49 protein-coding genes, 3 tRNA genes and 2 pseudogenes (2 of these 54 cut by a window edge) are annotated in these 57,671 nt (G+C 70.4%); 31 read left to right on the top strand and 23 right to left on the bottom strand.

Annotated elements, in window-relative coordinates; genetic code table 11:
- The 7 genes from leuA to AB0I23_RS13035 all read left to right on the top strand — a co-directional run.
- On the top strand, positions 1-1,700 hold the 3' portion of the coding sequence (leuA, locus tag AB0I23_RS13065; protein WP_359109286.1) for a 2-isopropylmalate synthase. 97 nt of this gene lie to the left of the window's left edge; 1,700 of the gene's 1,797 nt are visible here — the last part of the coding sequence; its start codon lies beyond the left edge, outside the window; the stop codon is at positions 1,698-1,700.
- A 212-nt stretch (positions 1,701-1,912) separates the two neighbouring features.
- Positions 1,913-2,617 (top strand): TerB family tellurite resistance protein, encoded by a 705-nt coding sequence (locus tag AB0I23_RS13060; protein WP_359109285.1) that lies wholly within the window; start codon positions 1,913-1,915, stop codon positions 2,615-2,617.
- Positions 2,618-2,835: 218 nt separating this feature from the next.
- A complete protein-coding gene (locus tag AB0I23_RS13055) occupies positions 2,836-4,878 on the top strand; it encodes an MMPL family transporter (RefSeq protein WP_359109284.1) in 2,043 nt (680 codons plus the stop codon).
- Between the two features lie 32 nt (positions 4,879-4,910).
- Positions 4,911-6,128, top strand: coding sequence for a sensor histidine kinase (locus tag AB0I23_RS13050; protein WP_359109283.1), 1,218 nt, complete (start codon positions 4,911-4,913; stop codon positions 6,126-6,128).
- A 50-nt stretch (positions 6,129-6,178) separates the two neighbouring features.
- Positions 6,179-6,817, top strand: a complete 639-nt coding sequence (locus tag AB0I23_RS13045) for a response regulator (RefSeq protein ID WP_436846926.1) — start codon at positions 6,179-6,181, stop codon at positions 6,815-6,817.
- A gap of 81 nt (positions 6,818-6,898) precedes the next feature.
- Positions 6,899-7,645, top strand: coding sequence for a DNA repair protein RecO (gene recO / locus AB0I23_RS13040; RefSeq protein ID WP_359109281.1), 747 nt, complete (start codon positions 6,899-6,901; stop codon positions 7,643-7,645).
- 52 nt (positions 7,646-7,697) lie between these two features.
- Positions 7,698-8,552, top strand: a complete 855-nt coding sequence (locus AB0I23_RS13035; RefSeq protein ID WP_359109280.1) for an isoprenyl transferase — start codon at positions 7,698-7,700, stop codon at positions 8,550-8,552.
- A 106-nt stretch (positions 8,553-8,658) separates the two neighbouring features.
- Here AB0I23_RS13035 and AB0I23_RS13030 read toward each other — a convergent pair whose 3' ends face one another.
- The 6 genes from AB0I23_RS13030 to AB0I23_RS13005 all read right to left on the bottom strand — a co-directional run bounded on the left by AB0I23_RS13030 (position 8,659) and on the right by AB0I23_RS13005 (position 13,517).
- Positions 8,659-9,147 carry a phospholipase gene (locus tag AB0I23_RS13030; RefSeq protein WP_359109279.1) on the bottom strand — a complete coding sequence of 163 codons (489 nt, stop codon included), beginning with the start codon at positions 9,145-9,147 and terminating at the stop codon, positions 8,659-8,661.
- 746 nt (positions 9,148-9,893) lie between these two features.
- Positions 9,894-10,181, bottom strand: a complete 288-nt coding sequence (locus AB0I23_RS13025) for a TetR-like C-terminal domain-containing protein (protein WP_359109303.1) — start codon at positions 10,179-10,181, stop codon at positions 9,894-9,896.
- A 147-nt stretch (positions 10,182-10,328) separates the two neighbouring features.
- The gene (locus tag AB0I23_RS13020; protein ID WP_359109278.1) at positions 10,329-10,766 is read right to left on the bottom strand and encodes a Fur family transcriptional regulator; all 438 of its coding nucleotides are present in this window, start codon (positions 10,764-10,766) and stop codon (positions 10,329-10,331) included.
- Positions 10,767-10,831: 65 nt separating this feature from the next.
- On the bottom strand, positions 10,832-11,740 hold the full coding sequence (locus tag AB0I23_RS13015; protein ID WP_359109277.1) for a metal ABC transporter permease: 909 nt from the start codon (positions 11,738-11,740) through the stop codon (positions 10,832-10,834).
- Between the two features lie 2 nt (positions 11,741-11,742).
- Entirely contained in the window at positions 11,743-12,525 is a 783-nt protein-coding gene (locus tag AB0I23_RS13010; protein ID WP_359109276.1) for a metal ABC transporter ATP-binding protein, read from the bottom strand.
- Between the two features lie 38 nt (positions 12,526-12,563).
- A complete protein-coding gene (locus tag AB0I23_RS13005; protein WP_359109275.1) occupies positions 12,564-13,517 on the bottom strand; it encodes a metal ABC transporter substrate-binding protein in 954 nt (317 codons plus the stop codon).
- Positions 13,518-13,726: 209 nt separating this feature from the next.
- On the opposite strand from AB0I23_RS13005, the gene AB0I23_RS13000 reads away from it, so the two are divergent.
- Positions 13,727-15,109 carry a glycine--tRNA ligase gene (locus tag AB0I23_RS13000; protein WP_359109274.1) on the top strand — a complete coding sequence of 461 codons (1,383 nt, stop codon included), beginning with the start codon at positions 13,727-13,729 and terminating at the stop codon, positions 15,107-15,109.
- A 101-nt stretch (positions 15,110-15,210) separates the two neighbouring features.
- A complete protein-coding gene (locus AB0I23_RS12995) occupies positions 15,211-15,414 on the top strand; it encodes a hypothetical protein (protein WP_359109273.1) in 204 nt (67 codons plus the stop codon).
- Between the two features lie 48 nt (positions 15,415-15,462).
- On the opposite strand, the gene AB0I23_RS12990 is transcribed toward AB0I23_RS12995, so the two are convergent.
- Together AB0I23_RS12990 and AB0I23_RS12985 are read right to left on the bottom strand one after the other, a co-directional pair.
- Positions 15,463-16,047 carry a TetR family transcriptional regulator gene (locus AB0I23_RS12990; protein ID WP_359109272.1) on the bottom strand — a complete coding sequence of 195 codons (585 nt, stop codon included), beginning with the start codon at positions 16,045-16,047 and terminating at the stop codon, positions 15,463-15,465.
- Between the two features lie 81 nt (positions 16,048-16,128).
- Entirely contained in the window at positions 16,129-17,136 is a 1,008-nt protein-coding gene (locus tag AB0I23_RS12985) for an aldo/keto reductase (RefSeq protein WP_359109271.1), read from the bottom strand.
- Between the two features lie 332 nt (positions 17,137-17,468).
- On the opposite strand from AB0I23_RS12985, the gene AB0I23_RS12980 reads away from it, so the two are divergent.
- The 5 genes from AB0I23_RS12980 to AB0I23_RS12960 all read left to right on the top strand — a co-directional run bounded on the left by AB0I23_RS12980 (position 17,469) and on the right by AB0I23_RS12960 (position 25,736).
- Positions 17,469-19,097, top strand: coding sequence for an IS200/IS605 family accessory protein TnpB-related protein (locus AB0I23_RS12980; RefSeq protein WP_359109302.1), 1,629 nt, complete (start codon positions 17,469-17,471; stop codon positions 19,095-19,097).
- Positions 19,098-19,243: 146 nt separating this feature from the next.
- On the top strand, positions 19,244-19,474 hold the full coding sequence (locus AB0I23_RS12975; protein WP_359109301.1) for a DUF6243 family protein: 231 nt from the start codon (positions 19,244-19,246) through the stop codon (positions 19,472-19,474).
- 221 nt (positions 19,475-19,695) lie between these two features.
- Complete coding sequence (gene dusB, locus AB0I23_RS12970) at positions 19,696-20,844, top strand: tRNA dihydrouridine synthase DusB (RefSeq protein ID WP_266985894.1); 1,149 nt, start codon at positions 19,696-19,698, stop codon at positions 20,842-20,844.
- Between the two features lie 544 nt (positions 20,845-21,388).
- Entirely contained in the window at positions 21,389-24,127 is a 2,739-nt protein-coding gene (ppdK, locus tag AB0I23_RS12965; RefSeq protein WP_359109270.1) for a pyruvate, phosphate dikinase, read from the top strand.
- Positions 24,128-24,635: 508 nt separating this feature from the next.
- Positions 24,636-25,736 carry an ArsR/SmtB family transcription factor gene (locus AB0I23_RS12960; RefSeq protein ID WP_359109269.1) on the top strand — a complete coding sequence of 367 codons (1,101 nt, stop codon included), beginning with the start codon at positions 24,636-24,638 and terminating at the stop codon, positions 25,734-25,736.
- Between the two features lie 147 nt (positions 25,737-25,883).
- On the opposite strand, the gene nirD is transcribed toward AB0I23_RS12960, so the two are convergent.
- From nirD to AB0I23_RS12945, 3 genes are read right to left on the bottom strand one after another with little or no spacing between them, the layout of a single operon-like run.
- Positions 25,884-26,243 carry a nitrite reductase small subunit NirD gene (gene nirD, locus AB0I23_RS12955; RefSeq protein WP_359109268.1) on the bottom strand — a complete coding sequence of 120 codons (360 nt, stop codon included), beginning with the start codon at positions 26,241-26,243 and terminating at the stop codon, positions 25,884-25,886.
- Positions 26,240-28,828 carry a nitrite reductase large subunit NirB gene (gene nirB, locus AB0I23_RS12950; RefSeq protein WP_359109267.1) on the bottom strand — a complete coding sequence of 863 codons (2,589 nt, stop codon included), beginning with the start codon at positions 28,826-28,828 and terminating at the stop codon, positions 26,240-26,242. The genes nirD and nirB overlap by 4 nt, the downstream gene beginning before the upstream one ends.
- A 1-nt stretch (position 28,829) precedes the next feature.
- Positions 28,830-30,056: an NAD(P)/FAD-dependent oxidoreductase gene (locus AB0I23_RS12945; RefSeq protein ID WP_359109266.1), complete on the bottom strand. Its 1,227-nt coding sequence runs from the start codon at positions 30,054-30,056 to the stop codon at positions 28,830-28,832.
- A gap of 193 nt (positions 30,057-30,249) precedes the next feature.
- On the opposite strand from AB0I23_RS12945, the gene AB0I23_RS12940 reads away from it, so the two are divergent.
- Positions 30,250-31,035 (top strand): sulfite exporter TauE/SafE family protein, encoded by a 786-nt coding sequence (locus AB0I23_RS12940; protein ID WP_359109265.1) that lies wholly within the window; start codon positions 30,250-30,252, stop codon positions 31,033-31,035.
- Between the two features lie 16 nt (positions 31,036-31,051).
- On the opposite strand, the gene AB0I23_RS12935 is transcribed toward AB0I23_RS12940, so the two are convergent.
- The 4 genes from AB0I23_RS12935 to AB0I23_RS12920 form a co-directional block, all read right to left on the bottom strand.
- Positions 31,052-31,675, bottom strand: a complete 624-nt coding sequence (locus tag AB0I23_RS12935; RefSeq protein ID WP_359109264.1) for a class F sortase — start codon at positions 31,673-31,675, stop codon at positions 31,052-31,054.
- 128 nt (positions 31,676-31,803) lie between these two features.
- On the bottom strand, positions 31,804-32,748 hold the full coding sequence (locus AB0I23_RS12930; RefSeq protein WP_359109305.1) for a hypothetical protein: 945 nt from the start codon (positions 32,746-32,748) through the stop codon (positions 31,804-31,806).
- 365 nt (positions 32,749-33,113) lie between these two features.
- Positions 33,114-33,575: a DUF5990 family protein gene (locus AB0I23_RS12925; RefSeq protein WP_359109263.1), complete on the bottom strand. Its 462-nt coding sequence runs from the start codon at positions 33,573-33,575 to the stop codon at positions 33,114-33,116.
- An 18-nt stretch (positions 33,576-33,593) separates the two neighbouring features.
- Entirely contained in the window at positions 33,594-34,385 is a 792-nt protein-coding gene (locus AB0I23_RS12920; RefSeq protein ID WP_359109262.1) for an aminotransferase class IV family protein, read from the bottom strand.
- A gap of 454 nt (positions 34,386-34,839) precedes the next feature.
- On the opposite strand from AB0I23_RS12920, the gene AB0I23_RS12915 reads away from it, so the two are divergent.
- Positions 34,840-35,409, top strand: coding sequence for an NADPH-dependent FMN reductase (locus AB0I23_RS12915; RefSeq protein WP_359109300.1), 570 nt, complete (start codon positions 34,840-34,842; stop codon positions 35,407-35,409).
- 56 nt (positions 35,410-35,465) lie between these two features.
- Here AB0I23_RS12915 and AB0I23_RS12910 read toward each other — a convergent pair.
- A pseudogene (locus AB0I23_RS12910) lies at positions 35,466-35,612 on the bottom strand (M4 family metallopeptidase); the annotation flags it as partial.
- A complete protein-coding gene (locus AB0I23_RS12905) occupies positions 35,603-35,731 on the bottom strand; it encodes a hypothetical protein (protein WP_359109304.1) in 129 nt (42 codons plus the stop codon). The pseudogene AB0I23_RS12910 and the gene AB0I23_RS12905, both read right to left, overlap by 10 nt.
- A gap of 218 nt (positions 35,732-35,949) precedes the next feature.
- On the opposite strand from AB0I23_RS12905, the gene cutA reads away from it, so the two are divergent.
- Together cutA and AB0I23_RS12895 are read left to right on the top strand one after the other, a co-directional pair.
- A complete protein-coding gene (cutA, locus tag AB0I23_RS12900; RefSeq protein WP_359109261.1) occupies positions 35,950-36,288 on the top strand; it encodes a divalent-cation tolerance protein CutA in 339 nt (112 codons plus the stop codon).
- A 2-nt stretch (positions 36,289-36,290) separates the two neighbouring features.
- Positions 36,291-36,758 carry a gamma-glutamylcyclotransferase family protein gene (locus AB0I23_RS12895; protein ID WP_359109260.1) on the top strand — a complete coding sequence of 156 codons (468 nt, stop codon included), beginning with the start codon at positions 36,291-36,293 and terminating at the stop codon, positions 36,756-36,758.
- Here the strand turns inward: AB0I23_RS12895 and AB0I23_RS12890 are convergent.
- Positions 36,718-38,808, bottom strand: a complete 2,091-nt coding sequence (locus AB0I23_RS12890; protein ID WP_359109259.1) for a molybdopterin oxidoreductase family protein — start codon at positions 38,806-38,808, stop codon at positions 36,718-36,720. The genes AB0I23_RS12895 and AB0I23_RS12890 overlap by 41 nt on opposite strands.
- Before the next feature lie 107 nt (positions 38,809-38,915).
- Positions 38,916-39,608, bottom strand: coding sequence for a SanA/YdcF family protein (locus AB0I23_RS12885; RefSeq protein ID WP_359109258.1), 693 nt, complete (start codon positions 39,606-39,608; stop codon positions 38,916-38,918).
- Positions 39,609-39,890: 282 nt separating this feature from the next.
- Between AB0I23_RS12885 and AB0I23_RS12880 the strand changes: the two genes are divergently transcribed.
- The 7 genes from AB0I23_RS12880 (at position 39,891) to AB0I23_RS12850 (ending at position 48,439) form a co-directional block, all read left to right on the top strand.
- Positions 39,891-40,118: a hypothetical protein gene (locus tag AB0I23_RS12880; protein ID WP_359109257.1), complete on the top strand. Its 228-nt coding sequence runs from the start codon at positions 39,891-39,893 to the stop codon at positions 40,116-40,118.
- Positions 40,119-40,142: 24 nt separating this feature from the next.
- A complete protein-coding gene (locus tag AB0I23_RS12875; protein WP_359109299.1) occupies positions 40,143-40,955 on the top strand; it encodes a Cof-type HAD-IIB family hydrolase in 813 nt (270 codons plus the stop codon).
- Positions 40,956-41,021: 66 nt separating this feature from the next.
- Complete coding sequence (locus tag AB0I23_RS12870; protein WP_359109256.1) at positions 41,022-41,963, top strand: sirohydrochlorin chelatase; 942 nt, start codon at positions 41,022-41,024, stop codon at positions 41,961-41,963.
- A gap of 36 nt (positions 41,964-41,999) precedes the next feature.
- Positions 42,000-43,325 carry a deoxyguanosinetriphosphate triphosphohydrolase gene (locus AB0I23_RS12865; protein ID WP_359109255.1) on the top strand — a complete coding sequence of 442 codons (1,326 nt, stop codon included), beginning with the start codon at positions 42,000-42,002 and terminating at the stop codon, positions 43,323-43,325.
- Between the two features lie 521 nt (positions 43,326-43,846).
- The gene (locus AB0I23_RS12860; protein ID WP_359109254.1) at positions 43,847-45,106 is read left to right on the top strand and encodes an NAD(P)/FAD-dependent oxidoreductase; all 1,260 of its coding nucleotides are present in this window, start codon (positions 43,847-43,849) and stop codon (positions 45,104-45,106) included.
- Between the two features lie 114 nt (positions 45,107-45,220).
- Positions 45,221-47,125 carry a DNA primase gene (dnaG, locus tag AB0I23_RS12855; protein ID WP_359109253.1) on the top strand — a complete coding sequence of 635 codons (1,905 nt, stop codon included), beginning with the start codon at positions 45,221-45,223 and terminating at the stop codon, positions 47,123-47,125.
- A 198-nt stretch (positions 47,126-47,323) separates the two neighbouring features.
- Positions 47,324-48,439, top strand: a complete 1,116-nt coding sequence (locus tag AB0I23_RS12850) for an RNA polymerase sigma factor (RefSeq protein WP_359109252.1) — start codon at positions 47,324-47,326, stop codon at positions 48,437-48,439.
- A gap of 136 nt (positions 48,440-48,575) precedes the next feature.
- On the opposite strand, the gene AB0I23_RS12845 is transcribed toward AB0I23_RS12850, so the two are convergent.
- The 4 genes from AB0I23_RS12845 to AB0I23_RS12830 form a co-directional block, all read right to left on the bottom strand.
- Positions 48,576-50,501 carry an ABC transporter ATP-binding protein gene (locus tag AB0I23_RS12845; RefSeq protein WP_359109251.1) on the bottom strand — a complete coding sequence of 642 codons (1,926 nt, stop codon included), beginning with the start codon at positions 50,499-50,501 and terminating at the stop codon, positions 48,576-48,578.
- A complete protein-coding gene (locus AB0I23_RS12840) occupies positions 50,501-52,234 on the bottom strand; it encodes an ABC transporter ATP-binding protein (protein WP_359109250.1) in 1,734 nt (577 codons plus the stop codon). The genes AB0I23_RS12845 and AB0I23_RS12840 overlap by 1 nt, the downstream gene beginning before the upstream one ends.
- Before the next feature lie 131 nt (positions 52,235-52,365).
- Positions 52,366-53,829 (bottom strand): FGGY family carbohydrate kinase, encoded by a 1,464-nt coding sequence (locus AB0I23_RS12835; protein ID WP_359109249.1) that lies wholly within the window; start codon positions 53,827-53,829, stop codon positions 52,366-52,368.
- A 60-nt stretch (positions 53,830-53,889) separates the two neighbouring features.
- On the bottom strand, positions 53,890-54,195 hold the full coding sequence (locus AB0I23_RS12830; RefSeq protein ID WP_359109298.1) for a YtxH domain-containing protein: 306 nt from the start codon (positions 54,193-54,195) through the stop codon (positions 53,890-53,892).
- Between the two features lie 193 nt (positions 54,196-54,388).
- Here AB0I23_RS12830 and AB0I23_RS12825 point away from each other — a divergent pair.
- From AB0I23_RS12825 to AB0I23_RS12800, 6 genes and pseudogenes are all read left to right on the top strand, one after another.
- A tRNA-Asn gene (locus AB0I23_RS12825) sits at positions 54,389-54,461 on the top strand.
- 5 nt (positions 54,462-54,466) lie between these two features.
- Positions 54,467-54,539, top strand: a tRNA-Asn gene (locus AB0I23_RS12820).
- A 211-nt stretch (positions 54,540-54,750) separates the two neighbouring features.
- Positions 54,751-54,827: transfer RNA gene (locus AB0I23_RS12815), tRNA-Ile, on the top strand.
- A gap of 1,255 nt (positions 54,828-56,082) precedes the next feature.
- Positions 56,083-56,341: pseudogene (locus tag AB0I23_RS12810) on the top strand (ISL3 family transposase); the annotation flags it as partial.
- Between the two features lie 165 nt (positions 56,342-56,506).
- A complete protein-coding gene (locus tag AB0I23_RS12805; protein WP_359109297.1) occupies positions 56,507-56,974 on the top strand; it encodes a DUF1772 domain-containing protein in 468 nt (155 codons plus the stop codon).
- A gap of 129 nt (positions 56,975-57,103) precedes the next feature.
- Positions 57,104-57,671 carry the 5' portion of an NmrA family NAD(P)-binding protein gene (locus AB0I23_RS12800; RefSeq protein ID WP_359109248.1) on the top strand. Its footprint extends 260 nt past the window's final position, so 568 of the gene's 828 nt are visible here — the first part of the coding sequence; it begins with the start codon at positions 57,104-57,106; the stop codon falls past the right edge of the window.

Genomic DNA, 57,671 nt, shown 5'->3' with positions numbered 1-57,671 from the left:
TGCCGGTCCACAAGTACGGCCGGTACGAGGCCGTCGAGATCCCCGACCGCACCTGGCCCGACAATCGGATCACTGTGGCGCCCCGCTGGCTCTCCACCGACCTGCGCGACGGCAACCAGGCACTGATCGACCCGATGTCGCCGGCCCGCAAGCGCGAGATGTTCGACCTGCTCGTCCGCATGGGGTACAAGGAGATCGAGGTCGGCTTCCCGTCCTCCGGCGAGACCGACTTCGCGTTCGTGCGCTCCATCATCGAAGAGGGCGCGATCCCCGAGGACGTGACGATCTCCGTCCTGACCCAGGCCCGCGAGGAGCTGATCGAGCGAACTGTCGAATCACTGGTCGGTGCGCGGCGCGCCACGGTGCACCTGTACAACGCCACCGCCCCCACCTTCCGCCGCGTGGTCTTCCGCGGTTCGAAGGAGCAGGTCAAGCAGATCGCGGTGGACGGCACCCGACTGGTCATGGAGTACGCGGAGAAGATCCTCGGCGACGAGACGATCTTCGGCTACCAGTACAGCCCGGAGATCTTCACCGACACCGAACTGGACTTCGCCCTGGAGGTCTGCGAGGCCGTCTGTGACGTCTGGCAGCCCGAGGAGGGTCGCGAGATCATCCTCAACCTGCCCGCCACCGTGGAGCGTTCGACGCCGTCCACGCACGCGGACCGGTTCGAGTGGATGTCGCGCAACCTGTCGCGCCGCGAGCACGTCTGTCTGTCGGTCCACCCGCACAACGACCGCGGCACCGCCGTCGCCGCCGCCGAACTGGCGATCATGGCCGGTGCCGACCGGATCGAAGGCTGCCTGTTCGGCCAGGGCGAGCGCACCGGCAACGTCGACCTGGTGACGCTGGGCATGAACCTGTTCTCGCAGGGCGTCGACCCGCAGATCGACTTCTCGCAGATCGACGAGATCCGCCGGACCAGCGAGTACTGCAACCAGATGGAGGTCCACCCGCGCCACCCCTACGCGGGCGACCTGGTCTACACCGCCTTCTCCGGCTCCCACCAGGACGCCATCAAGAAGGGCTTCGACGCCATGGAGGCCGACGCGGCCGCCCAGGGCAAGACCGTCGACGACATCGAGTGGGCGGTGCCGTACCTGCCGATCGACCCGAAGGACGTCGGCCGCTCGTACGAGGCGGTCATCCGGGTCAACTCGCAGTCGGGCAAGGGCGGAATCGCCTACGTCCTGAAGAACGACCACAAGCTGGACCTGCCGCGCCGGATGCAGATCGAGTTCTCCCGGATCATTCAGGCCAAGACCGATGCCGAGGGCGGCGAGGTCACCCCGACACAGATCTGGTCAACGTTCCAGGACGAGTACCTGCCCAACCCGGAGAACGCTGCGGCTCAATGGGGTCGCGTACAGATCCGCTCCGGTCAGACCACGACCGGTTCCGACGGCCAGGACACGATCACCGTCGACGCGACCGTGGACGGCACGGACACCGTGCTGACCGGTACCGGCAACGGTCCGATCTCCGCGTTCTTCGAAGCGCTGCAGGCCATCGGCATCGATGCCCGTCTGCTGGACTACACCGAGCACACGATGAGCGAGGGCGCGAGCGCCCAGGCCGCCTCGTACATCGAGTGCGCGATCGACGGAAAGGTCCTGTGGGGCATCGGTATCGACGCCAACACCACGCGGGCCTCGCTGAAGGCGGTCGTCTCCGCGGTCAACCGCGCGACCCGCTGACCCCGCGCCCGAAAGGGCGTAGAACCGCACGCCGACGGACCCCGCCCACCCGATCCGGGGGGCGGGGTTCGGCCATCTCCCGACGGTTGTGACGAGCGAGATGCTGACGTCGCAACACGACTGTGGTTAACATCACGTCAACACGGCAATGTTGCCGGAGGGGGCACCTCCCGTGCCCTTAGGGCTACGGGGGAGTTACGGAGGTGTGCGACGTGGGGTCAGCCCTGGGACAACGCGCCATAAAACTGCGCATCTGCGGCATCCGTACCATCTGGGACCCCGTCGGTGACGGTGAGTTCTTCTGCCCCGGCTGCGGCGGCGACCGCAACTACGGCCGTCTCATCGGCCGTCGCCGCTTCGCCGTGCTCGGCGTGCCACTGCTGCGCCGCGGCACCGTGGGCCCCGTCGTCGAATGTGCCGCCTGCCGGACCCACTACGACACCGACGCACTCGACCACCCCACCACCACCCGGTTCTCCGCGATGCTCCGGGACGCCGTTCACATCGTCGCGCTCGGCATCCTCGCCGCCGGTGGCACCGCCTCCCGTACCGCGTTGGAAATGGCGGCGGCCACCGTGCGCGGCGCCGGCTTCGACGACTGCACCGAGGACCAACTCTCCACCGTCGTCGAGGTCCTCGCCGCCGACATCGGACACGGTTCCGCGTTCGACGCCGCCGCCGAGGCGTGCGGCGCCGCCCTCGCCATCGAGCTCCACGAGGCGTTGGAACCCCTCGCTCCGCACCTGGCGCCCGCCGGACGCGAATCGATCCTCCTGCAGGGCGCCAGGATCGCGCTCGCCGACGGCCCGTACAGCCAGGCGGAACGCGAGGTGCTGACCACGGTCGGCGCCGCGCTGCAGCTCTGCCCGGACGACACGGCCCGACTGCTTGCCGCGGCGGCGCGCACCCCCTCGTGACATACACCGCTCCGCACCGCGCCCGTACTCCCGCGGGAGTACGGGCGCCCCTTCGCCCACCCCGGCAGTAGCCGCGAAGTCGGTCCCCGGCGCGACGAATCGGCCCCCGACGGCCGGGAGTCTGGACAAGTACCGGACAACCGGCCGAAGGGGGGCCCGTGATGAGGGCCATAACAGAAGACAGCGGCACACAGTCCCGAACGGGCAGCCGGAGGCGCATGCTGCCCTGGGCGGTCCTCGCGCTCTGGGTCGCCGTGATCGCGCTCGCCGGGCCCCTGGCGGGCAAGCTCGCGGACGTACAGACCAACCGGGCCGTCGACTACCTGCCGGCGAGCGCCGACTCCACGCAGGTGGCGAAGGTCCAGGACGCGCTGCCCGGTGGGGAGTCCACCGATCTCGTCCTCGTCTACCACCGCGACAGCGGCCTGACCGCCGCCGACCGGGCCACGGCGGACCGGCAGGCCGCCGCGGTCGCGGGCGGCCACACCCTGACCGGAACCCCCAGGGGCGTCCCCGCCAAGGACGGTACGACGCTGATGTACCCGGTCTCGTCGACCGAGCCCGGCCAGGACGACGAGGCCAGGAAGGCGTTCGTCGACGAGGTGCGCGACGTCGCGAAGGGCGGCGGCGGGCTGAGCGTCGAGGTGGGCGGCCCCGGGGCGCTGATCGTCGACTCCCAGGAGGTCTACACGTCGCTGGGCGGACCGCTGCTCTACACGACTGTCGCCGTCGTGGCGATCCTGCTGATCGTCATCTACCGCAGTCCGTTGCTGTGGCTGGTGCCGCTCGTCGTCGCGGGCGTCGCCGACGCGCTGTCCATGGCCGTCGTCTACGGGCTCAACCGGGGCTTCGACGTCACCGTCACCGGCCAGAGCTCCGCCGTGATGACCATCCTCGTCTTCGGCGCGGGCACCGACTACGCGCTGCTGCTCGTCTCCCGCTACCGCGAGGAACTGAGCCGCGCCGCACGGCCGTACGACGCCATGGCCGCCGCCCTGCGCGGCTGCGGACCCGCTGTCCTCGCCTCCTCCGGCACCGTCGCCGCGGGCCTCCTGTGCCTGCTCGCCGCCGACCTCACCAGCAGCCGCGGCATGGGCCCCATCGCCGCCGTCGGCGTGCTGTGTGCGCTGCTGGCCATGCTGACGCTGCTGCCCGCGCTCCTTGTCCTGCTCGGCCGCCGGGTGTTCTGGCCGCTCGTCCCCGCCTACGGCAGCACCCCCGGACAACGGCGTTCCCTGTTCGGCGCGATGGGCAGCTCGGCCGGACGCCGGCCCGTCGCCGTGCTCGCCTGCGGCGGTGTGCTGCTGGGGGCGCTGGCGCTCGGCGCGTTGAACATGCCCGGAAACCTGAAGCAGGAGGACTCCTTCACCAGCAAACCGGACTCGATCTCCGCGATGGAGACACTCGCCGCCGCCTACCCCGAGCAGTCCACCCGGCCGATCACCGTGATCGCCCCCACCGACCGGGTGGCCGAGACCATGGCGAAGGCCCGCGCCACCGACGGGGTCGCCGCCGTCGAACGCGGCCGCAGCGGCGGCGGCTGGACCGAACTCTCCGTCGCCGCGACCGACGCCCCCGAGTCCGCGGGCGAACAGGCCGCCATCAAGGCCCTGCGCGACGGACTGGACGGCAGCCATGTCGGCGGTCCCAGCGCCCAGCAGATGGACCTGGAGGCGGCCGACGCCCGGGACCTGAAGATCGTCGTCCCGCTCGTCCTCCTCTCCGTCCTGCTGATCCTGATCGCCCTGCTGCGCAGCCTCGTCGCCCCGCTGCTGCTCGTCGCCGCCGTCGTCGCCGTCTGGGGCGCCGCCCTCGGCATCGGCGGGCTGGTCTTCGAACCGGTCCTCGGACTGAAAGGCACCGACCCCGGACTGCCGCTGCTCTCCTTCGTCTTCCTGGTGGCGCTCGGCGTCGACTACGGCATCTTCCTGATGCACCGGGTCCGCGAGGAGGCGCTCTCCGGCGCCGAACCGACCGCTGCCGCACTCACCGCCCTGCGCACCACCGGCGGTGTGATCGCCTCGGCCGGACTGGTGCTCGCGGCCACCTTCGCCGTCCTGACGAACATGCCGATGGTCAGCCTGGTCGAGATGGGCTTCGTCATCGCGGTCGGTGTCCTCCTCGACACCTTCCTCGTCCGCACCTACCTGGTGACCTCGGCGAGCGTGGCGCTCCAGCGCACCATCTGGTGGCCGGGGAAGCTCAGCCGGACGCCCGCCGCCCCTGGGCCGCGCGAGCCCGAACTCGTACGGAACCGGTGACGGTGCCCGTGCGCGTACCGGAGGATGGCGGCGTGTCCCGATCCACGCGCCGGCGCGAACGCATCCTGGCGGTCGTCAACCGCGACCCCCTGCAGGCACCGCACAAGACGCGCACCGACGCCCTCGTCGCGGGGGGCGCCGGTGCGCTCTCCGTCGTCCTCACCCTCACCACCGACCAGGCGCGGACACCCGACGCGCTCGGCTGGGTGCTGCTGATCGCGAGCGCCGTACCGATCGTGTGGCGGCGGCGCAATCCCCTGCTCGCCCTGCTCGCCATGATCCCGGTCCTGGTGCCGTACCACGCGCTCGACAACGCGCACTCGGCACCGATGCCGCAGACCTGGATAGCCCTCTACACGGTGGCGGTGACCGGACGGCCGCTGCGCACCCTGATGACCGGGATCGGTGTGCTCTCCGTCATGGTGACGGTGGTGCTCACCATCAACACCCATGAAGGCATGCAGCTGCTGCGGATCTCCGGGTGGATCATCGCCGTGCTGTTCTGCGGCGTCGATGTGCGCATCTACCGCCAGTACGTCGCCTCCGTGCTGGAGCGCGCCGAACGCGCCGAACGGACCCGCGAGGAGGAAGCCCGGCGCCGGGTCGCCGAGGAGCGGCTGCGGATCGCCCGCGACCTGCACGACCTGCTGGCCCACAGCATCACGCTGATCGGCGTCCAGACCTCGGTGGCCTCGCACATCCTGACCGTCGACCCGGACCGGCTCGACCGGCAGGCGGTCGCCCGGTCGCTGGAGGACATCGCCGACACCTGCCGGGAGGCGCGCGCCGAGCTGCGCACCACCCTGCAGGTGCTGCGCGGCGACGGGCACGAGGCGGACGGACCGCTGCCGGACCTGGCGGCGCTGCCCGGTCTCGTACGGGCCGCGGAGGCCGCCGGGGCCCAGGTCGACCTGGCCGTCCGCACACCGGGCAGCAGGGTGGCCCCGGCGACCGGCGCGGCCGCGTACCGGATCGTGCAGGAGTCGCTGACCAACGCGCTGCGCCATGCCGGGCCGGAGGTACGGATCACGGTGGCCGTCGAACCGGACGGCCGCGGGGCACTGAGCGTCAAGGTCACCGACGACGGCGCAGGACCCCGGGGGAACGGCTCGGCACCGGGGTTCGGCATAGTCGGGATGCGCGAACGCGCACGCAGCACCGGCGGCACGCTGACGGTCGGGCCGGGCCCGGCCGGAGGCTTCGAGGTCGCGGCGGTGCTGCCCTGCCACGAGGGGGAGACCGCGCCGTGATCCGTGTACTGCTCGCCGACGACCAGACCCTTGTCCGGGTGGCGTTCGCGATGCTCGTCGAGTCGGCGTCCGACATGGAGGTCGTGGCACAGGCGGGCACAGGCCTCGAAGCGGTCGGCCTGGCCCGCACGCACCGGCCCGACATCGTCGTCATGGACATCCGCATGCCGGAACTCGACGGCATCGAGGCGACCCGGCTGATCGCCGCCGACGGGGAGCTCGCCGGGGTGAAGGTGCTCGTGCTGACCACGTACGACACCGACGAGCATGTCGTCGAGGCGCTGCGCGCGGGCGCCTCGGGCTTCCTGGTCAAGGACACCCGGCCCGCCGAACTCCTCGCCGGGATCAGAACGGTGTCGGCGGGCGAGGCCCTGCTCTCGCCCGGCCCGACCGCCCGGCTGATCTCCCGCGTGCTGCGCCGGCCCGAGCTGCCGTTCCGGGACGCTCCGGGCGCTCCGGGCGGCCCGGACTGCCTCTCGGACCGGGAACGGCAGGTGCTCGGCCTGGTCGCGCGCGGACTCAACAACACCGAGATCGCAGAGACCCTGGGTCTCAGCCCGCTCACCGCCAAGACCCACGTCAGCCGGATCATGGGCAAGCTGGGCGCCCGGGACCGGGCGCAGCTGGTCATCGTGGCGTACGAGTCGGGGCTCGCGGTGCCGGCCGGCGGCGCGGCCGACGGAAGCTGAACCGGGGAGCCCCCGGGACAGCCGGGGGGCGGTCTTCGGAGGCGGGCACGCTCCGGTGGCTGCGTACAGGACAATGGACGCATGAGCTTGTTCCGGGATGACGGCGTGGTGCTGCGCACGCAGAAACTGGGCGAGGCCGACCGGATCATCACGATCCTGACCCGCGGCCACGGCCGGGTGCGGGCCGTCGCACGCGGGGTGCGGCGTACGAAGTCCAAGTTCGGCGCTCGCCTCGAACCGTTCTCCCATGTGGACGTGCAGTTCTTCGCCCGGGGCAGCGAGCTGATCGGCCGCGGACTGCCTCTGTGCACCCAGGGCGAGACGATCGCACCGTACGGGGGCGGCATCGTCACCGACTACGCCCGGTACACCGCGGGCACCGCGATGCTGGAGACCGCCGAGCGCTTCACCGACCACGAGGGCGAGCCCGCGGTCCAGCAGTACCTGCTGCTCGTCGGAGGGCTCCGCACCCTCGCCCGCGGCGAGCACGCCCCGAACCTGATCCTCGACGCCTTCCTGCTGCGGTCCCTCGCGGTCAACGGCTACGCACCCAGCTTCGAGGACTGCGCGAGGTGCGGAATGCCCGGTCCGAACCGGTTCTTCTCCGTCGCGGCGGGCGGTGTCATATGCGGCGACTGCCGGGTGCCCGGCAGCGTCGTACCCTCAGCTGAGGCCGTCGCCCTGCTGAGCGCGCTGCTCACCGGTGACTGGGAGACGGCGGACGCGTGCGAGGCGCGGCATGTCAGGGAGGGGAGCGGGCTGGTGTCCGCCTATCTGCACTGGCATCTGGAGCGCGGACTGCGCTCCCTGCGATACGTAGAGAAGTAACACAGGCACAGCACGGCACAGGCACAACAGGCACAGGGAGACGAGACAGCTCATGGCAGTACGCGGGATGCTCGGTGGCCGTAACCGGCGCACATACAAGACCCCCGAGCCGCACCCCTCGGGCGCCACGCCCCCGAAGATCCCCGGCGAGCTGGTGCCCAAGCACGTCGCCGTCGTGATGGACGGGAACGGCCGCTGGGCCAAGGAGCGGGGTCTCCCGCGCACCGAGGGCCACAAGGTCGGCGAGGGCGTCGTCATGGACGTCCTCAAGGGCTGCATCGAGATGGGCGTCAAGAACCTCTCGCTGTACGCGTTCTCCACCGAGAACTGGAAGCGCTCCCCGGAGGAAGTGAAGTTCCTGATGAACTTCAACCGGGACGTCATCCGCCGCCGCCGCGACGAGATGGACGAACTGGGCATCCGCATCCGCTGGGTGGGCCGGATGCCGAAGCTGTGGAAGTCCGTCGTCCAGGAGCTCCAGGTCGCCCAGGAGCAGACCGAGGACAACGACAGGATGACGCTGTACTTCTGCGTCAACTACGGCGGCCGGGCCGAGATCGCCGACGCCGCGCAGCGCATCGCGGAGGACGTCGCGGCCGGAAAGCTGGACCCTGCGAAGGTCAACGAGAAGACCTTCGCGAAGTACACCTACTACCCGGACATGCCGGACGTGGACCTCTTCGTCCGCCCCAGCGGCGAGCAGCGCACCTCCAACTACCTGATCTGGCAGAGCGCGTACGCCGAGATGGTCTTCCAGGACGTGTTGTGGCCGGACTTCGACCGCCGTGACCTGTGGCGGGCCTGCCTGGAGTACGCCCAGCGCGACCGGCGCTTCGGGGGCGCGATCTCCAACGAGGAACTCCGCGCCATGCGGGGCAAGGACGCCGGGCCCGACACGGCTGTCTGACCCCGGGGGAACGAGCGGACCGAGGCACCCCGGGTGCCTCGGTCCGCTCGCTCCGTACGCCGACGGGGTCTTCCACCGTCATCACACGGTTGTGCGGACGAAGGTCTCAGGCGACGGACCGCGTGCCGTCCACCATCGGGCTCACGCCGAAGATGCTGACCGCCTGGTAGTACGTCCACGCCGTCGAGTCGCAGGCCGCCTTCGTCGCGCCGGAGTATTTCGCGCAGACTCGCTTCAGATCCGCGTAGAAGGCAGAGTCCAGGCGGGACTTGTTGGCGCTGAACGTACCCATGGCCTTGTAGTTGCGGTAGCCGAAGTCATGGCGCGCGCACGCGGTCGAGAACGGGAAGCCGAACGGGTTGTCGGGCGAGGACGAGCAGTAGTCCGTGGACCAGTCGAAGCCGTAGGCCGACCAGGCGCCCTGGTTGTTCCGTGCCGAGAGCCACGCGTTGTAGCTCGTCACGGACTCCTGGGTCCAACTGCTCAGGACCTGCGGCTTGTCGGCCGGTGCCGCAGCGGCGGGAGTGGCCATCATCAGGGACGCGGCGACGGCGAGCACGGCTGAGACGAGCGGAAGGGTCAGACGTCTGCGCATGGCGGAACAACCTCCGGACGAGTATGGGGGAAGACACTCCGTACCGAGGTGGCAGGGAGCGTCCACAGCGTCAAAGACACGGCTGTCGCACGGGTCTACGCGCGATGACCGCCGTGGGAATAGTTCCGCACATCCCGGCCGTGGCAAACCCCTTTCACACCGAACTCTCAATACAGGGCGGGCAGTTGACGTGGTCCGTCCCTAGTTGACTGGTCTGTTCCCCCTCATGGGCGGGAGCCCCGACGCCTCGCGAGGCGCGGTCCGCGCGCCGGCGGGCCGGTAGGGGCCGCGCCCCCGAAGGTCCGGCCCGTGCCGGCGACGGTCCGGACATGATCCGGACCGGAACTGACCGCGCGTCAGCGTCGCGGCGGGGCGCCACCGGAACCGGACGCCATCAGAACCGGACGTCGCCCCGCGCTTCCGCCCGGAGGCCGGTTCGTACGGGCGTGGCGCCCACGGCGATCTCGGGCGGTCGCCCGACCGCAGGCTCCGCACCGCCGAGCGGGCCGGGGCGGCCGGGTCCACCGGCCGGGGCTGCGCGGGGCCTGTACGGCTACCGGCCGGCGGCGGATTCGGCGGCCGATCCGGTGCCGGTGGGGCGCAGGCCGGCCTGGTGTGCCAGATCGAGCACCGCCCGGTCGAACACGTCGTCACGGCGTCGATGATCCGGTCGAACCGCCCGAACACCTCGAAGCTGATCAGCCCGAAGGGCCGCGCCCAGACGGCGACCAGCCGGACCGCGGCAGTCAGCGGAATCGCGCGGCCGCGGTCCTGTGAGAGCCGCCGGGCGTCGGCGCAGGCCCCCTCGTCCTGCCGCCCGCTCCCGGGGAACGAGGCGAGCGCCCCCGCCGCGTCGGCCGCCTCCACGACGCCGACCAGGGCGAGAGCGAGGCGCGAGGCGGGGCCGACGGTGTCCGGCGGGCGTCGTACCCGGGGACGGGCGAGCCGTAGCTCAGGGCGTACTCGTGCGGACGGGCGAGCGCCCGGTCCCGGATCGCCCGGCAGACCGCCTTCCTGCTTCGCAGCGGATCCACCGTCCCGGCGTCCGCGAGCGCGGTCTCGGCCACAACGTCATGCTGGTGTTCCGCACCGTCTGACCCACCGGCGGCCACCACCACAACGTACGGGCGGGCGGCGCTCCTCCGAGCACCGCCCGCCCGTACCGCGTACCGCTATCCCGCTCAGCTCTCCGGCAGCGCCGCGCACTCGGCGCACGTCCCGAAGATCTCCACCGTGTGGGCCACGTTCACATAGCCGTGCTGCGAAGCGATCGTCTCCGCCCACTGCTCCACCGCGGGACCCTCGACCTCGACCGCCTTGCCGCAGACCCGGCACACCAGATGGTGGTGGTGCTCGCCGGTCGAGCAGCGCCGGTAGACGGACTCGCCGTCCGTCGTGCGCAGGACGTCCACCTCGCCCGCGTCGGCGAGGGACTGCAGGGTGCGGTAGACGGTGGTCAGTCCGACCGAGTCACCGCGGTGCTTGAGTACGTCGTGCAGCTCCTGGGCGCTGCGGAACTCGTCCACCTCGTCGAGCGCCGCCGCCACCGCGGCCCGCTGCCGGGTCGACCGGCCGCGTACCGGGGCTGCGTTCGTTCCACTGATCGGCGCCGTCACCACAGGTGCCTCCTCGCGTCGCCCGTACATGTGTCGGGCCATTGTGCCAGCCCGCCCGGGCGCCGGGGTCAGACCCGGACGCCGTTCGTGGCCGGGCGGGCAGCCGGTACTTCCGGAGTCTCCCCTTCCAGGGTGCACTCCGCCGGAGCCGCTTCGCTGCTGCGGGCGCGCCTCCTGGCCAGCGGCGTGGCGAGCAGGGTCAGTACGACGAAGACGCCGATGGCCAGCAGCACGATGGTCGCGCCGGGGGGTACGTCCTGGTAGTAGGAGGTCACGGTGCCGGTCAGGGTCACCGCCGTACCGATGACGACGGACAGCACGAACGTCACCTTGAAGGACTTCGAGATCTGCTGCGCCGCGGCGACCGGGACCACCATCAGCGCGCTGACCAGCAGCAGACCGACGACGCGCATGGCCACGGTGACGGTCACCGCCGCCGTGACCGCGATCAGCAGATTGAGTGCGCGCACCGGCAGGCCGGTGACCCGCGCGAACTCCTCGTCCTGACTGACCGCGAAAAGCTGTCGCCGCAGCCCCAGTGTCACCAGCAGCACGAAGGCGGCGAGCAGGCAGATCGCGGTGATGTCCTCGGACGAGACCGTGGAGAGGGAGCCGAAGAGATACGAGGTGAGGTTGGCGTTGGAGCCGGTGTCGGAGAGATTGATCAGCAGCACACCGCCGGCCATGCCGCCGTAGAAGAGCATGGCCAGCGCGATGTCGCCGCGCGTGCGTCCGTACCAGCGGACCAGTTCCATGACGATCGAGCCGGCGACGGCGACGGCTGTGGCCATCCAGACCGGGCTGGTGGAGAGCAGGAAGCCGAGACCGACACCGGTCATCGCGATGTGACCGATGCCGTCGCCCATCAGGGCCTGGCGGCGCTGCACGAGGTAGATGCCGACGGCGGGGGCGATGACGCCGACCAGTACGGCGGCGAGCAGGGCCCGCTGCATGAAGGGGGGCTGGAGAAATTCCATGATCAGGTCAGCAGTCCCGTCCGGACGGGCTCGGAAGCCGCATGGGGGTGTACATGGTCGTGGCCGGGCAGCGCGTGCTGGCCCACGGCCTTCGGGGGCGGCCCGTCATGCATCACACAGCCGTCGCGGAGGACGATCGCGCGGTCGATGAGGGGTTCCAGCGGGCCCAGCTCGTGCAGGACGAGCAGCACGGTGGTGCCGGCCGCGACCTGCTCGCGCAGCGTCTCGGCGAGGACCTCCTGGCTGGCCAGGTCGACGCCGGCCATGGGCTCGTCCATGATCAGCAGCTCCGGCTCGGCGGCGAGCGCCCGCGCGATCAGTACCCGCTGGTGCTGACCGCCGGAGAGCGCGCTCACCGAGTCCCCGGCCCGGTCGGCGAGGCCGACGAGCGCGATGGCGCGGTCGACGGCGGCCCGGTCCGCCCTGCGGAGCAGCCCCAGCTTCGTACGGGACAGCCGTCCGGCGGAGACGACCTCGCGGATGGTGGCGGGAACGCCGCCGGCCGCCGTGGTGCGCTGCGGTACGTAGCCGATCCGTGCCCAGCTGCGGAAGCGGCGAAGGGGCGTGCCGAACAGCTCGACCGAGCCGCCGGTGAGCGGGACCTGGCCGATGACGGACCGGACGGCGGTGGACTTGCCGGAGCCGTTGGCGCCGAGCAGGGCGGCGACTTCGCCACGATTCACGGTGAGGTCGATGCCACGCAGCACGGGCCGCGCGCCGAGGGTCGCGGTGGCCCCGCGCAGGGCTATCACGGGGTCTGGCTGGGTGCTCCCGGGCTCGGGCATGTGCGCCTCCGATGCTGCTGTGGCGGGTGTTGTGAGGGTCACTTCGCGCCGAGCGCCTTCTGGAGGGCGGCGAGGTTGGACTGCATGACCTCGATGTAGTTATCACCCTTGGACTTGTCCGTGATTCCCTCGAGCGGGTCGAGGACGTCGGTCCTCAGGCCGGTGTCCGCCGCGACGGTCTTCGCGGTCCTGTCGCTGGCGAGGGTCTCGAAGAAGACCGTGGTGGCCTTGTTCTTCTCCGCGATGGTGTGGATCTCCTGGATCCGGGCGGGGCTGGGCTCGGCCTCGGGGTCGATGCCGGCGATGCCCTCCTGGACCAGGCCGTAGCGCTCGGCGAGGTAGCCGAAGGCGGAGTGGGTGGTGATGAATGTCTTGGTGGCGGTGTTCCTCAGGCCCGTCTCGTACGCCGTGTTCAGCGCGTCGAGCTTCTTGACCAGGGTGTCCGTGTTCTTGCGGTAGTCCGCGGCGTGGCCGGGGTCGGTCTTCTCCAGGGACGCGCCGACGCCCTTGGCGACCTCGGCGTACTTCACCGGGTCCAGCCAGATGTGCGGGTCGGCCCCGGCGCCCTCGCCCTCGTGCGCGTGGCCGTGCTCGTCGCCGCCGGTCTCGGTGCCGTGGTCCTCCAGCGTGGTCAGCTTCGCCGCGTCGACGTTGTGGGTCGACGCGGACAGCTTGATCGCGTCGTCGACGGCGGGCTGGATACCCTTGAGGTAGAGGATGTAGTCCGCGTCGCCGAGTCTGCCGATCTGCCGCGGACTGAGCTCCAGGTCATGCGGCTCGACGCCCGGCTTGGTCAGCGTGGTGACCGAGACGTGGGTCCCGCCGATCTCCTCGGCAAGGAACTGCATGGGATAGAACGACGCCACCACATTCAGCTTGTCGCCGGGCTTGCGGTCGGCGGCGTCCGACGTGGAGCAGGCGGAGAGGGCCGTGAGCCCGAGGGCGACTGCTCCGGCGACGGCGGCGGTGGGTATGAGGCGGCGTACGTTCATGACAGTCATTTTCAACAAAACTGGAAACGATTGTCAACAAGCTTGATGAGAGTCCCATTGGGCGAGCTGTCCGCGCACCGATTTGATCCGGAGGGCGTGCCCGCCGGTAATCTGAAGCATTCGCCCGCCCGTCTCCCGACCACCACCCCCCCACCGAGGCGCTTCGCGCCACCCCTGTCCAATTTCGTCGTCGTAATGAAGAGAGCACCGTGGCCGCCGACAAGATCGACTCCATCGTCAGCCTGAGCAAGCGCCGTGGCTTCGTTTACCCCTGCAGTGAGATCTACGGTGGCCAGAAGGCCGCCTGGGACTACGGGCCACTGGGCGTGGAGATGAAGGAGAACCTCAAGCGCCAGTGGTGGCGCTACATGGTCACTTCGCGCGAGGACGTGGTCGGTCTCGACTCGTCGGTCATCCTGGCCCCCGAAGCGTGGGTCGCCTCCGGCCACGTCGCGACGTTCACCGACCCGCTGACCGAGTGCACCTCCTGTCACAAGCGCTACCGCGCCGACCACCTGGAGGAGGCGTACGAGGAGAAGCACGGCAAGCCGCCGGTCAACGGGCTCGCCGACCTCAACTGCCCGAACTGCGGCAACAAGGGCACCTTCACCGAGCCCAAGCAGTTCTCGGGTCTGCTCTCCACGCACCTCGGCCCGACCCAGGACTCCGGTTCGATCGCCTACCTGCGTCCCGAGACCGCGCAGGGCATCTTCACCAACTTCGGCCAGGTCCTGCAGACCTCGCGCAAGAAGCCGCCGTTCGGCATCGCGCAGATGGGCAAGTCCTTCCGGAACGAGATCACTCCGGGCAACTTCATCTTCCGGACCCGCGAGTTCGAGCAGATGGAGATGGAGTTCTTCGTCAAGCCGGGCGAGGACGAGGAGTGGCAGCAGTACTGGATGGACCAGCGCTGGAACTGGTACACGGACCTCGGCATGCGCGAGGAGAACATGCGCTGGTTCGAGCACCCGAAGGAGAAGCTCTCCCACTACTCCAAGCGCACCGCCGACATCGAGTACCGCTTCCGCTTCGGCGGCAGCGAGTGGGGTGAGCTGGAGGGCGTCGCCAACCGCACGGACTACGACCTGAAGGCGCACTCCAAGGCCTCGGGCACGGACCTGGTGTACTTCGACCAGGAGGCCGGCGAGCGCTGGACCCCGTACGTCATCGAGCCCGCAGCCGGTGTCGGCCGCGCCATGCTGGCCTTCCTCCTCGACGCCTACATCGAGGACGAGGCGCCCAACGCCAAGGGCGTCATGGAGAAGCGCACCGTGATGCGCCTCGACCCGCGCCTCGCGCCGGTCAAGGTCGCGGTGCTGCCGCTCTCCCGCAACCCGCAGCTGTCGCCGAAGGCCAAGGGCCTCGCGGCCGACCTGCGGAAGAACTGGAACATCGAGTTCGACGACGCGGGCGCCATCGGCCGCCGTTACCGCCGCCAGGACGAGATCGGTACGCCGTTCTGCGTCACCGTCGACTTCGACACCCTCGACGACAACGCGGTCACGGTGCGCGAGCGCGACACCATGAAGCAGGAGCGTGTCTCGCTGGACCAGATCCAGGCGTACCTCGGCGCCCGTCTGCTCGGCTGCTGACGCATCACGGTTCCACCGCGAAGCCCCCGGTTCCTCGTACGGAACCGGGGGCCTCGTTGCACACTGGGCACCACGCGACCACGCGTCAACAGGAGGCTCGGATGCCGTCCATGACCGCGAGCAAGGTCAGCCGATGGGATCAGCACGGCCGTGAACATGTCGTCCATGTAAGGAAGTCGGGGATACAGCGGCAACTGAGCTGCGACACGTGCGACTGGCGCAAGGGCGTGCAGTTCCTGCCCTGGCTCAAGGCCGAGGAACACCTGGCCCGGGCCCACCAGGCGACGATCGATCCGACGGCCTGACGGCTGCTCTCCGGCCGCCCCGCGTGACCCGCTCCGTGCGCAGGGCTGTCAGGCGCGCAGGCCGCGCAGCAGCAGGTCCGACACGGCGGTGAACTCCGCGCCGATGGCGGGGTTCTGCCACTCGGCGGCGTACGCCGGGTCGTGGAAGCGCGCCGTCGCGTCGAAGACCGCCCGCGCGGCGACCGCAGGATCGTCCACCGCGAACTGCCCGCTGCGCACGCCCTCCTCGATGATCTCCCGCAGCTGGCCGACCAGTTCGTGGATGTGCGCCTCGACGACCGTGCTCTCCCCGACCAGCACGATGTAGGTCGCGAACAGCTCGGGGTCGTCACCTGCCTTGTGACGCTTGGACTCGAACAGCGCCGCCAGCCAGTGCCGCAGCTTCGCCGGCGCGGGTTCCGTCGAAGCGCTGACGATCTCGGTGAGAGCCACCTCGGTCCGGGTCAGCCAGCGGCCGGTCACTGCCTCGCGCAGCGCCGCCTTCGTACGGAAGTGGCGGTAGACGGTGCCGTGGCTGACGCCGAGCGCGCGGGCCACGTCGACCACCGTCGCCTTGGCGGGTCCGTAGCGGCGCAGCACGTCCTCGGTGGCTTCGAGGATGCGCTCGGGGGTCAGCGGATCGGCTGGCGTCATGGTGTTCTGTGCTGCCTTTCGGAGGACACCGTTCGAGGAGCTGCCCCGCGGGGGCCGCACCCCGACGACCGTACCCGGAGATCAGTGCTCGCTGTCGAGGTGGGCCATCTGGTTCTCCGGGTAGCGCGAACCGGCGGCCGCGCCTGCCGGGACGGCCTCCTCGATCGCGGCGAGGTCGGCGGCGTCCAGCGTGACATCCAGGGCGCCGAGGGCCTCGGTGAGCCGGTCGCGGCGGCGGGCGCCGACAAGCGGCACGATGTCCGTGCCCCGGCCGAGCACCCAGGCGATGGCGATCTGGGCGACCGAGACACCCTTCTGCTCGGCGATCTTGCGCAGGGCGTCGACCAGGTCGAGGTTGTGCTGGAGGTTCCCGCCCTGGAAGCGGGGGCTCATGGCGCGGAAGTCGCCCGGAGCCAGCGCGCGGTCACGGCTGAAGTGCCCGCTGATCAGGCCGCGCGACAGCACCCCGTACGCCGTGACGCCGATGTCCAGCTCGCGGCAGACCGGAAGGATCGCGTCCTCGATGGATCGGGAGATCAGCGAGTACTCGATCTGCAGATCGGAGATCGGGGCCACGGTTGCCGCCCGCCGGATCGTGTCCGCGCCGACCTCGGACAGGCCGATGTGGCGGACATGGCCGGCTTCGACCAGCTCGGCGATGGCGCCGATGGTCTCCTCGATCGGGACATCGGGATCGACACGGGCGATCCGGTAGATGTCGATGTGGTCGGTGCCGAGCCGCTGGAGCGAGTACGCGGCGAAGTTCTTCACGGCGGCAGGCCGGCCGTCGTACCCCGTGAAGGCGCCCTCGACCGTGCGCAGCGCGCCGAACTTCACGCTGGTCAGCGCCTGTTCGCGGGCGGCGGCGGGGGCGGTGCGCAGCGCCTCGTTGATCAGCAGTTCGTTGTGACCCATGCCGTAGAAATCGCCGGTGTCCAGCAAGGTGATGCCCGCATCGAGCGCGGCGTGGACGGTGGCGATCGACTCGGCGCGGTCGCACTCGCCGTACAGCGCGGACATGCCCATGCAGCCGAGGCCCAGAGCGGAGACCTGCGGGCCGGTGGAGCCGAGCGTGCGGGTGGCGGTCATGAGGGACTCCCGTGATGGAAGAGGAGGAAGCATGCGTGGAGGAGAAGAGAGGGATGGTCTGGGACTACCATGGCATAGGGAATGGCAGATGGCATTATTTGTCATTCCCTCTGTGGTTCACTCGGACGGGCCGAAAACCGGGTGCTGCGCCCGGTGCGGCCGGGGTTGTGAGCTGGTGTCGGTTTACTGAGCTGAAGCGAGTGGTGGCGTGCGGGAGTGAGTCCTGCTGGGGTTTGTGGGACGGGAATGGGGGTTCTGGGGCCGAATGGGTGACCTTGTCGGCTGTTGCTCGTTGGCCTGGGTGACAGGTGTCCACACTTGAGGGGGATGTGGTGGGTGGTTTGCGGGAGTTGGCCGTGTCCTTCGTGGTGCCTGGGCCTTGCGGGGTGGCGATCCGGGACCGTCTCAAGCACCTCACGTCCCAGGACGTGGTGGTGCTGCGTGCGGTCGGTGAGCACCAGGGTGCGCTTGTTTCCCGTGATCTCAAGGTTCGCTGTGCCGATGGTCTGGAGCAGGGTGCGGACATCTGGGCGGCGCGTAAGCGGGAGCTGACGCCACTGTCGTCGTCGCGGATCGCGGGTGCGATCACCAAGGCCACGCACGATCAGTGGGCGCTCGCGCGCCGTTGCCAGGCGGCGTACATCCAGAAGCTGGCAGCCGGGATCAAGACGTTGCGGCACCGTCTGTCCCTTCCGATCGGTGAGCCCGGAACGAAGCGCGCGGAGGGCGGCTACCAGTCGAAGAACGAGTGGTTCCATAAATCCCGCCGCCTCGCGATGCTCGAAGCGAGGCACGCTGCTGCTGTCGCCGACTCGCAGGTCGGACGGGTCCGGGTGGTACGGGGTGGCAAACGTCTCCTCAACACCCGCCACCACCTCACCCAGGCTCAGCTCACCGAGGACCAGTGGCGTGCCCGGTGGGAGGCGGCGCGCTGGTTTCTTGCCGCCGATGGTGAGTCGGGGAAGCGGTTCGGGAACGAAACGATCCGCGTGACCCCGGACGGCGAAGTGTCGATCAAGCTGCCTGCCCCGCTCGCGTACCTGGCCAACGCCAGGCATGGCCGGTACATCCTCACCGCCCGTATCGCGTTCGCGCACCGGGGCACGGAGTGGGCCGACCGGATCACCGCGAACCGGGCCGCCGCCTACCGCATCCACCTCGACGTGGACCGCGGACGCTGGTACCTCACCGCGTCGTGGCAACGCCCCGTCATCCAGACCATCCCGCTCGCCACCGCCCGCGCCCGGGGCATGATCGGCGTCGACACCAACGCCGACCACTTCGCCGCCTACCGGCTCGACCGGCACGGCAACCCCGTCGGCGGGCCGCACCGCTTCCCCTACGACCTGTCCGGCACCGCCGGCCACCGCGACGCACAGCTCCGCCACGCCCTGACCCGCCTGATCAACTGGGCAGTGCGTGTCGGTGTCGCCGCAATCGGTATCGAAGACCTCGACTTCACCACCGAGAAGACCCGGGAGAAGCACGGCCGCCAGAAGCGGTTCCGGCAGCTCATCTCCGGCATCCCGACCGGCAAGCTCAAGGCCCGGCTGGTCTCCATGGCCGCCGAACAGGGCCTCGCGATCGTCGCGGTCGACCCCGCATACACCAGCATGTGGGGTGGTCAGCACTGGCAGAAACCACTGACCACCCCCCACCGCACCATGTCACGTCACGATGCCGCCGGTATCGCGATCGGACGACGCGCCCTTGGACACCCGATCCGGCGACGGACGGCACCGCCCCCACACGACCGGAGTGATCGTGCGGGGCATCGGACCGTCCAGGCCAGGTCAGGTGACCGGGGGCGTGAGGGAACCCGCCCACCCACAACGGACCACGCCCCTGGAGGCGTGCCGCCGAGTGGGAAGCGAAAGTGGGGGACCAGTGCATCCAAAACCGTTCGGGATGCGCCCAGTACGCAGCAGTGGGTCAAAGACTCACTTACGCACACTGGTTAGGAACGGTACGGTTCCGGCATGTCTTCGTTCTTCCAGATCTACGGGTGAGAGCGCGGTGGGCCCGACCGCCCGCCGCCCACCGGATCGATTCCAGGTCGCTCACGACCTCATGTCTCATGACGCCTCACCACGAATGGGAGAACCCCGTGGCCAAGAGCCGCAACAACCTTCTCGGTGTCGGCGGACAGCGCAAGAAGCTGTCCCGCGCCGATCAGCAGGGCGCGGGCCGCGCGCGTGATGCCGACCGCAGGACGGCGGCCGACCAGAAGCAGGAGCTGCTCCGCAAGATGCGCGAGCGCGCCGGGTCCGAGCAGGCCCCGGCGTCCGCCGATGCCGCGACGTCGACCGACGAGGGCGACTCCGCGAAGCAGAGCTGACGGCTTCTCGGCGCCCGTACGACCGTGGGCCCGGATCACCCCTGGTGATCCGGGCCCACGCCCGTTCCCGTCCCCGTGCCCCGTCCGTGCGCGGACTCACGCCACCGTGCGAGTTCCGGGGGATCTGGGCGCGGCACGAGGTGGTCGGCCCTGGCGGCCGAACCCCGCTTCTCGCCCCGGCGCCCGCCGAAGCAGCTTCCGTCGTACGCGACAATGGAGCAATGACCACGCTCGCCCCTTCGCTCCCGCAGCTCCGGATCGGCCCGCACACGGTGCAGCCGCCGGTGGTGCTCGCGCCCATGGCCGGTATCACCAACGCCCCGTTCCGCACCCTGTGCCGGGAGTTCTCCGGCGGCAAGGGGCTGTTCGTCAGCGAGATGATCACGACGCGGGCGCTGGTCGAGCGCAACGAGAAGACCATGCAGCTCATCCACTTCGACGCGAGCGAGACCCCGCGCTCGATCCAGCTGTACGGAGTGGACCCGGTCACGGTCGGCAAGGCCGTCCGCATGATCGTCGACGAGAACCTCGCCGACCACATCGACCTGAACTTCGGCTGCCCGGTCCCCAAGGTGACCCGCAAGGGCGGCGGCTCCGCGCTCCCGTTCAAGCGGCCGCTGCTGCGCGCGATCCTCAACGAGGCCGTGTCCAACGCGGGCGACCTGCCGGTCACCATCAAGATGCGCAAGGGCATCAACGACGACCACCTCACCTACCTCGACGCGGGCCGGATAGCGGTGGAGGAGGGCGTCACGGCCGTCGCCCTGCACGGCAGGACCGCCGCCCAGCACTACGGCGGCACCGCCGACTGGGACGCGATCGCCCGCCTCAAGGAGCACGTCCCGGAGATCCCGGTCCTCGGCAACGGCGACATCTGGTGTGCGGACGACGCCCGCCGGATGATGCGCGAGACCGGCTGCGACGGCGTGGTCGTGGGCCGCGGCTGCCTGGGGCGCCCGTGGCTCTTCGGTGACCTGGTGAGTGCCTTCGAGGGTACGGAGGCGAGGCAGGCGCCGACGCTCCGGGAGGTCGCGACGGTGATGCTGCGGCACGCGACGCTGCTGGGGGAGTGGATCGGCGACGAGACCCGTGGCGTGATCGACTTCCGTAAGCATGTGGCCTGGTATCTCAAGGGCTTCTCGGTCGGCTCGGAGATGCGCAAGAAGCTGGCGATCACCTCGTCACTGGACGAGCTGGGTGCGCAGCTGCACGAGCTCGACCTGGATCAGGCCTGGCCGGACGGGGCGGACGGGCCGCGCGGGCGTACCTCCGGCAACAACCGTGTGGTGCTGCCGGACGGATGGCTGAAGGACCCCTACGACTGCTCGGGCGTGAGCGCGGAAGCCGAGCTCGACACCTCGGGCGGCTGAGGCACCGGGTGCCCTTGATTCACTCCCGCTCATCTGAGCGTAAATCCGGGGTGAATCGAGGGTGGACTGGATGGTGTGGGGCGCCGCGGCGCGCGATGAGGGTGCCCCGTCCGCATTTCTTTCGCCTTTTGCGGTCGGCGTGTGACTGTGCGTGGCCTCGAGGGCGTCCGGATGGTGACATCTGAGCGCCCGTCGGGGCGTGATTCTCGCCACCCCTGAGGGATGCTTTGCTCGGATGAGCGGGTTTTTGGGGACTGCACTTCTCAAATGGTGGCACTCGGTGCCACTCGGCTTTATTTTGATCGATTGACGCATCCACTACACGCTGTGTGCAATTATCGCGATCTCGGGAACTTTGGGTAGCGATGTGTTTAAGAAGTTAATGAATAGCTCGATGCGTGGGTCTGGAACGAAACTTTCGATCTGCTGGCGGACGAGTGGTTAAGGCCGCATGACGCGCAAGTGGACGTACCCAGGAACCTTCGATCTGGGTATGTTCCTCGCCGTCAGGGCAGCCACCCGAGTCCCCTAGGAGTCGAGACCCGTGTCGGAAAACAAAGATCCTCACGTATCCACGTCGGAGCTCCGGGGTCAGAAGTTCGTTTATGACTTCACCGAGGGCAACAAGGATCTGAAGGACCTGCTCGGCGGTAAGGGCGCCAACCTCGCCGAGATGACGAACCTCGGGCTGCCCGTCCCTCCGGGCTTCACGATCACCACCGAGGCGTGCAAGGTCTACCTCGACAGTGGCGAGGAGCCGACGGCGCTCCGCGACGAGGTGAGTGCGCACCTCGCCGCCCTGGAGAAGCGGATGGGCAAGAAGCTCGGCCAGGCCGACGACCCGCTGCTGGTCTCCGTCCGTTCCGGCGCGAAGTTCTCGATGCCCGGCATGATGGACACGGTTCTCAACATCGGCCTCTCCGACGAGTCCGTCGTCGGTCTCGCGGCCCAGGCCGGCGACGAGCGGTTCGCGTGGGACTCGTACCGCCGCCTGATCCAGATGTTCGGCAAGACCGTCCTCGGGGTCGACGGCGATCTCTTCGAGGAGGCGCTGGAGGCCGCGAAGGAGGCCAAGGGCGTCACCGTCGACGTGGATCTCGACGCGGCCGACCTGAAGAAGCTGGTCAAGCAGTTCAAGAAGATCGTCACGCGCGACGCCGGACGTGACTTCCCGCAGGACCCGCGCGAGCAGATGGACCTGGCCATAAAGGCCGTCTTCGACTCGTGGAACACCGACCGTGCCAAGCTCTACCGCCGCCAGGAGCGCATCCCCGGTGACCTCGGCACGGCCGTCAACGTCTGTTCGATGGTCTTCGGCAACCTCGGTCCCGACTCCGGTACGGGCGTCGCCTTCACCCGCGACCCGGCCAGCGGTCACGCGGGCGTGTACGGCGACTACCTGCAGAACGCGCAGGGCGAGGACGTCGTCGCGGGTATCCGCAACACCGTGCCGCTCGCCGATCTGGAGTCGATCGACAAGAAGTCGTACGACCAGCTGATGCAGATCATGCAGACCCTCGAAACGCACTACAAGGACCTGTGCGACATCGAGTTCACCATCGAGCGCGGCCAGCTCTGGATGCTCCAGACCCGGGTCGGCAAGCGCACCGCCGGTGCCGCGTTCCGGATCGCGACGCAGCTCGTCGACCAGGGACTCATCGACGAGGCGGAGGCGCTGCAGCGCGTGAACGGGGCACAGCTGGCGCAGCTGATGTTCCCGCGCTTCGACGCGGACGCGAAGACGGTGCTGCTCGGCCGTGGCATCGCCGCGTCGCCGGGCGCCGCGGTCGGCAAGGCGGTCTTCGACTCGTACACCGCGGTCAAGTGGTCCCGGTCGGGTGAGAAGGTCATCCTGATCCGCCGTGAGACCAACCCCGACGACCTCGACGGCATGATCGCCGCCGAGGGCATCCTGACCTCGCGCGGCGGCAAGACCTCGCATGCCGCCGTCGTCGCCCGCGGCATGGGCAAGACCTGTGTCTGCGGCGCCGAGGAGATCGAGGTCGACACCAAGCGTCGCCGGCTGACCGTCGGCGGGACCGTCGTCGAGGAGGGCGACATCGTCTCGGTCGACGGCTCCACCGGCAAGGTGTACCTCGGTGAGGTCCCGGTCGTACCGTCCCCGGTCGTCGAGTACTTCGAGGGCCGGATGCACGCGGGCGCCGACGACGCCGACGAGCTGGTCGCCGCCGTGCACCGGATCATGGCCTACGCGGACCGGGTGCGCCGGCTCCGGGTGCGGGCCAACGCGGACAACGCGGAGGACGCGCTGCGGGCGCGGCGCTTCGGCGCCCAGGGCATCGGCCTGTGCCGCACCGAGCACATGTTCCTCGGCGAGCGCCGCGAGATGGTCGAGAAGCTGATCCTCGCGGACACCGACGACGAGCGCGAGGCCGCGCTGGCCGCGCTGCTGCCGCTCCAGAAGGCCGACTTCATCGAGCTCTTCGAGTCGATGGACGGGCTGCCCGTCACTGTGCGGCTGCTCGACCCGCCGCTGCACGAGTTCCTGCCCGACATCACCGAGCTGTCGGTACGGGTCGCGCTCGCCGAGTCCCGCAAGGACGCGAACGAGAACGACCTGCGGCTGCTCCAGGCCGTGCACAAGCTGCACGAGCAGAACCCGATGCTCGGTCTGCGCGGCGTACGGCTCGGCCTGGTCATCCCCGGCCTGTTCGCCATGCAGGTGCGGGCGATCGCCGAGGCGGCCGCGCACCGCAAGAACGCCAAGGGTGACCCGCGCGCCGAGATCATGATTCCGCTCGTCGGCACGGTCCAGGAGCTGGAGATCGTCCGCGAGGAGGCCGACCAGGTCGTCGCCGAGGTCGAGGCGGCCACCGGCACCGAGCTGAAGCTGGCCATCGGCACGATGATCGAGCTGCCGCGCGCCGCGCTGACCGCTGGTCAGATCGCCGAGGCCGCAGAGTTCTTCTCCTTCGGCACGAACGACCTGACCCAGACGGTGTGGGGCTTCTCCCGCGACGACGTGGAGGCCTCGTTCTTCACCGCGTACCTGGAGAAGGGCATCTTCGGGGTGTCGCCGTTCGAGACGATCGACAAGGACGGCGTCGGCTCCCTGGTCCGCAGCGCGGTCGCGGCCGGCCGGGCCACCCGGCCGGACCTGAAGCTCGGTGTCTGCGGCGAGCACGGCGGTGACCCGGAGTCGGTGCACTTCTTCCACGAGGTGGGTCTCGACTACGTCTCCTGCTCGCCGTTCCGGATCCCGGTCGCCCGCCTGGAGGCGGGCCGCGCCGCGGCAGAGGCGAGGGGCAGCGACAGCCGCTGACCTGATTCCCCGGACACCGGGGCAGTCGTCGGCTCATCTCGACCCTCAACGACTCGACGACAGCAACGGACAATCCTGAAGCGGCGGCACCCTGTGCGAGGGTGCCGCCGTTTCGGCATGTCCGGATCCCGGGCGGAGGCAAAAGGGGCGCGTAAGCGCTTTCGCCGATTGCCGCCCCCATTGCTTCGTTCAATACGCAAAGACGCAGGCGGTGAACGGACCGGGGTGCGGCCCATGGATCCCCATCCATGGGCCGCACCCGGCTTACTCCCGCCGGGCACGGAGTCGCACCGTTCACCGACCGCCGCCGAACGAACAAAACCCCCCACGGCCTTCACTCGCTCTTTCGGTCGGCTCAGGTTTCGCACCCGACTCCGTACACCCTTTCGGGTGACCGTGGGGCGGGGCGAGGCATTTCACCTCTGGCCGAAACCCCGTGGTGACGTCCTGTGACGGTTCGCATACTCTTGAGTTGGGGAATTGCGGATGCAACAAGTGGGGGGTTTCGGTGTTGCGTATTCATGTGTCCGGAATGGACCTTTCCAAGGTGCGCATGGCCACACGGCCGGACGCATTGTGGGAAACCATTCTGAGCTTTCACCGGCTGAGGGACCGGCGTGCTTCCACCGTCTTCGGGAAATGGCGGACGGAAACCCGGCCCCGGTTGAACGGTGAGACGCGCCTGCTGGCCGCCCTGGTGCCGCCCCGCGGCTATTTCCCGGACTTCCTGACGCCCTCCCGGGAGGCCGGCGAGCCGTACGGCCTCGACGCCGGAATGGAGGTGTTGCGCGACACCCCGCCCGAGCGGCTCCATGCCGAGCTGGCCCTGGTGCGCACCGGCCGGCACGAGCCGGGCCGGCCGGCGCCACTGGGCGGGCGGCCCGGCGGCGGCCGTGGCGGGGTACGTGCCGGTGGGGTACGGCCGGTGGGCGGGCACCCCGGCGAGGGGCGGCGCGTGCCGCCGCTGCGGCTGGACGCGCTCTCCGAGGGGCGCGCCGAACCCCTGGGGCGGCTCATCGCCGCCCTGCGCGGTTACCACCGCGCCGCCGTCGAACCGTACTGGCCGCACATCCAGGCCGGCATCGAGGCCGACCGTGCCATCCGCGGCCGCGCCCTCCTCGACGGCGGCGCGGACGAACTCCTCGCCTCGCTGCCGTCCATGATCCGCTGGCGGGCCCCGGTGCTGGAGGCGGACTATCCCGTCGACCGGGACCTGCGCCTGGACGGGCGGGGGCTGCTGCTCCAGCCGTCGTTCTTCTGCCGCTCCACCCCGGTCGTCTACCGCGACCCGAAGCTGCCGCCGGTGCTCGTCTACCCGGTCACCCACACCGCGGCGCCGGTCTTCGCCGAACCCGGTCCGGGGCCCTGGCTGGGGAGGCTCCTCGGCAACACCCGGTCCACCGTCCTCCAGGCCATCGGCAGCGGCTGCACGACCAGCGAGCTCGCCCGCCGGGCCGGGGTGCCCCTCGCCTCGGCGAGCCAGCATGCCCGCGTGCTGCGCGAGGCGGGGCTCGTGCTCACCCTGCGGCACGGCGGTTCGGTCCTGCACACCCTCACACCGCTGGGCGGCTCGCTCCTGCGGGGCGGCGCGCCGCTCGCCCTGTCATGACGGGCCGGGCTGCCGCGGCCCCGTGCTCGAACCGGCCCAGCGCGGGGCGCTGCACGGCGGCGTCGACGTCAGAAACCTGGGCGGCGCGGCGTGACGGAGCGTCAACTGCCGGTGAACTGCCTGCGGCGGAGGCCCTGTCGTTCGCCGTCAGGCGGCGCGTACCGCGTGGACCGGGACCGACACCCCGTCGTCGTCCAGGCAGGCACCCGTCGCCAGGTCGAAGCGCTGCTTCAGCAGGGGCGAGGCGACGAACGGCCGCCCCTCGACGGACCCGACCAGGCCGCGTGAGAGGACGTACGCCCCCGTGAACGGGTCGCGGTTGTCGATCGCGTACGCACGCCCTGCCCGGTCCAGGAAGAGTGCGACCTGGCGGCCGTCCGGGAGGAGCGCGGCGACCCCGCGCCCGGGGGTCAGCCGCGACAGCTCGCAGACCGTGAACCAGCCGTTCCCGTCGGCGAGCTGGACCACAGGGGTCGGCTGTGCCGTCTCCGTCGTCTGTGCGGTCATCGGGAAGAGGTCCCTTCGAGAGTGCGGACGGCGAGCACCGGTCCGGCGAGGATGTCCAGGTCGGGCTTGACCTGGCCGCGTTCGGGGGTGAACCGCACCGACGGGTCGGGCGCGTCGGGCGCGTTGACGAAGGTGACGAACCGGCGCAGCCGCTCCGGGTCGTTGATGGTCTCGGCCCATTCGTCGCGGTAACCGGCGACATGGTCGGCCATCAGCCGTTCCAGTTCCTCGCAGAGCCCCAGCGAGTCGTGGACGAGGACGTCCCGTACGTGGCCGAGGCCGCCCTCGATGCGGTCCAGCCAGGTCGAGGTGCGCTCCAGTCGGTCGGCGGTGCGGATGTAGAACATCAGGAACCGGTCGATGAGGCAGACCAGTTCGGCGTCGGAGAGGTCCTGGGCGAGCAGGTCGGCGTGGCGCGGTTCGGCGCCGCCGTTGCCTCCCACGTACAGGTTCCAGCCGCCCGCGGTGGCGATGATCCCGAAGTCCTTGCCGCGGGCCTCCGCGCACTCCCGGGCGCAGCCGGAGACCGCCGACTTCAGTTTGTGCGGCGAGCGCAGCCCGCGGTAGCGCAGCTCCAGGTCGATGGCCATCTTCACCGAGTCCTGCACGCCGTACCGGCACCAGGTCTGCCCCACACAGGACTTGACCGTCCGCAGCGACTTTCCGTAGGCGTGCCCGGACTCGAACCCGGCGTCCACCAGACGTGTCCAGATCAGCGGCAGCTGGTCCACGCGGGCGCCGAACATGTCGATCCGCTGACCCCCGGTGATCTTCGTGTAGAGGCCGAAGTCACGGGCGACCTCACCGATCACGATCAGCTTCTCCGGAGTGATCTCGCCCCCGGGGATGCGTGGCACGATCGAGTACGAGCCGTTGCGCTGGAGGTTGGCCAGGAAGTGGTCGTTGGTGTCCTGCAGCGCCGCCTGCTCGCCGTCCAGTACATATCCGCTGGCACCGAGCGTCGGCGCCAGCGAGGCGATGACCGAACCGACCGTCGGCTTGCAGATCTCGCAGCCGTCGCCGCCGCGCGCCGCCTCCCGCCCGTGGGAGTCGAGCAGTTCGGCGTACGAGGTGATGTGGAGGGTGCGGACGATCTCGTACAACTCGCTCCGGGTGTACGAGAAGCAACCGCACAGGCCCCTGTCCTGGCTCTGCGGAAGGAGCTGTCCGATCACCTTCACGCAACTGCCGCAGCCGGTACCGGCCTTGGTGCACGTCTTCACCTCGGGCAGCGTGGTGTGCTCGCAGATCGCGCCCTTGGTGACGTTGTGGCAGGAGCAGATCACCGCCTCGTCCGGCAGCGCGGACGGGCCGAGGGTGACCGGGCCGCCCGCACCGGCCGGCAGCACCAGCCGCTCGGGGGCGACGGGCAGGACCGTACCGGTCATCGGCCGCAGCGTCCCGTACTGGTCGGCGTCCCCGACCAGTACCCCGCCGAGCAGCGTGCCGTCCCGGCCGATCACCAGCTTCTTGTAGACGCCGGAGCGGGAGTCGGCGTACACCACGTCGAGGCAGCCCTCGGCCGTGCCGTGGGCGTCGCCGAACGACGCCACGTCCACCCCGAGCAGCTTCAGCTTCGTCGACAGATCGGCGCCGGTGAACGCCGCCTGCTTGCCCGCGATCACCTCGGCGACCGTCTGCGCCATCTCGTACCCGGGCGCGACGAGCCCGTACACCCGGCCGTCCGAGGCCAGCGCACACTCGCCGATCGCGAAGACCGCCGGGTCCGAGGTGCGGCACTCCTCGTCGACGACGATGCCGCCGCGCTGCCCGACCGTCAGACCGCAGTCGCGGGCCAGCTGGTCCCGGGGGCGCACCCCCGCCGAGAAGACCACCAGGTCGGTGGCGAGCGACGAACCGTCGGAGAGCGACATGCCGTTCACCGAGCCGTCCTCGCCCGCGGTGACCTCCTGCGTGCCGACGCCCGTGTGCACGGTGAGCCCCAGGGACTCGATCGTGCGCAGCAGCGCCGCGCCCCCTCCCTCGTCGACCTGCACCGGCATCAGCCGGGGCGCGAACTCCACGACGTGCGTGTCCAGTCCGAGCCCTTTCAGCGCGCCCGCCGCCTCCAGCCCGAGCAGCCCGCCGCCGACGACCGCACCGCTCGTCGCCGTCTTCGCGTACTCCTCGATCGCGAGGAGGTCCTCGACGGTGCGGTAGACGAAGCAGCCCTCGGCGTCCTTGCCGGGAACCGGCGGGACGAACGGGTACGAGCCGGTGGCCAGCACCAGCGTGTCGTACGCGAACGTCTCCCCGGAGCGCGCGGTGACCGTGCGGGCCTCGCGGTCGAGCGACTCGGCGGGGTTGCCGAGGTACAGCTCGAAACCGTGCCGCTCCATGAAGCCGGGCTCGACGAGCGACAGATCGTCCGGGTTCCTCCCGGCGAAGTACGAGGTCAGCTGGACCCGGTCGTAGGCGGCGCGCGGCTCCTCGCAGAGCACGACGACCCTGGTCGTGCCCGCGGCCGCGGTCAGACCGCGCTCGGCGAGCGCCTCCAGGAACCGCTGGCCGACCATGCCGTGTCCGACGACCACGATCGTCGGGAGGTCGGAGGTACGGTCGGTCGGGGAAGTGGACACCGGCATCTCAGAAGCCTCCGTCGTTGGTGAGCAGGTGGAGCAGGGACGTTTCGGCGGGGAGCGGTTCGTCGTCCTCCCAGGTGCGGGCGAGGGTGCCGACCGCGGCGAGATCGCCGAGCAGCACACCGCCCGCCAGCCGGTCGCCGCGGACGACGACCGCGCGGTACGCACCCCGGGTCGCGTCGGCCAGCCGGACGACGTCGTCGCCGGGCAGCGGCCGGGAATCGCCGAACGCGGCCAGATCGAGGACACCGGCGGGGTCGGCGGGCGGGCCGCGCAGCGTGAGACGGGTCAGGGCGCGGGTGCCGTCGTAGCGGGCGAGCCGCCCCGCCAGCACCTCGGCGAGCACATCGGCCTGCTCCAGCGCCGGGCCCGCGAGCCCGTAGAGCGTGCCGCGGTGCTCGGCGCAGTCGCCGACCGCGTGGATGTACGGGTCGGAGGTGCGCAGCTCGTCGTCGACGACGACACCCGTGCGAACGTCCAGACCTGCCGCCCGGGCCAGCCCGGTTCTGGGACGTACACCGCAGGCCAGCACCGTGATCTCGGCCGCCAGCTCATAGCCGTCGGCGAGCTCCACGGCCCGTACCGTGCCGTCGGCGCAGCGCAGCCCGCGGACCCGGCACTCGGTGTGCACCTCCACCCCGAGACTCTCCAGGTGACGCCGGAGCAGCCCGGCCGCTCCGGCGTCCAGCTGCCGCTCCATGAGGTGCTCGCCCTGCTGGGCCAGCACGACCTGGGCGCCGCATTCGGCGAGCGCGCGTGCGGCGGAGACGCCGAGCAGGCCGCCGCCGATGACGACGGCGCGCACGCCCGTACCGGTGTGCTGCCGCACGGCTTCCCGCAGCGCCAGGCAGTCGTCGAGCGTACGGAACGCATGGACGCCGTCAGGCATCGTGGTGCCGAGTCCGCGCAGCGGCGGCAGCACCGGGTTCGAACCGGTCGCCAGCACCAGCCGCTCGTACCCCACGGCGCTTCCGTCGTCGCAGTGCACCAGCCGGTCGGCCCGGTCGATCCGCACCGCCCGCACCCCGCGCCGTACCTCGGCCGGGGGCAGGGTGATGACCTCGGCCGCGTACCGCCCGGCCAGTACCTCGGCCAGCAGCACCCGGTTGTAGGGGGCGTGCGTCTCCTCGCCGATGACGGTGACGCCGGGCACCCGGGCGGCGAGCCGCGCGCCCGCCATCCCGGCGCCGATCACCACCACACGCGCCGCGTTCTCCGTCTGTGTCCTCATGGTGAGAAGCGTGCGCGGCGGGTGTTACCCGATCGGATCCCCGCTGTTTCCCGGGAGGAACCTTGCGCTCAGCACCTCCGAAGTGGGTCTGTGAGGGCCGCGGAGCCCCGGAAGCTCAGAGTTGGCTCAACTTTCCGGCGATCCGACAGAAGCAGTTGGACGGGACATGTATCTCCTCCATAGGGTCGCGAGCATGCCCGACATCACCCTGACCACCCTCGTTGTCCTGTGCCTCGCCGCTGCCGCCGCAGGCTGGATCGACGCCGTGGTGGGCGGCGGCGGACTGCTCCTGCTGCCCGCGCTGCTGCTCGGTCTGCCGCACGTCCCGGCCGCGCATGTCCTCGGCACCAACAAGGCGGTGGCCGTCGTCGGTACCTCGGGCGCCGCCGTGACGTACGTGCGCAAGGCGCCGGTGAAGGTCGGGACGGCGGTGCGGATCGGGCTCATGGCGCTGGCCGGATCGATGACCGGCGCCTTCTTCGCCGCGGGGATCAGCAGTGACGTGCTCCGCCCGGTGATCATGGTGGTGCTGCTGGCGGTGGCGGCGTTCGTGATGCTGCGGCCGCAGTTCGGCAAGGAGGCGGACGGGGGCACTGACCGGAAGGTCACCCGGGCCCGCACCCTCACCGCGATCGTGCTGGTCGGCGGCGGCATCGGCTTCTACGACGGGCTGTTCGGGCCCGGCACCGGCACGTTCCTGGTGCTCGCGCTGACCGCCGTGCTCCACCTCGACCTGGTGACGGCGTCCGCCACCGCCAAGATCGTCAACGTCTGCACCAACGCCGGTGCCCTCGCGATGTTCGCCTACCAGGGCAGCGTGCTGTGGCAGCTGGCCGCGCTGATGGCGGTGTTCAACCTGGCGGGTGGGCTGCTCGGTGCGCGGATGGCGCTGCGCAAGGGCAGCGAGTTCGTCCGTGGTGTGCTGCTGGTCGTGGTGTTCTCACTCGTCGCGAAGCTGGCGTTCGACCAGTGGGCCTGAGGGTGTGCGGCCGGCGTCAGCGCACGCCGGTGAGGTGCGCGTACGCGACCACATTGCCCTGGTAGCCGGTGGCCTGTGAGAAGCCGCCGCCGCAGGTGATCAGCCGCAGCGAGGCGAACGAGGAGGCGCCGTACACCCGCCGGTCGGGGAAGTTCTTGTTCTCGTACACCTCGATGGCGTCGAGCGAGAAGACGGCGGTGCTCCCGTCCTGCCGGACCACCTCGACGGTGCTGCCCTTGGCCAGGGACCCCAGGTCGTAGAAGACGGACCGCCCCTTTTCGTTGTCGACATGACCGGCGACGAGCGCGGTGCCCTTGGCGCCGGGCGGAGTTCCGTTTTTGTACCAGCCGACGACGTTACGGTTCTCGGCCGGTGGCACATCGAGACTGCCGTCGGACCCGAGCCCGAGCCGGATCATCGGGGCGTCCACCTTGATGCCGGGGATGCGGAGACGGACGGGCGTCGAGGGCCGCAGCGGGGCGGCGACGGGCGAGCCGGGCTGCACTCCGGGACCGGCGGCGAAGGCCTGGGCGGTGGTCGGCTGCGGCGGCACCAGCACGGTGCCGGCGCCGTTCTGGATCAGCCAGATGCCGACCAGCGCTGCGACGGCGACCAGCCAGCCCTTGGCCTTCTGGGGCACGGTCGTCCTCCGGGGTGTCGTCCTCCGGGACGGGGAAGGACGTGAGGAAGGAAGTGGGGGTCCCGTCCCGGTGACGCGCGGTCACCGGGACGGAATCGTGGCGGTACGGGGACGTGGACACGTCCCCGTCAGCTGCCCGCCTGCGTGCCGCTCGCCCGACGACGCAGGAGCCAGGCTCCGCCGACGGCGGACGCGGCGAGAACGCCGGCACCCGCCGCGATCTGGGAGGTGTCCGGGCGGACGCTGCCGCCTACACCAGTTTTGACGTGCCCGGAGGGAGAGGTGGGCCCGGTGGAACTGTCGCGGCCGTAGTCGTTCCCGGTGTCGCGGCCTTGGCCGTTTCCGGGGTCGCGACCGGTGTCACGGCCTTGGCCGTTTCCGGTATCACGACCGTTCCCGTTCCCGGTATCACGACCGTTCCCGTTCCCGTTCCCGTTCCCGGTGCCGCGCCCGCTCTCGTTCCCGGTGGGGGGCTTCCGGCCGGGAATCGTCTCGTCGCTCCGGGAGTTCTGGAACCCGGAGGAGCTGTCCCGCCCGGTGGAGCTGCCGATGCCGAACGGGTTCTGGTTTCCGAGGAGGCTCTCGCCCCTGGCGGCCAGGCCGTCGAGGGAAGGCACCGAGTAGCCGCTGTTTGTGTCGTTGCCGGAGCCGTTGTCCTCCACGATGCCGGCGGGGGAACCCGCGGCGGCGTACTTCGCGGTGTCCGCCGCCTTCACCCGGAGAGTTCCGGTGGCCTCTCTGCCGTTCTCGCAGGACACATCGATGCTGTACGGACCGGCATCGGTCTTCTTCGGCACCGTGAACGTGCCGACCACGACCTCCTTGCGGGTGGAGGACACCAGCGTGAAGTCCCCCGCTTCCAGGGAGTTCGCATCCCCGGTGGCCTTCGCGTCGTTCCCGCAAGCGGTGGTGTTCACCGTGACCGTGGTGCCCGGAGCCGCGTCCGCCGGGGATATGTCCAGCTGACCGAGGTCCCCTGCATACGCGGTCGGCGCGGCGGTGGACAAGCCGAGCGTGGCAGCGGTGAGCGCTGCGGCGGCGGCGCCGGTCACGAGGCGGGCAGGACTGCGCATGGGGGTTCCTTCGAGCAGAGGCGCTGGCGGGTATCTCCTGATGCAGAGCTAACGGGCGGCGCGCCACCCATGCATGCTGACGTCGGGTCAGCTTTCACTCGACCGGTCCGGGCCGGGCTCCTTGCCGAGACGTAAGTGTGCAGGTCACGGCGGGGATGAGTGGGCAGGCGACCGGTCCCGCGACACACCGTGCCGATCGGGTGACGAGCTACGAGGAATGAGTGGCGTACGTCACACGCATGACCTCGCCGGCCCCGGGCACACGCATGACACCCCCCCCACGGGACGGCCTTCCCGCCGCAGCCCCAGGTCGCCGCCCTCATCGGACCCACCCCCCTGGGCCCGATGGGGGTGGTCCCGTCCCGTCACTCGGGGGCGAGGGCGGACCAGGTGACGGCCGGCGGCCGGACACGGGCGCAGAGCGGCTGCCCCTTGGCGTCGGAGAGGCGCAGACGTGCGGTGAGATGTCCGGAGCGCGCGGCGGCCTCGAGCACGGCCGGATCGATGTCGCCGAACATCAGCTTGGCCCGCCGGAACATGGAGAAGACGCCGTGGTCGTCCACGGTGCCCCAGGAGAGATGGACGAAGCGCCCGCCGAGCCGGTTCTGCACGTACGGCCCCGTGACCATGATGCCGTCGTCGGTCGCGGTGGCCGTACAGTCCAGTGTCCATGCGGCCGACGGGGCGTCGCCGGGATGCAGGCCGAGCAGCTCGCCGGGCCTGTCCTTGCGCTGTACGCCGACGTGGATGTTCTGGGCGCCGGGGAAGTCACTGCCGGGCCCGCAGGTGCGGCCGGGGAGGTCCGAGCCCTCGATGTGGATCTGCATGGGCCCCATGTTCCCTTCTCAGACGGTGTCCCAGGGCGCAGCCTCGTACACCGACCCCACCCGCTTCATCAGTTCCTCGTCGACCACGAACTCCGTGTCGTCGATCCGCCGGACCGGAGCGATGCCGCGCGAGTTGGTGAGGAATGCCGACCGGTAGGCGCCGATCCCGTCCAGCGGCACCGGGCGCCGTGCGGACTCCAGCCCGGCGCCCGGCAGTTGCTGCTCCAGCAGGGCCATGGTGATGCCGGGCAGTGCGGGCGCGTCGGGCCAGACGACCGAAGTGCCGTCCCAGAAGGCGATGTTGGTGGTCGCTCCTTCCGTCACCGTCCCGTCGGGTGCGATCAGCAGCGCCTCGTCGAAGCCGGAGCGTGCGGCGAGCTGCCCGTAATAGGTCTGGCCGAACTCGCCGGGGCGCTTGATGTGCGGGACGGTGCGGACATATGGAACGGACATCAGGCAGCGCGGTTCGGTGGACTTCTGCGCCGGTCCGCGCACGGTGACCATGAGGGTCGTCCCGGTGTCGCCCGGCGGCAGGAAGGCGTGCACCCGGGTCGAGGCGTCCCGTACCCCGGCGCTGCTCAGCGCGTGCCGGATCAGCTCGCGCACCCGGTCGCCGTCCAGCCCCTGGCCGAAGAGCTCCCGGTTGGCGGCGTCCAGCCGGGTCAGGTGGAGTGCGAGGCCGCGTACCTTCCCGTCCCTGACCTGCATGGCGGTGAAGTGACCGTAGTTGGAGAAGGCGGGGATCCGGAGATCCGCCTCCGTTGCTGCGTGTCCGTTGAACTCGACGTACAGGGGCGCGGCGGTCGTCATGCGTTCCACCGTACGCCGGAGAGGAGAGCGGCGGCGCTTGACCTCAACCATGGTTGATATACGAATCTCGCCGCATGGAACTCACCGTTCCTGGGCAGTGAGCAGGAGTGAGTCCCAGCTCACCGGTACGCCCCGAACGGTCTTGGGCGCACTGGTCCTCCGCTTTCGCGTCCCGGTCGGCGACGCATATCCCGTATGCGGTCCGTCCCGGGCGGGCGGGATTCCTACGACCTGGCCATATGGGTGTGGCCAGAGGCGACGGGGAGGCCCCGAACCATCTCGCTGGTGATACGGGGGCCCCGACTGCTGACGCCACACCCGGCGTCCCAGATCGCATCGAGAACGTTACGCACACCCCGCCGGGCGTACCCGCAGCTCGTCACACCGTTCACCCAATCGTGTCCATGTTCGCCACAACGATGTGCCTGCTCAGCAGTTGTGAACCCCCTCACCCCTGAAGGTCGCGGTCATCCTCGCCAGCAACCGCGAGGGCCGCTTCGCCCCGGTCGTAGCCGACTGGTTCCTCTCGCGTACCGCCGGCCACCCGGGCATCGAGACCGACCTGATCGATGTCGCCGAACTCGAGCTCCCGTTCGCGCTCACCTACCGCCCGGGACCGGACGTACAGGCCCGACTGGCGAGCGTGTCGCCCAGGTTGGCCGCCGCCGATGCCTTCGTCGTGGTCACGCCCGAGTACAACCACTCGTTTCCCGCGCCGCTGAAGAACCTCATCGACTGGCATCGCGCCGAATGGCAGGCCAAGCCCGTCGCCTTCGTCTCGTACGGGGGAGTGTCGGGCGGTCTGCGGGCCGTCGAACACCTTCGCCAGGTCTTTGCCGAGCTGCACGCGGTCTCCCTGCGCGACACCGTGTCGTTCCACAACGCGGGCGCTCTCTTCGACGACGAGGGCAGGCACAAGGACCCCGTGGCCGTCGACGCGGCGGCGAAGACACTGCTCGACCAGTTGACCTGGTGGGGTAATGCGCTGCGGGACGCCAAGACGGTCCGCCCGTACGGAAGCTGATCCCTGTTCGGCTGGAGGCGGGTACCGGAGCGGGTGTGTCCGGGACCCGCTCCACGTCAGGCGACCGAGACCGCCGACCAGGTCGCGGCCGCCGCGTTCTGCTCCGCGCTGCCCGCCCCGTACCGATCCTTCGCCGCGTTGAGCGTCGCCGTGCGGGCGGCGGCGTAGTTGGTCGAGGACGTCATGTACAGCGTCAGGGCCTGGCGGGGTGGTCGGCCGCGGCTGCGCCCGCGGTGGCGGCGGCGGTCGAGGCCGGCAGGGTCACGGCGGCCGCGGTCATGCCGAACGGGGTGAGGTGAGATGCGTGCCGGATCGTTCTCATCGGACTCCTCGGTGTGCGCGGGGCGATGACGGAGGATCTGGGCTCGCATCAGATGTAAGGGCTCATGACATGTCATGCCCATACCGTCCCGGGGCCGAGGGGAGGACAGCGGGCCGGAGCACCCGGACAATCGATGAAGAAGGAAGCCCGACAGGCGGAAGAACCGAGAAGAACCGAGAAGAACCGAGAAGAACCGAGAAGAACCGAGGAGGCCGACGGTGACATCGCCGGCATGGCTGACCGTACTGACCACCACGGACAGCGAGGAGAAGGCCCACGCCCTGGCCCAGGGTGCGGTGGAGGCGCGGCTCGCCGCGTGTGCGCAGATCTCCGCGCCCGTCACCTCCGTCTACCGGTGGCAGAACGCCATCGAGACCACCGAGGAGTGGCAGGTGCTGTTCAAGACCCCGGCCGAGCGCTACGACGACCTGGAGGAGCACCTCCGGGCGGCGCACGACTACGACATCCCCGAGATCATCGCCGTGCCGGTGGTACGCGGAAGCGACCGCTACCTCAACTGGCTGACGTCTCAGACCGCCCCGGTCACGGGCCTCTGACCATGCCGCGGACCGCCCCCGAACTGTCCTTCTTCGTCTACGGAACGCTGCTTCCCGGCGAACCCAACCACGACCTGTTCCTTCTCGGCCGGGCGATCACGGAACAGCCCGCACTGCTGCCGGGTGCCGTCCTCTACGACGGCCCCGGCTACCCGTACGCGGTCCAGGGCGACGGCGCCGTGCAGGGCGCGCTCGTCACCGCCGCGCCCGCGAGGTACGCCGAGCTCCTCGCACGGCTCGACCGGCTGGAGGAGTACGCCGGTCCCGGACACCCGGGCAACCTGTACGAGAGGGTCGCCCGAGAAGTCCGCCTCCCGGCCGGGAAGCCACCCGGTACCGGAACCGCCCACGCCTGGGTCTACCTCGCTGCCGCGCCCGTCGCCCGCTCCCTCCACTCCAACGGCACCCTCATCCCCGGAGGCAGCTGGCTCACCCGTCGGCAGCCTCCACCCGCACCGCGCACACCTTGAACTCCGGCATCCGTGATACCGGGTCCAGCGCCGGGTTCGTCAGCGTGTTGGCCCGGCCCTCACCCGCCCAGTGGAACGGCATGAAGACGGTGTCCTGCCGGATGGCCCCGGTGATCCGGGCAGGTGCCACCGCCTGCCCCCGCCGTGAGGTGACCGTCACCGGATCGCCCTCGGCCACCCCGATCCGCTCGGCGAGCCGCGGATGCAGCTCGACGAACGGACCGGGCGCGGCGGCGTTGAGCTCATCGACCCGCCGGGTCTGCGCGCCCGACTGGTACTGGGCCACCACCCGCCCGGTCGTCAGCACCACCGGATACTGCCGGTCCGTCTCCTCGGCGGCCGGACGGTGTGTCACGGGTACGAACCGGGCCCGCCCGTCGGCGGTGGCGAACCGGTCGAGGAAGAGCCGCGGCGTACCGGCGTGCCCCTCGTCCGGGCACGGCCAGAACACCCCGTCCTCCGCCACGATCCTGGCGTATGTGATCCCCGCGTAGTCGGCGGGCCCGCCCGCCGAGGCGCGTCGCAGCTCGTCGAAGACCTCCTCGGGATCGGCGGGGAACCCCTTGCCGTGCCCGAGGAGCGCGGCCAGCCCGTTCAGCACCTCCAGATCGCTGCGCACGCCCTCCGGCGCGGTGACCGCCCGCTGCCGGAGCAGCACCCGCCCCTCCAGATTGGTCGTCGTCCCCGTCTCCTCCGCCCACTGCGTCACCGGCAGCACCACATCGGCCATCGCCGCCGTCTCCGACAGCACCACATCCGCGACCGCGAGGAAGTCCAGCGAGCGCAGCCGCCCCTCCACATGCGTGGCGTGCGGCGCGGACACCACAGGGTTGGACCCCATCACCAGCAGCGCCCGCACATCCGTCCCCAGTGCGTCGAGGAGCTCGTACGCACTGCGCCCCGGTCCCGGCAGCGAGTCGGGATCGACCCCCCACACCTGCGCGACGTGGCGGCGCGCCGCCGGGTCGGTGAGCTTGCGGTAGCCGGGCAACTGGTCCGCCTTCTGGCCGTGCTCACGCCCGCCCTGACCGTTGCCCTGCCCGGTCAGGCAGCCGTACCCGGACAGCGGCCGGCCCGCCCGGCCGGTGGCCAGACAGAGGTTGATCCAGGCGCCGACCGTGTCCGTGCCCTTGGACTGCTGCTCGGGACCGCGCGCGGTCAGCACCATCGCGTTCTCCGGGGCGCAGAACATCTCCACCGCCTCCCGCAGCTGCGGAACCGGCACCCCGGTCAGCCGCTCCACCAGCTCCGGCCAGTGGGCCATCGAACCTGCCCTGGCCTCGTCCCAGCCGCTGGTGCGCTCGCGTACGAATTCCTCGTCCACCCGCCCCTGCGCCACCACCAGATGCAGCATTCCCAGCGCGAGCGCCAGATCCGTGCCGGGCCGGGGTGCCAGATGCAGATCGGCCTGCTCGGCGGTCCTCGTCCGCCGCGGATCGATGACGATCAACCGGCCCCCGTTCTCCCGCAGTTCGGTGAGATAGCGCAGGGCGGGCGGCATCGTCTCGGCGAGGTTCGACCCGACGAGGATCACGCACCCGGTGCGCGCGATGTCGTCGAGGGGGAACGGCAGCCCGCGGTCGAGCCCGAACGCCCGCTGATGCGCGGCGGCCGCCGACGACATGCAGAACCGCCCGTTGTAGTCGATCTGCGAGGTCGACAGGACGACCCGGGCGAACTTCCCCAGCGCGTACGCCTTCTCGTTGGTGAGACCGCCGCCGCCGAAGACCCCCACGGCATCGGGCCCGTGCGCCGCGCGGGTGCGGACGAGCTGCTCGGCGATCCGGGCCAGCGCCTCGTCCCACCCGGCGGGTTCCAGTTCGCCACTGGCCGGGTCGCGTACGAGCGGTCCGGTCAGCCGGACCCGCGACGAGAGCACGGACGGCGCTGTGCGGCCCTTGCCGCACAGCGCACCGCGGTTGACGGGGAAGCCGGGACGCTCCAGGACCTCGGCCACCGCACCGCCGGCGGCCGGTCGCAGATTCATCCCGCACTGCAGCGAGCAGTACGGGCAGTGGGTGGCGGTGGGAGCAGTCTCGGTGCGGGCCATGGGCCCAGCGTGCGAGCCGGGTGTTACGGAGGCGCCCGCGACCGGTTACGCCACCGGAACGTGCACCTCAGCCCGCCTCAAGCGGGACCGTGAGGTCGGCCGGTGCCTCACCCCTTGGCCGTCAGCGCCGTCCCGACCCCGGGCTCCTCCGGCCCGAGGAAGTGCGGGTCCGGCTTGAACATCGCGTCCAGCGCCGCCTTGCCCGCCGCGAACACCTCCCGCGTCCCGCCGTAGTACCAGGTCACATCGTGCTTGGCGTCGACTCCGACGCCGTACGCATCGATCCCCGCGGCCCGGCACAGCGCGATCGCCCGCCGGATATGGAACCCCTGACTCACCAGCACCGCGTGGTCGACCCCGAAGATCTTCTTGGCCCGCACGCAGGAGTCCCAGGTGTCGAACCCGGCGAAGTCGCTGACGATCCGCTTGTCCGGCACGCCGTGCGCGACGAGAAACGTGCGCATGGCGTCCGGCTCGTCGTACTCCTTCCGGCTGTTGTCCCCGGTGACGAGCACGACCTTCACCTTGCCGTCCCGGTACAGCTCGGCGGCGGCCCGCAGCCGGTTCGCGAGATACGGCGACGGCTTCCCGTCCCACAGTCCCGCCCCGAACACCACGGCGACCTGCTGCGCGGGGGCGTCCGCGGTCGTCCGGACACGGGCGTCGGCCACGGAGTACATCCACGTGACGGGTGCGAGCCCCAGCACACAGGCGATCATGACCCCTTGCAGGGCCCGGCGCTGCCCACGCCGCGTGCGCGGCCACAGCCGCACCGGCCATTGCGGCCGCTTCCCTCGCATCGGAGCCCCCTGTCGGTGTCGGTGCGTTACCTGGTCGGACGAGTATCAGGGCACAGGGGTTCTCCACCCTGCGGACTTCTTCGCCGACGAGCCGTCGACGCGCTCCTGGTGAACCACTGACGAGCCGTCGGCGCGTCGGGCATCATGACAGCCATGAACCTCCCGAGCGCCCGCAGGTCCTCCGACGACTGGGTGACCATCGCCGCGTACGAGAACGTGAAGGGCCGCCCGCACCCGGCGGCCGCCGTCCGCGCCTGACTGCGTGACCGAGGCATCGACTGGATGCCGTTCCCGCTCGACGACATGCAGTGGAGCCTGGCCTGCGGCCCCGGACCCGACGGGCACTGGCACGGCTGGATCACCGTCCGCATCCGCGCAACAGCTCTCGTTCCGCTCGGCCTTCACCCGGATCAGCCCTGGTCACAGCCCAACTCGCCCTCGCCGCCGCGCTGGTGGCATGCGGCGGCGGAGCGTGCCGTACGCCCGCCACGCCCGGATCCAGCCCAGTAGCATCGTCCGATGCTGCTTCCCCGGATGATCGCCTCCGACCTCGACGGCACTCTCCTGCGGGGCGACGGAACTCTCTCGCCCCGCACCCTCCGCGCCCTGCGCACGGCCGAGAGCGCCGGTGCGGAGGTCGTCCTCGTCACCGCCAGACCGCCCAGGTTCGTCGACCGGCTCGCCGACGCGACCGGACTGGCGGGGACGGCGGTGTGCGGCAACGGCGCGCTCGTCTACGACATCGGGACGCGAACGATCGTCTCCTCCCGCGCCCTGTCCGTCGCCGTCGCCCGGCGCGTGGCCACGGCGGTCGCCGCCGCGGTGCCGGAGGTGGGCTTCGCCCTGGAGACCGGCAACCAGGTCCTGTACGAACCGGCGTACCGGCTGCGCATGTCCGAGGACATCGACGCCGAACTGCCCGTACCGTCCCTCGCCGACCTGTGGCTCACCGACGTACCCGTCACCAAACTCCTCGCCTGGTCCGCCCGGCTCGACGCGGACACGTTGCTGGCCGCCGCCCGCGAAGGGGCGGGCGCGACGGGCCGCGAGGTGCAGTTCACCCACTCCGGCGGGCGCGGGCTCCTGGAGATCAGCGCGTCCGGTGTCACCAAGGCGGGCACCCTCGCCGAGCTCTGCGCCGGGCGCGGGATCGACGCCACGGAGGTCATCGCCTTCGGTGACATGCCCAACGACCTGACCGTCCTCGGCTGGGCGGGCACCGGCTACGCCATGGGCAACGCCCACCCGGCCGTGCTCGCCGCCGTACCCACGCACACGGTGTCCAACGAGGAGGACGGGGTCGCGCACGTCCTGGAGGGCCTCTTCGGGCCGCCGACCGTTCCGTGAGCCCGCGGCAAAAACCCGTCACCCCTGCGCAACGACCCGGCAACTTCCGCCCTGCACCATCGGTCCATGACGGAGTCGGCATCGGCACAACCCCGTGAGTCCCTGCCTCTCGACAGCACAGCGCAACTGTTGACCCGCATCACCGCCCAGCTCGGCACCCAGCTCAGCCATGTCTCCCTGAACGGAACGCGCAGGCCACCCGTGCACCGCACCATCCGGCCCGCACCGGGCAGCACCCCCGCCCCCGCCCTTGTCGCCGTCGCCCACGGCAGCCGGGACCCGCAGGCGCTGCGCACGGTCGTGAAGCTGCTGGACCGGGTACGGGAACTGCGCCCCGGCCTGGACGTCCGGCTCGGGCACATCGAGCTGAACGAACCGCTCCTGCCGCTGACCCTCACCGGTCTGGGGTCCGGCGACGCCGTACTCGTACCGTTGCTGCTCGGCCGCGGCCACCACGTCACGCACGACATACCGGCCGCGGCCGCCGACGCACCCGCCCTGCGGACCACGATCGCCGCGCCGCTCGGACCGCACCCCCTGCTCGTCGAAGCCCTCTACGGCAGGCTCGTCGAAGCGGGCTGGCCGGCCGACGAGACCGCGAACGGCAGCCTGGCCGTGGTCCTCGCCGCCGCCGGTTCACGCGACCCCGACTCGGCCGCCGACACCCGCCGCACCGCCAGGATGCTCAGCGAGCGGCTCGGCGGCGTGCCCGTCGTCCCCGCGTACGCATCCGTCGCCGACCCCACCGTCTCCGTCGCGGTGCGAGCCCTCGCCGCCCGTGGCCGGCACCGGGCCGCCGTCGCCTCGTACTTCACCGCGCCCGGGCGTTTCGCGACCGCTGCCGCCGCTGCCGCCGCCGGGATCGCCGCGGCGCCGCTCGGCGCGCACCCCGCGATGGCGCGGCTGGTCCTGCACCGGTACGACCAGGCGCTGGCCGGCCGGGCACGGTCCGGCGCACTCCCGGCACCCGGATCCGCAATGAACGGCCCACTCCTGGCGTCCGCCTGAGCTGTCTTGTCGGTCGGGCCGATTACTGTCGGAACCATGGACGGTACGCAGGGCACACAGGACCACGGCACCGCGCCCTACGGTGCTGCCGACGCCGAGCGCTGGGACACCGAACCCGACAAACGGCCCGGTCGCACCGCCTTCCAGCGGGACCGCGCCCGTGTGCTGCACTCCGCCGCACTGCGCAGACTCGCCGGGAAGACCCAGGTCGTCACCCCCGGCACCCGCAGCCTCGCCTGGGACGCCAGCCCCCGGACCAGACTCACCCACTCCCTGGAATGCGCCCAGGTCGGCCGGGAGCTCGGGGCCGCACTCGGCTGCGACCCCGACCTGGTCGAGACGGCGTGTCTGGCGCACGACCTGGGGCATCCGCCGTTCGGGCACAACGGCGAGCAGGCGCTCAACGACTTCGCCTCGGACTGCGGGGGCTTCGAGGGCAACGCCCAGTCGCTGCGGCTGCTGACCCGCCTCGAACCGAAGCGGTTCGTGCGCGATGTGCGGACCGGCGAACTGGTCAGTGTCGGGCTCAATCTGACCCGGGCCGCGCTCGACGCCGCCACCAAGTACCCGTGGCCGCGCGGCGCCCACCCCACCGATCCCGGCTCGCCGAAATTCGGGGTCTACGAGGACGACCTGCCGGTCTTCCGCTGGGCCCGCCAGGGCGCCCCGCGGCACCGCAAGTGCTTCGAGGCCCAGGTGATGGACTGGTCCGACGACGTCGCGTACTCGGTGCACGACTTCGAGGACGGGCTGCACGCCGGTCACATCGACCCCAACTGCCTCTTCGCCGAACCGGAGCGGCGCGAGATCTGGGACGTCGCGATCGGACGGTACGTCCCGGCCTACACCGACCCGCAGGAGCTGGCCGACGCCCTCGACCGGCTCATGGGTCAGGAGTGGTGGCCGCACAGCTACGACGGATCGGCCGTCGCCCAGGCCCGGCTGAAGGACGCCACGAGCCAGCTGATCGGCAGGTTCTGTCTCGCGGCAGAGACCGCCACCCGGCAGGCGTACGGGTACGGCCGCCTCGGACGGTACGCCGCCGAACTCGTCGTCCCGCGCGAGGCGCGCAGCGAATGCGCGGTCCTGAAGGCGGTGGCCGACCGCTATGTGATGCAGCGAGCCGAACAGGAGGTGATCCGCGCCGACCAGCGGGTCGTCATCGCCGAACTTGCGGCGGCGTTGACCGCGCGCGCCCCGGAGGGCCTGGAACCGCAGTTCCGCGCGCTGTACGAACAGGCGCCCGACGACCGCTCCCGCAAGCGGGTCCTGGTCGACCAGATCGCCGCTCTCACCGATGCGTCGGCCCGCTCCCTGAACACCTCGCTCACCTCGCGGGGGCGGTGGTCGCGGGAGGGGTGAGAGCCCGCCGCGCCGGTGTCCGACTCTGGAGCGCGCCCGCCCCGAGCGCCCCGCCGCTCGCCCCGACCAGGCGTGGTCGGTGGACGCGGACGCGGACGTGGCCGGGGGGGCTGCGCGCCGCGGCCATCGTGAGGGGGCGTCCGCATCGGCACGGCCCCGAGGCCCTCTCGCATGCGCATCCCTCGGGCATGTCCTGCGGCAGTGGGGCGCGGCGATGACGCAGGGCAACGCCGCAGGTGATGTGCTGGGAACACATACCGTACTGCGCAGGGGAGCCGGGCCGCCGTGAAAGCAGCTGTCTCACAGCACACTCCACGCCGATGGCCCGCTCCGGCCCCGTATCCAGGTAGTGCCGGCTCCGTCCGGGGGACCCTGCTCTGCGTGGGGCGGGCCCCGTTCGCCAGACTGGCCTGTGGCCACGGGGTGTGACCTGATCGGGGTACACCCTCTTTCGCCATCACGCTGCGTGCGGGACGCTCGCAGTTGGCGGCGCCGCGCAGCAAGCACCGAGGAGGCATCAAGTGGTCGACGCACATCGCACGTTCGTCATCGTCGGCGGAGGACTGGCAGGAGCGAAGGCGGCAGAGACACTCCGGGCGGAGGGGTTCAGCGGCCGGGTGATCCTGATCGGCGATGAGCGTGACCATCCGTACGAACGACCTCCCCTGTCCAAGGGCTATCTGGCCGGCAAGGAGGCACGCGAGAGCGTATTCGTCCATGAGACGGCCTGGTACGCGGGCGCCGATGTGGAGCTGCATCTCGGCACGCCCGTCACCGCCCTCGACCGCGACGCCCGCTCCGTGGAGCTCGGGGACGGGACGGTCATCCACTACGACAAGCTGCTGCTCGCCACCGGCGCCGAGCCGCGCCGCCTCGACATTCCCGGTACGGACCTGGCGGGCGTCCACCATCTGCGCCGCCTCGCGCACGCCGACCGGCTGAAGAACGTGCTGTCCGCGCTCGGCCGCGACAACGGCCATCTGGTGATCGCCGGAGCCGGCTGGATCGGCCTGGAGGTCGCGGCGGCGGCCCGCGGGTACGGCGCGGAGGTCACCATCGTCGAACCGGAGGCGACTCCGCTGCTCCGGGTCATCGGCCCGGAGCTCGGCCAGATCTTCACCGAGCTCCACAGCGACCACGGCGTGCGCTTCCACTTCGGCCGCAAGCTCACCGAGATCATCGGCCAGGACGGGATGGTCCTCGCCGCCCGCACCGACGACGGTGAGGAACACCCCGCCCACGACGTGCTCGCCGCGATCGGCGCCGCCCCGCGCGCCGCCCTCGCCGAAGCCGCCGGTCTCGACATCGCGGCCCGCGTCGACGGCGGCGGTATCGCCGTCGACGCCTCGCTGCGCACCTCCGACCCGCACATCTACGCGGCCGGGGACGTCGCCAATGCGCTGCATCCGCTGCTCGGTACCCGGCTGCGCGTGGAGCACTGGGCGAACGCGCTGAACAGCGGCCCGGCCGCGGCCCGAGCCATGCTCGGCCAGGACGTCAGCTACGACCGCGTGCCGTATTTCTTCTCCGACCAGTACGACCTGGGACTCGAATACTCGGGCTGGGCGCCGCCGGGCTCGTACGACCAGGTCGTGATCCGCGGCGACGCGGGCAAACGTGAGTTCATCGCGTTCTGGCTGAGGGACCGCCGGGTGCTGGCCGGGATGAACGTCAATGTGTGGGACGTCACCGAGACCGTGCAGGAGCTGATCAGGGCCGGCCAGCAGGTCGACGCGGACGCGCTCGCGAACCCGTCGGTTCCGCTGGAGTCCCTGATCTGAGCCCTTTACGGAAGCTGCTGTTCCGCGCCGGGCGGATGTGATCACGACCCCGCCCGGCGCACCCGCCGCCGACCACGGACCCGTCCTGTCCGAGCCCACCCGTAGACTTCATCCGTGGCAGGCAGGATCAATGACGACGATGTGAAGGCGGTCCGGGACGCGGTCCCGATCGACGCCGTCGTTTCCGAGTACCTGCAGCTGAGGAACGCGGGCGGAGGCAACCTCAAGGGGCTCTGCCCGTTCCACGACGAGAAGTCCCCCTCCTTCCAGGTCAGCCCGAGCAAGGGGCTCTTCCACTGCTTCGGCTGCCAGGAAGGCGGCGACACGATCGCCTTCGTGATGAAGATCGACCATCTCTCCTTCTCCGAGACGGTCGAGCGCCTCGCCGCCAAGGCGGGCATCACCCTGCGGTACGAGGAAGGCGGCTACAACCCTTCCCACCAGCGCGGCGAGCGCATCCGGCTGGTCGAGGCGCACAAGATCGCCGCCCGGTTCTACGTCGAGCAGCTGGACAGCCCCGAGGCGGAGATCGGCCGGAAGTTCCTCGCCGACCGGGGCTTCGACCAGGCGGCCGCCGCCCACTTCGGCGTCGGTTACAGCCCGGCCGGCTGGGACCACCTCACCCGCTACCTCCGCGGCAAGGGGTTCAGCGACCGGGAGCTGATCACCTCCGGCCTCTCCCAGGACGGCCGTCGCGGCCCCATCGACCGCTTCCGCGGCCGGCTGATGTGGCCGATCAGCGACACCTCGGGCGAGGTCGTCGGCTTCGGTGCCCGCAAGCTCCGAGACGACGACAACGGCCCCAAGTACCTCAACACCCCCGAGACCGCGATCTACAAGAAGTCGCAGGTGCTGTACGGGATCGACCTCGCGAAGAAGGACATCGCGAAGGCCAGCCGGGCCGTCGTCGTCGAGGGCTACACCGACGTCATGGCCTGCCACCTCGCCGGGATCACCACGGCCATCGCCACCTGCGGCACGGCGTTCGGCGGCGACCACATCAAGATCCTCCGCCGGCTCCTGATGGACAACGGCAGCGCCCGCGTGATCTTCACGTTCGACGGTGACGCGGCCGGTCAGAAGGCCGCCCTGCGCGCCTTCGAGGACGACCAGAAGTTCGCCGCGGAGACGTACATCGCGATCGCGCCGGACAACATGGACCCGTGCGATCTGCGCCTCGTGAAGGGCGACGAGGCCGTCCGTGACCTGGTCGAACCCCGCACCCCGCTCTTCGAGTTCGCGCTCCGCCAGATCGTCGGGCGGTACGACCTGGAGACCCCGGCGGGCCGCGGCGCCGCGCTCGACGAGGCCGCGCCCGTCGTCGCCCGGATCAAGAACAGCTCCTCCCAGCACGAGGTCGCCGTCCAGCTGGCCGGGATGCTCGGCATCCTCGACACCCAGTTCGTCGTCAAGCGTGTCGCCCAGCTCGCCCGCTGGGCCCGCGACCGCGGCGACCGGGGTCCCGCATCCGCGCCCCCCCGCGGCGGCCCCGCGCACCAGCAGGTCCAGGCCCCTGTCGGCCCCTCGGGCCCCGCCCTCAATCTCCGCAGCCCCGCCCATCGCACGGAGCGCGAGCTGCTCAAGCTCGCCCTGCAGAAGCCCGCCCTGGTCTCCCCGGCCTTCGACGCCTACGGGATCGACGAGTTCACCGCCCCGCCGTACGCCGCGGTACGCCAGTGCATCGCGGAGGCGGGCGGCGCCGAACAGGGCCTCGCCGACAACCGCGAGTATCTGGTCGGCGTCCTCGACGCCGCCCCCAACGACACCGTGCGCAAACTGGTCACCGAGCTCGCCGTCGAGGTCTTCCACGGCAAGTCCATCGACGAGGCGTACGCGGGCGAGCATCTGGTCAAGGTCCGGCTGCGCGCCGTGGACCGCCGGATCAACGACGTCCAGGGCAGCCTCACCCGCCTGGGCAGCAATGTCGCCCCGGATCACCTGGCGGCCGCGCAGAACGAGGTCTGGGTGCTGCAGCAGTACGCCCAGTCCCTGCGCAACCACGGCGCCGACGCACTCTGACCGGCCCTCCGAGGGCTCCCGCCGGTAACCGACCGGTTACGGACCGGACCCAGAAAGTCCGCGCACGCCCCTCGTGGGGGCGATGCGTCTTCCCCCACACTGGGTGGCGGTGCCTGAGTCATCGGAGCGCGGTCTGCCCACTGCACGGTGGGCCCCCCATCCCCGCGATCCGGCAGCGATCACCTGGAGGTCGCCCCCGTGCAGACCCGGACCCTGACCACAACCGAGCGTGTCTCGGCCATCCCCGCGCAGAACCGGGCCATGCATCATCCGGAGGCCGCGGTGGATCCGCCGACGCCCGAACCGCCCGAGCAGTCAGACATACCCGAAGCAGCCGACGTCATGGAGGAGCAGGCGGAGCTGCCCGAACCGCCGGAGCCGCGCGGGCGCCCCGACACCGGTGGCCCGTCCTCCGACCTCTTCCGCCAGTACCTGCGGGAGATCGGTCGCATCCCGCTGCTCACCGCCGCCGACGAGGTGGAGCTCGCCCGCCGCGTCGAAGCCGGTCTGTTCGCCGAGGAGCGGCTCGCGAGCACCCCGGACCCGGACTCCCGGCTCGCCGTCGATCTGGACCGGTTGGTGGTCATGGGGCGGATGGCGAAGCGCCGTCTGATCGAGGCGAACCTGCGGCTCGTCGTCTCCGTCGCCAAACGCTACGTCGGCCGCGGGCTGACGATGCTCGATCTGGTCCAGGAGGGGAACCTCGGACTGATCAGGGCGGTCGAGAAGTTCGACTACGCCCGGGGCTACAAGTTCTCGACGTACGCGACCTGGTGGATCCGGCAGGCCATGTCCCGCGCCCTCGCCGACCAGGCGCGGACCATAAGGGTTCCGGTCCATGTCGTCGAGCTGATCAACCGCGTCGTACGGGTCCAGCGCCGGATGCTCCAGGAGCGCGGCTACGAGCCGACGCCCGAAGAGGTCGCCGCCCAGCTCGACCTGACGCCGGAACGGGTCGGTGAAGTGCTGCGGCTCGCCCAGGAACCCGTCTCGCTGCACGCACCGGTGGGTGAGGAGGACGACGTCGCGCTCGGCGACCTGATCGAGGACGGCGACGCGGCGTCCCCCGTGGAGTCCGCCGCGTTCCTGCTGCTGCGCGAGCACCTCGAAGCGGTGCTCTCCACCCTGAACGAGCGGGAGCGGAAGGTGGTCCAGCTGCGCTACGGGCTGGACGACGGCCGGCCCCGCACGCTTGAGGAGATAGGCCGGATCTTCGGCGTGACGCGCGAACGCATCCGCCAGATCGAATCCAAGACCCTGAACAAGCTGCGGGACCACGCCTTCGCCGACCAGCTCCGCGGCTACCTCGACTAGGGGGTGTCCGGCGCATCATGGCCCGGGTGCCGTCACACTGCCGTCTGCCGCGCGACGCCCGGCGCGCACGCACCGGACGCCGCGCGGCCGCTCTCCGGGCGACGACGGCAGTGTGACGACGGACCTCCTCGAAGGATCAGTCGACCTCGGCGACCGCCTGTGCGAACTGTGCCGCGTACAGCCGGGCGTAGGCCCCCTGCGCCTCCAACAGCTCCTCGTGCGTGCCCTGTTCGACGATCGACCCGTTCTCCATCACCAGGATGACGTCCGCGTCCCGGATGGTGGAGAGCCGGTGCGCGATCACAAAGCTCGTACGGCCGTGAGCGAGGCGGGCCATCGCCTTCTGGATCAGCACCTCGGTACGGGTGTCGACGGAGCTCGTCGCCTCGTCGAGCACCAGGATCACCGGGTCGGACAGGAACGCCCGCGCGATGGTGATCAGCTGCTTCTCACCCGCGCTGACCCCGGTGCCCTCGTCGTCGATCACCGTGTCGTAACCGTCCGGCAGGGTACGGATGAAGCGGTCGGCGTGGGCCGCCCTCGCCGCCTCCTCGATCTCCTCCCGGGTGACCTCGCGCGAAGCGCCGTACGCGATGTTGTCCGCGATCGAACCGCCGAACAGCCAGGTGTCCTGCAGGACCATCCCGATTCCCGACCGCAGCTCGTCGCGCGACATCTTCGCCACGTCGACCCCGTCGAGAGCGATCCGGCCGCCCGTCACCTCGTAGAACCGCATCAGCAGGTTGACCAGCGTCGTCTTGCCGGCGCCGGTCGGGCCGACGATCGCGACCGTGTGGCCCGGCTCGACATTCAGTGACAGGTTCTCGATGAGCGGCTTGTCCGGGTCGTAGCGGAACGACACCTTTTCCAGCGAGACGCTGCCGAGCAGCTCCGTCGGACGCTCACCCACCTCAGGGTCGGCGTCCTGCTCCTCGGCGTCGAGCAGCTCGAAGATCCGCTCGGCGGACGCGACACCCGACTGGACCAGGTTCGCCATCGACGCGACCTGCGTCAGCGGCATCGAGAACTGCCGTGAGTACTGGATGAACGCCTGGACGTCACCGATCGACAGCGAACCCGACGCCACTCGCAGACCACCGACGACGGCGATCAGCACATAGTTCAGGTTCGACACGAACATCATCAGCGGCTGCATGATCCCGCTGTTGAACTGTGCCTTGAAGCTCGCCTCGTACAGCGCGTCGTTCTGCTCGGCGAAATCCCTCGCGGACTCCTCCTGCCGCCCGAAGACCTTCACCAGGGTGTGCCCGGTGTACATCTCCTCGATATGGGCGTTGAGCTTGCCCGTCACCTTCCACTGCTGCACGAACTGCGGCTGCGACCGCTTGCCGACCCGCGTCGCCACGACCACCGACAGCGGGACCGTCACCAGCGCGACCAGCGCCAGCAGCGGCGAGATCCAGAACATCATGACCAGCACGCCGACGATGGTCAGCAGAGAGTTGATGAGCTGGCCCATCGTCTGCTGCATCGTCTGCGAGATGTTGTCGATGTCGTTGGTCGCCCGGCTGAGCACCTCGCCGCGTTTGGCCCGGTCGAAGTAGGACAGCGGCAGCCGGGACAGCTTCGTCTGGATGTCCTCGCGGAGCTGGAACACGATCCGGTTGATCACCCGGATCGACAGCCGCGTCGACACCAGCATCAGCAGACCGGCACCGACGTAGACCGCCAGCGCCACCAGCAGTACGTCCCCCACCGCACCGAAGTCGATGCCCTGCCCAGGGGTGAAGTCGACCCCGGAGAGCATGTCGGCGAGGCCGCTGTTGCTTCTGCGCAGGCCCTCGACGGCCTGCTCCTTGGTCGTTCCCTCGGGCATCCGCCGGCCGATGACGCCGGCGAACACCAGGTCGGTCGCCCTGCCGAGGATCTTCGGCCCGACGACCGAGAGCCCGACGCTCAGCGCGCCGGCCGCCAGCATCACGTACAGCGTGGCCTTCTCCGTCGCGAAGCGCTTCAGCAGCCGCTTCGAGGACCCCTTGAAGTCCATGGACCGGTCGGTCGGCGCCCCGCCCGCCATCATGCGTCCGCCAGGACCGGCCATTACGCGGCCTCCGCTTCCGTCAGCTGGGAGAGCACGATCTCCCGGTAGGTCTCATTGCCGTCCATCAGCTCGTGATGGGTGCCGGACCCGACGACCCGGCCCTCGTCGAGCACCAGGATCCGGTCCGCGTCGCGGATGGTGGACACCCGCTGCGCCACGATCACCACGGTCGCCTCGGCCGTCTCCTGCGCCAGCGCGTCGCGCAGCGCGGCATCCGTCGCATAGTCGAGCGCGGAGAACGAGTCGTCGAAGAGATAGATCTCCGGCCGCTGCACCAGCGTCCTGGCGATCGCCAGTCGCTGCCGCTGCCCGCCGGAGACATTCGTGCCGCCCTGCGCGATCGGCGCGTGCAGCCCGTGCTCCAGCTCCTTGACGAACTCCTTGGCCTGCGCGACCTCCAGCGCGTGCCACAGCTCCTCGTCGGTCGCGTCCGGGTTTCCGTACCGCAGATTCGTCGCCACCGTCCCGGAGAACAGGTACGGCTTCTGCGGAACCAGACTCACCGTCTTCGCCAGCAGCGTCGGCTCCAGCGTCCGTACGTCCGTGCCGTCGACCAGTACCTGGCCGTCCGTCACATCGAACAGCCGCGGTACGAGACCGAGCAGTGTCGACTTCCCGCTGCCCGTCGACCCGATGATCGCGGTCGTCTCACCGGGACGGGCCACCAGATCCACCGACCGCAGCACCGGCTCCTCGGCGCCCGGGTAGCGGAAGTCCGCACCCCGCACCTCCAGATGACCGTGGACGCGTAGCTCCCGCACCGGCTCGACCGGCGGCACGACGCTCGAATCGGTCTCCAGGACCTCCTGGATGCGCTCGGCGCACACCTCGGCGCGCGGCACCATCATGAACATGAAGGTGGCCATCATCACCGACATGACGATCTGCATCAGATAGGAGAGGAACGCGGTCAGCGCCCCGATCTGCATTCCGCCGCTGTCGATGCGGTGGGCACCGAACCAGACCACGGCGATCGACGACACGTTCACGACCGTCATCACGGTGGGGAACATCAGCGCCATCAGACGCCCGGTGGAGAGCGCCACGTCGGTCAGCTCGTTGTTGGCGCCGCGGAATCGCTTCTCCTCGTACGGGTCCCGCACGAAGGCGCGGATGACCCGGTTGCCGGTGATCTGCTCGCGCAGCACCCGGTTCACCGTGTCGAGCCGCTCCTGCATCGTGCGGAACAGCGGCCGCATCCGCCGCACGATGAGGCTCACCGCGATGCCGAGCACCGGCACCACCGCGAGCAGCACCCCGGACAGCGGGACGTCCTGGTCGAGCGCCAGGATGATGCCGCCGACACACATGATCGGCGCCGAGACCATCATGGTGAACGTCATCAGGACCAGCATCTGGACCTGCTGGACGTCATTGGTCGTACGGGTGATCAGCGACGGAGCACCGAAGCGTCCGACCTCACGTGCCGAGAACGACTGGACACGGCCGAAGACCGACGCCCGGATGTCCCGGCCGAGCGCGGCCGCGGTCCGTGCGCCGTAGAAGACAGCCCCCACGTTGCAGACCACCTGGGCGACGGAGACGGCGATCATGATGCCGCCGTACTCCAGGATGTAGCCCGTGTCCCCCTGCACGACACCGTTGTCGATGATGTCCGCGTTCAGGGAAGGAAGATAGAGAGTGGCACAGGTCTGCAAGAGCTGGAGAAACACCAGCAGCACGATCGGTTTCTTGTACGGACCGAGGTAGGCCCGCAGGAGTTTTATGAGCACGCGTGTCTCTCGGAGTCGGCAGGTCGGTCGGGAGTCGACTCATTTTCCGGTAACCGCCGCCGCCACCGCGAACGAATTTCACCAAACCCGGGTCAAAACCGAGACCGGGTTCACCTCCAGGACCCGCCCTGTCACCGAGAGTGCCCGGCTCGGAGCGAAGAGTCGAACGCCCCGGGGTGAAGCTGGTCCCGCGTGGCCATGTACTGCTGCCGTACCGCCTGGCCGACCGGCAGTTCCTCGCCCGGCTCCAGCACCTGCGCCGCCGCACCCTGCCAGGCCGGGGGAGTCCGCGGATCGAGCGTTCCCTGCGAGACCCCGAGCGCCCAGGCCGCCTGCCGGGCGGCGCCCAGCGCCGCGTACTCGGCCGGCTGCGGCACCACGACCTGCGTACCGAACAGCGCGGGGGCAAGACCCTGCACGGCCGGCAGTGCGGCCGCCGCCCCCAGCAGGAACACCCGACGCATCTCGACCCCACGGCCGCGCAGCACATCGAGCGCGTCGGCCAGCGAGCACAGCATCCCTTCGAACGCCGCCCGCGCGAGATGTTCCGGCTTCATCGACTCGCGCCGCAGCCCGCTCAGCGTGCCCGCCGTGTGCGGCAGATGCGGGGTGCGCTCGCCCTCCAGATAGGGCAGGAGTACGAGCCCGGACGCGCCCGGCGTCGACTTCAGCGCCAGCGCGGACAGCTCCTCCAGGCTCTCCAGCCCCAGCATCTCGGCGGAGCCCCGCAGCGCACGTACCGCATTGAGCGTGTGCACGACCGGCAGATGCATTCCGGTGGCATCCGCGAACGACGTGATGATCCCGGTCGGATCGGGCAGCGCCTCGTGGTGCACCGCCATCACCGAGCCCGAGGCCCCGAGCGACACGACCGCATCGCCGACCCCGACCCCGAGCCCGAACGCCGCCGCCATCGTCTCGCCGGTCCCGGCCGAGATCAGCAGGCCCTCGGGCGTCGTCCCGGCCACATCGGAGGGGTCGAGCACCTCCGGCAGCGCCGCCTGCTGTCCGAGTGCGAGCTCCACCAGATCGGGCCGGTACGAACCGGTCCCGGCCGACCAGTACCCCGTCCCGGACGCGGCACCGCGGTCGGTGGTCCGCCGGCTCGGCCGGCCCAGCAGCTGCCACACCAGCCAGTCGTGCGGCTGCAGCACCGCGGCGACCCGCTGCGCCGCATCCGGCTCGCTCCGCGCCAGCCACCGCAGCTTCGACACCGGCTGCGCGGCCTGCGGGACGGCCCCGACCGCCTCGGCCCAGGCCTGCCGCCCGCCGAGCCCGTCGATCAGATCGGCCGCGGCGACCTGTGCCCGCTTGTCATTGCCGAGCAGGGCCGGTCGTACGAGATTGCCCTGCCCGTCCAGCGGCACCAGACCGTGCTGCTGCGCGGAGACCCCGATGGCCTGCACACCTTCGAGCAGCCCGCCGGTGGCCGCCTCACCGAGTGAGAGCAGCCACGCCTGCGGGTCCGCCTCGGTGGCCTTCGCCTCGACGGGATGTGCGGCGTACCCCTGCCGGAGTACGGCACCCGTGTCCGCATCGCAGACGACGATGTGCGTGAAGGCCGAAGAACTGTCCAAGCCGGCGACTATGCCCATGGGGAGATTCTGCCGCACCGCCGGGCCGTTCCCGTACGGGAGGAGGGCCGATCGGTCCGGTTACGTGTTGCTGGTGCCCCAGTCGTCCTCGATGCCCTGCCCCTGGCCCTGCCCCCGCAGCGACCGCACCCGCTCGACCACCGATGCCGGCACCTTCTCCCCCACCTTGTCGCTCACCGCGTGGTACGCCTTGCCGGCGAAGTCGCGGCCGCTCTGCGCCGCGGACTCGGCGGTATTGCGTACGGCCGGATTCTGGGCGAACTCGCGTGCGGACGTCTTCAGCTGCTCGTAGCGCTCGCGTCCGGCCCGCGTGCCGAGTACGTAACCGAGGGCCAGGCCGGCGATGAACGTGAGCCGGTACCGCATGGTTGCCACCCTTCTCCTGCTCCGTGCCTGCTCCGTGCGACGTGTGCTGCCCGCCTACCCGTCGGCGCTCGAGATCACCCCGGGCGATACCGATTGGCGGAGCACCCCCCTGCTTGCGCTAATGTATGTGTCGCAGCGAACACGCGCCGCCCGGCAGCAGCCAGGCAGGTAAGGTTCGGTGCAAAAGCAGCAATCCCCTGTAGCTCAATTGGCAGAGCAGCCGGCTGTTAACCGGCAGGTTACTGGTTCGAGTCCAGTCGGGGGAGCGCGATCCCCTGTAGCTCAATTGGCAGAGCATTCGGCTGTTAACCGGAGGGTTACTGGTTCGAGTCCAGTCGGGGGAGCGGAACGGAAGAGGGCCCTTCGGGGCCCTTTTTCGCGTGCTGGACGGGGTCCGGTCCGGACTCTTTCGCGTCTGATTTCCGCGGTTCGGAACCGGGCAGCGGCCGACACTGGCTTCATGGTCACGGGAAGCCGGCCAACCGGAGCGAGAGATCGTATGACCGGCTATGCTGCGGCAGACGGCGCGCACACATGTACGCGCCACGCCGAAAAGGGGCGGTAGCTCAGCCGGTTAGAGCAGCGGACTCATAATCCGTCGGCCGTGGGTTCGAGTCCCACCCGCCCCACCAAGGGAATCCTTCTGACCTGCGAAAACGCCCCTGGAGGGGTGGTTTCGCGTGTGGCGTTTGTGAGGCGGGGTGGGTGTCCCTGGCCTGCCTTGCCGAGTCCGGACCTTCTTGACCTGGGGTTTTAGGTGGAGCGTGGGTGTGAATCCACGGCGATGATCCCACGGCGATCCCACGGCCCCGGCGTGTGACACGCCGCACACTGTGTCGAATGTCTGCGTCCTTGTCGGCACCCCATCGGTCAGGGGCGACTCGGTGGCGACCGGGTTCGGGAAGAACGGATACCAGGTGGTGGGCCCCTGGTTGCCTGCGCTGAACAGAGTTCCTCGGATACGAGCACCTGAATGCCGAGGCCGCCATCACGGGCCTCATCACCGGCGGCGCGGTCGTCACCTACGTCGGCGAGGGGGAGCGAGGTTCCTGGACCGCTCGCCGTTCCACGCCGAGGCCGGCGGACAGATCGGGTGCACAGCGCCCGCGCCCTCGAGGCGAGGTCCGCACCGGCACCAGCGGCGAGGCCCAGGTTGACGCCGAGCGTCGAGCCGGGCTGATGCACCCCCATTCCACCACCCACATCCTGCACGCCGTCGTATTGACCACCCTCGGCGACCACGCCCTCCAGCATGGCTCTCCGGTCGAGCCCGAGGGGCTTCGCTTCGGCTTTGTCCACACCGCGGCCCTCACCATCGAGCAGCTCACGGCCATTGAGCAGGCTGCCGACGGCCACGTCCTCGATGACCCGGCCGTCCGCGCCTGGTACGCCGACCATGTTGAGGCTGGGGCCGCCGGATCCATTGCTTGCGTTGCCGACCCGCCCCGCGCACTCGCGGGCCCGAGCGATGTGGTCGGTGGCCGTGCTCGCGTCCGCCGCCGCGCCAATACGGAGCCACCGAGGTGTAGCCGGCCGGCGACGGCAAGGGCTTTGCGGGTCGAGTCGCTGGGGTCGAGGAGGCTGTGGCCGGAGCGGAACCAGGTGCAACGGCATTGTGGCCAGCCCCTCCCGATCGGAGAGCTGGGCCCGGACGGCGTTCACGGTTGACCGTTGCCACGCCTTGGCCTTCCTCTGCGTCCGCTTGGGACAGGGCGATTGCAAAGTCGCAGCGACCTTGTGAGTGTGCAGGGCACAGCAGTGTGACGATGCCGGAGGGATGCGCGGCCACACGCAACGAAGCTCCGTTGTGGAGGTGACCTTCCCAAGTCCCCTTCACGCGACGGAGCTTCGATGTGTCGTCAGTCTGCCACCGCCTGTCTGGTCAAGTCCCAGATATCGCAGGTGGCACGGGAACTGTGCGGCCGGGCTGCTGCCCGCCTCGCCGCTGTGCCGGCCGTGCCCGTCTCCCGGAGCACCGCACTGCGCTGTCTGCGCCGCCTGTCAGTGCTGAAGGCACCGGTCCCGCGGGTGATCGGCGTAAACGATTTCGCCCTGCGCCGCCGCCGTTGCTACGCCACGATCATTCACGGATGCCGAGACCTGCAGGCGCGTCGCGGTCCTGCCCGACCGCGAGGCCGCCACGCTCCCGAGTCTGGCGGACCGTGTCCGCCAGACTTGCGAACCCCGAAAAGGGAAGCCGCACCGCCGCCGTACGACGGGAGGGCCGCTTTCCGGAAGCCCCGGCGATCCTTCCCGTCAATTGCGGAACAAGCCCTGCGAAGACGGGGCAGGAGCGGCGATGATGACCCGCATGTCGGAAGCTCTTGAGATCCTCGCCCTCATCTGCACCGGGCTGTACGCCGGATACATGCTCGCCTTCCTGTCGGGCGTCATGCCCGCTCTGAAAGAGGTGGACGACGCCGCCTCGTTCACCCTCGTCATGCGGGCGGTGAACCGCAAGGTTCCCGGGCCGCTTTTCCTGCTGCTCTTCCTCGGCTCGCTGGCCTTCCCCGCCGTCTCGTTCTTCGTGGCGCCGGAGGCGCGCGACGGGAGCGGGTCGGCCCTCGTGGGGGTCGCCGCCGTCTGCGCGCTGATGGGGCACCTGATCACCTCGGGCGGCAACGTCCCCCTCAACAACGCGCTGGAGTCCTCGCGCAGCCGGGGCGACGAGCGGGCCGCCCGGACGGCCTTCGAGGGACGGTGGAACGCCCTGCACGGCGCGCGGACCCTGTTCGCCGTCGCCGCCTTCGTCCTCGTGGCCGCGGCCCTCGCCCGCTGAACGTCCGGCGGGGCGCTCCGGCCGGGATTGTGCGGACCTGCGTCTCGCGCTCGCGAATCGAGACGATGGCGTATGAAAGTGAGCTGGGGAGCTATGTACCGTCTGCCGCACAGAGACTTCAATGAAGCTATGAGCACTCAAGGACAGAACACCGCACCCATCCTCGTCATCGGCGGCACCGGTAAGACCGGACGGCGCGTCGTCGAGCGCCTGCAGGGGCTCGGCCGCCCGGCCCGGGGCGGCTCGCGCAGCAGTGAGATCCCCTTCGTCTGGGAGGACGAGAGCACTTGGGAGGCCGCGCTCGACGGGGTTTCCGCCGCCTATGTGACCTACTACCCGGACCTCGCCTTCCCCGGCGCGAAGGAAGCCGTCGGGCGGTTCGCCGCGTTCGCCGTGGAGCGGGGCGTCCGCCGTCTGGTGCTGCTCTCCGGCCGGGGTGAGGAGGGCGCCGTCGCCAGCGAGGACGCTCTCAAGGCGGCCGGCGGCGACTGGACCGTCGTCCGCGCCGACTGGTTCAACCAGAACTTCAGCGAGAGCTTCTTCCTCGACCCGGTCCGCTCCGGCGAGTTGGCGCTGCCCACCGGTGACGCCGTCGAGCCGTTCGTCGACGCCGACGACATCGCCGACGTGGTGGTCGCCGCCCTCACCGACGACCGGCACATCGGCAAGACCTACGAGCTGTCCGGCCCGCGGCTGC

This window comes from Streptomyces atratus, assembly GCF_040655115.1.
In the GTDB taxonomy this organism is placed as follows: domain Bacteria; phylum Actinomycetota; class Actinomycetes; order Streptomycetales; family Streptomycetaceae; genus Streptomyces; species Streptomyces atratus_D.
The sequence above is the reverse complement of the archived record's forward strand: the minus strand, read 5'-3'. Positions and strand labels throughout refer to the sequence as shown.

Coding starts and splice junctions, on each gene's coding strand:
- AB0I23_RS12875 (WP_359109299.1), top strand. CDS start 40,143: ATGATCGCCTCCGACCTCGACGGCACTCTCCTGCGGGGCGACGGAACT.
- recO (WP_359109281.1), top strand. CDS start 6,899: ATGAGCTTGTTCCGGGATGACGGCGTGGTGCTGCGCACGCAGAAACTG.
- AB0I23_RS12985 (WP_359109271.1), bottom strand. CDS start 17,136: ATGACCGCCACCCGCACGCTCGGCTCCACCGGCCCGCAGGTCTCCGCT.
- AB0I23_RS13005 (WP_359109275.1), bottom strand. CDS start 13,517: ATGAACGTACGCCGCCTCATACCCACCGCCGCCGTCGCCGGAGCAGTC.
- AB0I23_RS12920 (WP_359109262.1), bottom strand. CDS start 34,385: ATGACGACCGCCGCGCCCCTGTACGTCGAGTTCAACGGACACGCAGCA.
- AB0I23_RS12905 (WP_359109304.1), bottom strand. CDS start 35,731: ATGAGAACGATCCGGCACGCATCTCACCTCACCCCGTTCGGCATGACC.
- AB0I23_RS13010 (WP_359109276.1), bottom strand. CDS start 12,525: ATGCCCGAGCCCGGGAGCACCCAGCCAGACCCCGTGATAGCCCTGCGC.
- AB0I23_RS12895 (WP_359109260.1), top strand. CDS start 36,291: ATGCCGCGGACCGCCCCCGAACTGTCCTTCTTCGTCTACGGAACGCTG.
- AB0I23_RS12925 (WP_359109263.1), bottom strand. CDS start 33,575: ATGCAGATCCACATCGAGGGCTCGGACCTCCCCGGCCGCACCTGCGGG.
- AB0I23_RS12845 (WP_359109251.1), bottom strand. CDS start 50,501: ATGGCCGGTCCTGGCGGACGCATGATGGCGGGCGGGGCGCCGACCGAC.
- AB0I23_RS12995 (WP_359109273.1), top strand. CDS start 15,211: ATGCCGTCCATGACCGCGAGCAAGGTCAGCCGATGGGATCAGCACGGC.
- nirD (WP_359109268.1), bottom strand. CDS start 26,243: ATGACCGCACAGACGACGGAGACGGCACAGCCGACCCCTGTGGTCCAG.
- AB0I23_RS12830 (WP_359109298.1), bottom strand. CDS start 54,195: ATGCGGTACCGGCTCACGTTCATCGCCGGCCTGGCCCTCGGTTACGTA.
- AB0I23_RS12865 (WP_359109255.1), top strand. CDS start 42,000: ATGGACGGTACGCAGGGCACACAGGACCACGGCACCGCGCCCTACGGT.
- nirB (WP_359109267.1), bottom strand. CDS start 28,828: ATGCCGGTGTCCACTTCCCCGACCGACCGTACCTCCGACCTCCCGACG.
- AB0I23_RS12940 (WP_359109265.1), top strand. CDS start 30,250: ATGCCCGACATCACCCTGACCACCCTCGTTGTCCTGTGCCTCGCCGCT.
- AB0I23_RS13045 (WP_436846926.1), top strand. CDS start 6,179: ATGCTCGTCGAGTCGGCGTCCGACATGGAGGTCGTGGCACAGGCGGGC.
- AB0I23_RS13055 (WP_359109284.1), top strand. CDS start 2,836: ATGCTGCCCTGGGCGGTCCTCGCGCTCTGGGTCGCCGTGATCGCGCTC.
- AB0I23_RS12930 (WP_359109305.1), bottom strand. CDS start 32,748: ATGCGCAGTCCTGCCCGCCTCGTGACCGGCGCCGCCGCCGCAGCGCTC.
- AB0I23_RS12945 (WP_359109266.1), bottom strand. CDS start 30,056: ATGAGGACACAGACGGAGAACGCGGCGCGTGTGGTGGTGATCGGCGCC.
- AB0I23_RS12870 (WP_359109256.1), top strand. CDS start 41,022: ATGACGGAGTCGGCATCGGCACAACCCCGTGAGTCCCTGCCTCTCGAC.
- AB0I23_RS12805 (WP_359109297.1), top strand. CDS start 56,507: ATGTCGGAAGCTCTTGAGATCCTCGCCCTCATCTGCACCGGGCTGTAC.
- AB0I23_RS12835 (WP_359109249.1), bottom strand. CDS start 53,829: ATGGGCATAGTCGCCGGCTTGGACAGTTCTTCGGCCTTCACGCACATC.
- AB0I23_RS12990 (WP_359109272.1), bottom strand. CDS start 16,047: ATGACGCCAGCCGATCCGCTGACCCCCGAGCGCATCCTCGAAGCCACC.
- AB0I23_RS12890 (WP_359109259.1), bottom strand. CDS start 38,808: ATGGCCCGCACCGAGACTGCTCCCACCGCCACCCACTGCCCGTACTGC.
- AB0I23_RS12880 (WP_359109257.1), top strand. CDS start 39,891: ATGCCGTTCCCGCTCGACGACATGCAGTGGAGCCTGGCCTGCGGCCCC.
- AB0I23_RS12885 (WP_359109258.1), bottom strand. CDS start 39,608: ATGCGAGGGAAGCGGCCGCAATGGCCGGTGCGGCTGTGGCCGCGCACG.
- AB0I23_RS13015 (WP_359109277.1), bottom strand. CDS start 11,740: ATGGAATTTCTCCAGCCCCCCTTCATGCAGCGGGCCCTGCTCGCCGCC.
- dusB (WP_266985894.1), top strand. CDS start 19,696: ATGACCACGCTCGCCCCTTCGCTCCCGCAGCTCCGGATCGGCCCGCAC.
- AB0I23_RS13035 (WP_359109280.1), top strand. CDS start 7,698: ATGGCAGTACGCGGGATGCTCGGTGGCCGTAACCGGCGCACATACAAG.
- AB0I23_RS13030 (WP_359109279.1), bottom strand. CDS start 9,147: ATGCGCAGACGTCTGACCCTTCCGCTCGTCTCAGCCGTGCTCGCCGTC.